The sequence below is a fragment of the Sorangium sp. So ce726 genome, assembly GCF_051521405.1.
GTDB lineage: Bacteria > Myxococcota_A > Polyangia > Polyangiales > Polyangiaceae > Sorangium.
This window is the reverse complement of the sequence record NZ_CP150349.1, coordinates 11,194,586-11,252,256: the sequence shown is the minus strand read 5'-3', so window position 1 is coordinate 11,252,256 and position 57,671 is coordinate 11,194,586. Positions and strand designations below refer to the sequence as shown.

Annotated in this window: 44 protein-coding genes and 1 other RNA gene (2 of these 45 running past the window's edge); 25 read left to right on the top strand and 20 right to left on the bottom strand. The window is 70.8% G+C overall.

Annotated features, from left to right (window positions below; genetic code table 11):
* The 5 genes from WME79_RS41960 to WME79_RS41940 form a co-directional block, all read right to left on the bottom strand.
* A protein-coding gene (locus tag WME79_RS41960) for an MXAN_5187 family protein (protein WP_437526849.1) crosses the window boundary here: on the bottom strand, window positions 1-1,611 show its 5' portion. Its footprint begins 153 nt before the window's first position; 1,611 of the gene's 1,764 nt are visible here — the first part of the coding sequence; its start codon is at window positions 1,609-1,611; the stop codon falls past the left edge of the window.
* Window positions 1,612-1,614: 3 nt separating this feature from the next.
* Entirely contained in the window at window positions 1,615-2,319 is a 705-nt protein-coding gene (locus WME79_RS41955; RefSeq protein WP_437526846.1) for a hypothetical protein, read from the bottom strand.
* Between the two features lie 399 nt (window positions 2,320-2,718).
* Window positions 2,719-2,911, bottom strand: a non-coding RNA gene (gene ssrS / locus WME79_RS41950) — 6S RNA.
* Window positions 2,912-3,177: 266 nt separating this feature from the next.
* Window positions 3,178-4,050: an inositol monophosphatase family protein gene (locus WME79_RS41945; protein WP_437526843.1), complete on the bottom strand. Its 873-nt coding sequence runs from the start codon at window positions 4,048-4,050 to the stop codon at window positions 3,178-3,180.
* Window positions 4,047-5,534 carry a UDP-N-acetylmuramate--L-alanine ligase gene (locus tag WME79_RS41940; RefSeq protein ID WP_437526840.1) on the bottom strand — a complete coding sequence of 496 codons (1,488 nt, stop codon included), beginning with the start codon at window positions 5,532-5,534 and terminating at the stop codon, window positions 4,047-4,049. The genes WME79_RS41945 and WME79_RS41940 overlap by 4 nt, the downstream gene beginning before the upstream one ends.
* 233 nt (window positions 5,535-5,767) lie before the next feature.
* On the opposite strand from WME79_RS41940, the gene WME79_RS41935 reads away from it, so the two are divergent.
* The gene (locus WME79_RS41935; protein ID WP_437526837.1) at window positions 5,768-6,403 is read left to right on the top strand and encodes a CPBP family intramembrane glutamic endopeptidase; all 636 of its coding nucleotides are present in this window, start codon (window positions 5,768-5,770) and stop codon (window positions 6,401-6,403) included.
* A 119-nt stretch (window positions 6,404-6,522) separates the two neighbouring features.
* Here the strand turns inward: WME79_RS41935 and WME79_RS41930 are convergent, their stop codons facing one another.
* Window positions 6,523-7,143, bottom strand: coding sequence for a ComEA family DNA-binding protein (locus tag WME79_RS41930; RefSeq protein ID WP_437526834.1), 621 nt, complete (start codon window positions 7,141-7,143; stop codon window positions 6,523-6,525).
* Window positions 7,144-7,486: 343 nt separating this feature from the next.
* Between WME79_RS41930 and WME79_RS41925 the strand changes: the two genes are divergently transcribed.
* A complete protein-coding gene (locus WME79_RS41925) occupies window positions 7,487-8,587 on the top strand; it encodes a DUF362 domain-containing protein (RefSeq protein ID WP_437526831.1) in 1,101 nt (366 codons plus the stop codon).
* Between the two features lie 120 nt (window positions 8,588-8,707).
* Window positions 8,708-9,406 carry a hypothetical protein gene (locus WME79_RS41920; RefSeq protein WP_437526828.1) on the top strand — a complete coding sequence of 233 codons (699 nt, stop codon included), beginning with the start codon at window positions 8,708-8,710 and terminating at the stop codon, window positions 9,404-9,406.
* 67 nt (window positions 9,407-9,473) lie between these two features.
* Here the strand turns inward: WME79_RS41920 and WME79_RS41915 are convergent, their stop codons facing one another.
* From WME79_RS41915 to WME79_RS41905, 3 genes are all read right to left on the bottom strand, one after another.
* Window positions 9,474-10,709 (bottom strand): serine/threonine-protein kinase, encoded by a 1,236-nt coding sequence (locus WME79_RS41915; protein WP_437526825.1) that lies wholly within the window; start codon window positions 10,707-10,709, stop codon window positions 9,474-9,476.
* Between the two features lie 250 nt (window positions 10,710-10,959).
* Window positions 10,960-12,687, bottom strand: coding sequence for an acyl-CoA dehydrogenase family protein (locus tag WME79_RS41910; protein ID WP_437526822.1), 1,728 nt, complete (start codon window positions 12,685-12,687; stop codon window positions 10,960-10,962).
* Window positions 12,688-12,752: 65 nt separating this feature from the next.
* The gene (locus WME79_RS41905) at window positions 12,753-14,699 is read right to left on the bottom strand and encodes an HDIG domain-containing metalloprotein (protein WP_437526819.1); all 1,947 of its coding nucleotides are present in this window, start codon (window positions 14,697-14,699) and stop codon (window positions 12,753-12,755) included.
* Between the two features lie 479 nt (window positions 14,700-15,178).
* Between WME79_RS41905 and folP the strand changes: the two genes are divergently transcribed.
* From folP to WME79_RS41890, 3 genes are read left to right on the top strand one after another with little or no spacing between them, the layout of a single operon-like run.
* On the top strand, window positions 15,179-16,117 hold the full coding sequence (folP, locus tag WME79_RS41900; protein WP_437526817.1) for a dihydropteroate synthase: 939 nt from the start codon (window positions 15,179-15,181) through the stop codon (window positions 16,115-16,117).
* Window positions 16,110-17,426 (top strand): diadenylate cyclase CdaA, encoded by a 1,317-nt coding sequence (gene cdaA / locus WME79_RS41895; RefSeq protein ID WP_437526815.1) that lies wholly within the window; start codon window positions 16,110-16,112, stop codon window positions 17,424-17,426. The genes folP and cdaA overlap by 8 nt, the downstream gene beginning before the upstream one ends.
* Entirely contained in the window at window positions 17,423-18,361 is a 939-nt protein-coding gene (locus WME79_RS41890; protein WP_437526813.1) for a CdaR family protein, read from the top strand. Before cdaA ends, WME79_RS41890 begins: the two co-directional genes overlap by 4 nt.
* A gap of 63 nt (window positions 18,362-18,424) precedes the next feature.
* Here WME79_RS41890 and WME79_RS41885 read toward each other — a convergent pair whose 3' ends face one another.
* Window positions 18,425-18,913, bottom strand: coding sequence for a nitrate reductase associated protein (locus tag WME79_RS41885; protein ID WP_437526810.1), 489 nt, complete (start codon window positions 18,911-18,913; stop codon window positions 18,425-18,427).
* Between the two features lie 90 nt (window positions 18,914-19,003).
* On the opposite strand from WME79_RS41885, the gene WME79_RS41880 reads away from it, so the two are divergent.
* Window positions 19,004-19,705, top strand: coding sequence for a hypothetical protein (locus WME79_RS41880; RefSeq protein WP_437526808.1), 702 nt, complete (start codon window positions 19,004-19,006; stop codon window positions 19,703-19,705).
* A 1,271-nt stretch (window positions 19,706-20,976) separates the two neighbouring features.
* Window positions 20,977-22,296: a carbohydrate porin gene (locus tag WME79_RS41875; RefSeq protein WP_437526806.1), complete on the top strand. Its 1,320-nt coding sequence runs from the start codon at window positions 20,977-20,979 to the stop codon at window positions 22,294-22,296.
* Between the two features lie 96 nt (window positions 22,297-22,392).
* Here WME79_RS41875 and WME79_RS41870 read toward each other — a convergent pair whose 3' ends face one another.
* Both WME79_RS41870 and glpK read right to left on the bottom strand, forming a co-directional pair.
* Entirely contained in the window at window positions 22,393-23,184 is a 792-nt protein-coding gene (locus tag WME79_RS41870) for a UPF0158 family protein (protein ID WP_437526803.1), read from the bottom strand.
* A gap of 276 nt (window positions 23,185-23,460) precedes the next feature.
* Complete coding sequence (glpK, locus tag WME79_RS41865; RefSeq protein ID WP_437526800.1) at window positions 23,461-25,005, bottom strand: glycerol kinase GlpK; 1,545 nt, start codon at window positions 25,003-25,005, stop codon at window positions 23,461-23,463.
* A gap of 236 nt (window positions 25,006-25,241) precedes the next feature.
* Between glpK and WME79_RS41860 the strand changes: the two genes are divergently transcribed.
* From WME79_RS41860 to WME79_RS41815, 10 genes are all read left to right on the top strand, one after another.
* Entirely contained in the window at window positions 25,242-27,125 is a 1,884-nt protein-coding gene (locus tag WME79_RS41860; RefSeq protein ID WP_437526797.1) for an adenylate/guanylate cyclase domain-containing protein, read from the top strand.
* A 122-nt stretch (window positions 27,126-27,247) separates the two neighbouring features.
* A complete protein-coding gene (locus WME79_RS41855) occupies window positions 27,248-28,201 on the top strand; it encodes an acetyl-CoA carboxylase carboxyltransferase subunit alpha (protein ID WP_437526794.1) in 954 nt (317 codons plus the stop codon).
* A 55-nt stretch (window positions 28,202-28,256) separates the two neighbouring features.
* Entirely contained in the window at window positions 28,257-28,658 is a 402-nt protein-coding gene (locus tag WME79_RS41850) for a hypothetical protein (RefSeq protein WP_437526791.1), read from the top strand.
* A complete protein-coding gene (locus WME79_RS41845) occupies window positions 28,655-29,665 on the top strand; it encodes a Gfo/Idh/MocA family protein (RefSeq protein ID WP_437526788.1) in 1,011 nt (336 codons plus the stop codon). Before WME79_RS41850 ends, WME79_RS41845 begins: the two co-directional genes overlap by 4 nt.
* Window positions 29,666-29,782: 117 nt before the next feature.
* A complete protein-coding gene (locus WME79_RS41840) occupies window positions 29,783-30,238 on the top strand; it encodes a gamma-butyrobetaine hydroxylase-like domain-containing protein (protein ID WP_437526785.1) in 456 nt (151 codons plus the stop codon).
* Window positions 30,235-31,008: a ribosome biogenesis GTP-binding protein YihA/YsxC gene (gene yihA / locus WME79_RS41835; RefSeq protein WP_437526782.1), complete on the top strand. Its 774-nt coding sequence runs from the start codon at window positions 30,235-30,237 to the stop codon at window positions 31,006-31,008. Before WME79_RS41840 ends, yihA begins: the two co-directional genes overlap by 4 nt.
* Window positions 31,009-31,215: 207 nt before the next feature.
* On the top strand, window positions 31,216-33,807 hold the full coding sequence (locus WME79_RS41830; protein ID WP_437526780.1) for an NADH-quinone oxidoreductase subunit L: 2,592 nt from the start codon (window positions 31,216-31,218) through the stop codon (window positions 33,805-33,807).
* A gap of 7 nt (window positions 33,808-33,814) precedes the next feature.
* Window positions 33,815-36,079 carry a complex I subunit 4 family protein gene (locus WME79_RS41825; protein WP_437526777.1) on the top strand — a complete coding sequence of 755 codons (2,265 nt, stop codon included), beginning with the start codon at window positions 33,815-33,817 and terminating at the stop codon, window positions 36,077-36,079.
* Window positions 36,080-36,082: 3 nt separating this feature from the next.
* Entirely contained in the window at window positions 36,083-37,603 is a 1,521-nt protein-coding gene (locus WME79_RS41820) for an NADH-quinone oxidoreductase subunit N (protein ID WP_437526774.1), read from the top strand.
* A gap of 142 nt (window positions 37,604-37,745) precedes the next feature.
* Window positions 37,746-39,899: a beta-galactosidase gene (locus tag WME79_RS41815; RefSeq protein WP_437526772.1), complete on the top strand. Its 2,154-nt coding sequence runs from the start codon at window positions 37,746-37,748 to the stop codon at window positions 39,897-39,899.
* Window positions 39,900-39,996: 97 nt separating this feature from the next.
* On the opposite strand, the gene WME79_RS41810 is transcribed toward WME79_RS41815, so the two are convergent.
* Window positions 39,997-40,722, bottom strand: a complete 726-nt coding sequence (locus WME79_RS41810) for a TM2 domain-containing protein (RefSeq protein ID WP_437526769.1) — start codon at window positions 40,720-40,722, stop codon at window positions 39,997-39,999.
* A 194-nt stretch (window positions 40,723-40,916) separates the two neighbouring features.
* On the opposite strand from WME79_RS41810, the gene WME79_RS41805 reads away from it, so the two are divergent.
* Window positions 40,917-42,056: an AI-2E family transporter gene (locus WME79_RS41805; RefSeq protein WP_437526766.1), complete on the top strand. Its 1,140-nt coding sequence runs from the start codon at window positions 40,917-40,919 to the stop codon at window positions 42,054-42,056.
* 57 nt (window positions 42,057-42,113) lie between these two features.
* On the opposite strand, the gene mrtC is transcribed toward WME79_RS41805, so the two are convergent.
* Complete coding sequence (gene mrtC / locus WME79_RS41800; RefSeq protein WP_437526763.1) at window positions 42,114-42,935, bottom strand: myxosortase MrtC; 822 nt, start codon at window positions 42,933-42,935, stop codon at window positions 42,114-42,116.
* A 239-nt stretch (window positions 42,936-43,174) separates the two neighbouring features.
* Here mrtC and WME79_RS41795 point away from each other — a divergent pair, with 239 nt between their 5' ends.
* From WME79_RS41795 to WME79_RS41775, 5 genes are all read left to right on the top strand, one after another.
* Window positions 43,175-44,530, top strand: coding sequence for an extensin family protein (locus tag WME79_RS41795; protein ID WP_437526760.1), 1,356 nt, complete (start codon window positions 43,175-43,177; stop codon window positions 44,528-44,530).
* A gap of 191 nt (window positions 44,531-44,721) precedes the next feature.
* On the top strand, window positions 44,722-45,714 hold the full coding sequence (locus tag WME79_RS41790; protein ID WP_437526758.1) for a serine/threonine-protein kinase: 993 nt from the start codon (window positions 44,722-44,724) through the stop codon (window positions 45,712-45,714).
* Window positions 45,711-47,081, top strand: a complete 1,371-nt coding sequence (locus tag WME79_RS41785) for a serine/threonine-protein kinase (RefSeq protein ID WP_437526755.1) — start codon at window positions 45,711-45,713, stop codon at window positions 47,079-47,081. Before WME79_RS41790 ends, WME79_RS41785 begins: the two co-directional genes overlap by 4 nt.
* A gap of 52 nt (window positions 47,082-47,133) precedes the next feature.
* Window positions 47,134-48,126 carry a hypothetical protein gene (locus tag WME79_RS41780; RefSeq protein WP_437526753.1) on the top strand — a complete coding sequence of 331 codons (993 nt, stop codon included), beginning with the start codon at window positions 47,134-47,136 and terminating at the stop codon, window positions 48,124-48,126.
* A gap of 88 nt (window positions 48,127-48,214) precedes the next feature.
* Window positions 48,215-50,332, top strand: coding sequence for an ATP-dependent helicase (locus WME79_RS41775; protein ID WP_437526751.1), 2,118 nt, complete (start codon window positions 48,215-48,217; stop codon window positions 50,330-50,332).
* Window positions 50,333-50,359: 27 nt separating this feature from the next.
* Here the strand turns inward: WME79_RS41775 and WME79_RS41770 are convergent, their stop codons facing one another.
* Window positions 50,360-51,910, bottom strand: coding sequence for a nitrite/sulfite reductase (locus WME79_RS41770; RefSeq protein ID WP_437526748.1), 1,551 nt, complete (start codon window positions 51,908-51,910; stop codon window positions 50,360-50,362).
* A 199-nt stretch (window positions 51,911-52,109) separates the two neighbouring features.
* On the opposite strand from WME79_RS41770, the gene WME79_RS41765 reads away from it, so the two are divergent.
* Window positions 52,110-53,306 (top strand): trans-sulfuration enzyme family protein, encoded by a 1,197-nt coding sequence (locus WME79_RS41765; RefSeq protein WP_437526745.1) that lies wholly within the window; start codon window positions 52,110-52,112, stop codon window positions 53,304-53,306.
* A gap of 42 nt (window positions 53,307-53,348) precedes the next feature.
* On the opposite strand, the gene WME79_RS41760 is transcribed toward WME79_RS41765, so the two are convergent.
* The 5 genes from WME79_RS41760 to ctaD form a co-directional block, all read right to left on the bottom strand.
* A complete protein-coding gene (locus WME79_RS41760; protein WP_437526742.1) occupies window positions 53,349-53,900 on the bottom strand; it encodes a response regulator transcription factor in 552 nt (183 codons plus the stop codon).
* A 7-nt stretch (window positions 53,901-53,907) separates the two neighbouring features.
* On the bottom strand, window positions 53,908-55,380 hold the full coding sequence (locus WME79_RS41755; protein WP_437526739.1) for a sensor histidine kinase: 1,473 nt from the start codon (window positions 55,378-55,380) through the stop codon (window positions 53,908-53,910).
* A gap of 193 nt (window positions 55,381-55,573) precedes the next feature.
* Window positions 55,574-56,071: a cytochrome C oxidase subunit IV family protein gene (locus tag WME79_RS41750; RefSeq protein WP_437526736.1), complete on the bottom strand. Its 498-nt coding sequence runs from the start codon at window positions 56,069-56,071 to the stop codon at window positions 55,574-55,576.
* A 15-nt stretch (window positions 56,072-56,086) separates the two neighbouring features.
* Window positions 56,087-56,773 carry a cytochrome c oxidase subunit 3 family protein gene (locus WME79_RS41745; RefSeq protein WP_437526733.1) on the bottom strand — a complete coding sequence of 229 codons (687 nt, stop codon included), beginning with the start codon at window positions 56,771-56,773 and terminating at the stop codon, window positions 56,087-56,089.
* Window positions 56,770-57,671: the 3' portion of a cytochrome c oxidase subunit I gene (gene ctaD, locus WME79_RS41740; protein WP_437526731.1), read on the bottom strand. Its footprint extends 739 nt past the window's final position; the window shows 902 of its 1,641 coding nt (coding positions 740-1,641); its start codon lies beyond the right edge, outside the window — the gene reads right to left on this strand; its stop codon occupies window positions 56,770-56,772. The genes WME79_RS41745 and ctaD overlap by 4 nt, the downstream gene beginning before the upstream one ends.

The window sequence follows — 57,671 nt, the reverse complement described above, 5'->3', positions numbered from 1 at the left end:
CCCGCACTGCTGCTTGACCGACAGGAACTCCTCGTAGACGGCGTTCCATTCGGTGAGCTCGTCCGGATCTCCCGCGCCGTCCTGCCGCGCGGCCGGCGCTTCCGGCGCGCTCACCGGCTCCGGGAGCGGGTTCGGCACGGCGGGCACCCCCGGCGCCTTGGGCGGCGGCGGCGGCGGCGGGCGCCGCGGCGGCGGGCGCCCGGGAGCGCCCGCGGGCTCGAGGGCGGAGATCGCCATCCCCGCGTCCGAGACCTCCTCGATCGCCTCGACCGGCTCTACAGAGTCGCGGGCCGGCGGCGGACCGCTGAGCGGGTGCGAGCCTGGCCGCCGCGTGGGGCCGCGCGGGCTCACCATGGGCTTCGGGTACGAGGGGCGCGAGTCAGGGCGCGGCTCGCCGGGGCCGAGCGGCACCGAGAACGCGCTCATCGCCGGCTGCGTCGGGATCGGGCCGAGCACCTGCTCGAGGTCGGCGGCCTTCCGGGGCGCGCCGCCCTTCGCGGCCACCTTCTCGACGCCGTCGTTGATGTCGGCCGCGATCTTCCGGTAGGCGCCGCGGAAGCGGCTCGGCGCCAGCACGTCGACCTCGCCCTTGGCGAAGCGCGCCGCCTCGCCGCGGAAGACATGGAGCGGCCGGGTGTGCTCCAGGAACGAGAGCACCAGCCCGATCGCGGCCATGGCGAGGACGCCGACCAGGATCAGCACCGTCGGCACCTCGCTCTTGTCGTCGTTGTTCGCCTTGTCGAGGAAGTTGAGCGGCGAGTCGACCGACGCCGCGAGGCGGCCGACCGCGTAGCCGGCGCCGAGCTCCCACGCCTCGCCGGGCAGCCGCGCGTAGACCACGCCGAGGTGCTGGCCGATGACGCGGACCTCCGAGCGCCCCTTCTCGACGTAGTCCTTGTTGTCGTCGAGCAGCTTCAGATCCTGCGTGATCTGATCGAGGTTCGCCTTGTCGAACCCCTCGGGCGCGCCGGAGGCGACGCGCGCCCCCTCGGCGTAGAAGCCAACGGCGGCGCCGGTGCGCTTCGTGACGGCGCGGGCGAAGGTGTCGTCGATGATCTTGGCGCCGATCACGGCGCCGACCGGCTCGCCGTTGACGTCCTGCTCGACGGGGCGCGCCACGACGCGGAGGATGCGGCCCTTCCAGACCCACGCGTCATCGCGGATCCAGCCGTGGAGGGCGTCGGCGACCAGCGGGTAACCGCCGAGCTCCCAGTCCTCGCGGTGCTCGAAGTCCACCGACGCGATCACCCGCCCCGCCGCGTCGACGGCCCACACGTGGTCGAACTTGAGCTCCGGGGGCACCTCCGCGGTCGCGGTGCGCAGCGCAGTGCGGGCCTTCTCGCGCAGCTCGGCGCCGGGCTTGGCCTCGGTCGACGACTTGGCGAGCGCGGTCCGCAAGGCTGGGTTCAGCGCGACCCGGATGAGCGCGCTCGAGCGCTTCCGGGCGTCATCGTTGAGGAACCACTCGACCGCGCTGGAGTCGGCGCTGAGCGCCTCGCTCATCGCGCGGTGGCTCGAGCGGTTGTAGAGCTGCGCGGCGACGAAGAGGACGAAGACCGCGGCGCCGAGCGCGAGCGCGAGCACCCCATACCAGAAACGCGACAGCAGCATGGCCTACTTTCCAGCCTCCGCGCTCGGTCCGCCGGCCTCACCCACGACGACCGGATCCTTGATGAACTGCTCGTCCGGCCCGGGCTTCACGATCGCCTCGATGGCCTTCCCGACAGGCTCGCCGTTGAAGTAGCCCTGCAGCGTGTACGTGCCGGCCTCGATCTCCATGGCGAAGTTGCCCTGACGATCCGGGTAGGCGACGGCCACCGCCCTCGGCTCGACGACGATCCACGACCGGACGCTCGGGGCGAGCTGGTCGCGGAGCTCGTACTTGCCGGGGCCTGGCGGTGTCCAGGCGCGGGTCTTGGCCGCGGCGATGTCGACCGGCTGGAGCCCTTTGTTGCCGACGTCGTAGATCTTGTGCGGGAACGGGTCCTGGTTCTCGAACTGGATCTGCTGGCCCTCGGCGACGACGATCGTCACCGGGGAGGTGCGGCCGCCCGCGATGACGATCGAGCGCGGTGTCTTGAGCGGCGCGCCCTTCTCGCCGAGCGCGGCGATGCACAGCTCCTTCGGCGCGTAGCCGAAGAGCGCGCGGACATCAGCGCGGACGGTCGGGGACGGCTCGCGGAAGGTGTACCGGTTCGCCTTCGGGTCCTTGGCCTCGTTCCAGACCGGGTTCAGGAGCTTGGGCATGCCCGTGGTCCGGCCCTTGATCGTCACCGCTGCCAGGGCAGCCCCGGGCACGGTGAGGATCGCGAGCGTCAAGGCCAGGCGTCGGACGAAGCGCGAGCTGCCGGGAAGGCGGGGCGCGAGGTGGCTTGACGACCCAAACCGCGCTGCGCCGATGAGCGGGCGCTGCTCGCTGTGCTGAGAACCTGCAGATCGAGGGGATCTCGTATCCATCGCAGGCCCGAAGCTACCGGAAGGGGGATGAGAACGGAAACAAAAGCCGGGCCGTGCTCAGCGTGCCCCGCCCGCGCCGCCCCCGGCTCCCCGTTCTTTGTGCGGTGTGCTCGGCCTTGTCCCGTGCCACGAGCGTCGCGGCGCCGCGCCCAGGCGCGGTACCACCGCCGTCAGGTGACGCCGCGGTGCGCCGGCCGCCGGGCACATGTCGAGGACATCAAAAAACTGCGGGCCGCTTGGACGGCCCGCAGGAGAGAGATGTTCCGTACCGCCGAGGACGTGGGCCGAAGGACTTGAACCCCTAGCATAGCTGCTAGGTGGGAGCCTAAGTACCGCTTCAGGCTTCCCGGTGAATGGTTCCGGGCCTAGCTCACCACGGTATCGTTGTTGGCTCCCTGGTTCTTGCTTACTCGGGATTCAATCGTCCAACGCCTCACGAAGCCGGCAGAGGGAACAACCATAGGATAGTTCACTGGGCGGCTCCGTCAACAGCTCTTCCGCACGTTCTCATGTTTTGCTCATGTTTTGATGGTCGCGTTCGGCGGTCAGCGTTCACATCGCTCACATCGTTCTCCGTTGACGTCGCTCGCCTCGCACGGGCCATGCATGAATCGCGCAAGGATCTCGCCCGATTCGCCCGCGAGTCATGCAGGAGTCATGCACGAGCGCCTGATGGCGTACGGCCTGATGGCGTACGGGTAGCCCCGAGCAGGCCGGCGCCTAGCAGGTCGGCGAGCCCGGGTGAGAGAACAGCGCGACGATGGCGGCATGGACGAGGCCGTTCGACGCCACGATGTTGCCTGTGTGGTAGTTCGGCGGACCGCCGTCGAGCGCGGTGATGACGCCGCCCGCGCCGCGCACGATCGCGCTTCCCGCGGCGACGTCCCATGCATGCAGCCGGCGCTCCCAGTACGCATCGTAGGTTCCGTCCGCGACCATGCAGAGATCGATGGCCGCGCTGCCGCAACGACGCACGGCCTGCGCGTTGCGCTTGACGGTCATGAAGGCGTCGAAGTTGTTGTCCGGCGCCCGGTCGCGGATCGGCGGGAAGCCGGTCGCCACCATCGCGCGCTGCAGCGACGCCGTGGCGCTGACCGTGCATCGCTCGCCGTTGCGGCGCGCCTCTCCGTCGATCGCCGCCGTGCTCACCGGCGCGCGTGCGGCGCCGCGCGGCCGGAAGCCCGTCCAGCGGAGCCCGAGCGCGGGCGCGACGACGGCGCCGGCGACGGGCACATCGTCATCCATCAGGCCGACGGACACGCACCAGAACGGATGACCGTGGACGAAGTTCGTCGTGCCGTCGAGCGGATCGACGTACCAGACGAGCCCGCCGCGGGGCTCCGCGCGGCGTGTGGCGCTCTGCTCCTCGCCGACCACGGCGACGCCGGGCGTGAGCGCGTCGAGCCGCGCGACGAGCAGGTCCTCGCTCGCCCGGTCGAACTCGGTCACGAGATCGTGCGGCCCCTTCTCCTCCACGCGCAAGCCGCGCGGCCCTGCCCGGAACCCGGCCTGGACGAGCGTCGCCGCCTCCTCGGCGACGCGCAGCGCGATCTCGGAGAGCTCGAGCAGCTCGGCTGATCCGCGCCCGCTCATCGCGCCTCCGCCGACAGCGCGCCGCGGAGCTTCTCGTAGATGCCGCCGAACGCCCCGTTGGACAGGAGCGCGATCGTGTCGCCCTCCCGCGCGTCGCGCGCGATGGCGGCGACGATCGCGTCCACCGAGGCCGCCGCCTCCGCGCGCTTGCCCCCGTGCTCGATGTCGCGCACCAGCCTGTCGAGATCGAGCCGCTCGCCGGCGGCGATGTCCGGGCGCCCGAGCGGCGCCAGCACGACGCGATCGGCCGCGTCGAACGCGCGCGCGTAGGGCTCCTGGTGGAGGGCGCGGCACGCGGTCGCGCTGCGCGGCTCGAACACCGCCCACAGCGCGCCTCCCGGGTGCCTGGACCGGAGCGCGCGCAGCGTCTCGTCCACCGCGGTCGGGTGGTGCGCGAAGTCGTCGTAGACGCGGACCCCGCGCGCCTCGAACAGGAGGTCCTGCCGACGGCTGACGCCCGCGAAGGCGGCGAGCGCCGTGGTCGCGGTCGAGAGCGGCACGCCGAAGCCCTGCGCCGCGGCCGCGATCGCGGCGATGGCGTTGCGCACGTTGTGGTGCCCCGGCATCTGCAGGGCGAAGCGCCCGGCCAGGACGCCGCCGGCGTACAGATCGAACGACTGGCCGCTCTCGCCGGCCTCCGCGGGCGCGGCGAGCCAGTGCGGCGGCTGCCCGTGCGTGTCGTCGCCTTCGAGCGCGAACCACGCGACCTCTGCGCGCGCCGATCGCGACACCAGCTCGACGACCCGCGGATCGTGCGCGGCCGCCACGAGGAGCCCGGTCTCCGGGATCCGCTCGACGAACCCGCGGAACGCCGCCTCGTAGGACGCGGCGTCGGGGTAGATGTCGATGTGATCGTGCTCCATCGACGTGACGACGCCCACCTCGGGCTGGTAGTGCCAGAACTTCGGCGTCTTCTCGAAGAAGGCGGTGTCGTACTCGTCGCCTTCGACGACGAACGGCGTCCTGCGGCGCCCCGCGCCCGCCTCGCCGAGGAGCGGCAGGCCGCGGCGGTCGCTCGCCGAGGAGGCGCTCCGGGGCAGGCGGAAGCTCGCCTCGAAGTTCTTCGGCAGGCCGCCGATGAGGAAGCCAGGGTCCCTGCCTGCCTCGTGGAGGATCCACGCGCACATCGAGCTCGTCGTCGTCTTGCCGTGCGTGCCGGCCACGACGAGCGGGGAGCGGCCGGCGAGCATGTGATCCGCGAGCGCGTGCGCCATCGTGGTCACCCGCATGCCTCCGTCGATCGCAGCGCGGGCCTCGGGGTTCGTCGGGCGGCACACGTTGCCGATCACGACGAGATCGGGCCGGGGGTCGAGGTGCGCGGGATCGAACCCGGTCAGGAGGCGGATGCCCCACCGCTCGAGCGCCGGCCCCATGGGCGGGTAGAACGAGACGTCGGAGCCCGAGACGTCGTGCCCCGCGGCCTTGAAGAGCCCTGCCAGCGCACCCATGCCGGTGCCCGCGACGGCGACGAAGTGGACGTGCATCGCGGCGCAGTGTGCCCGAGCGCCCCGGGGGAGCAAGGGGGCATCCGCGCGAGAGCTCGCCGGGCTGCGGCTCACGTCGTCGCCTGCGTCGCCAGGACATCCGGTGCGGTGCGCCGCTCCTGCGTCCGCGTCGCGATGGGAGCAGGTCGCCGGGGCAACGGGGTTTGGCACGAAAGCTCCAACAAACGTCAAACAGCCGTCAATTGACAGCCGGCGCGGGCCGAGGAGCCTCGATGCGCATGCCGCCCCGCGCTTCGCTTCGTCTCGTCGATGCACTCCTGCTCTACGTGGGAGGGCCGCTGCTCCTCACGTTCGGGTTCCACCGGCCGCCCGTCCTCGCGGCCCTGTGGCTCGCACTCGCGCTCTCGCTCGTCCTGCTCCTGCGCGATCCGAGCTTCGATCGCAGCGCGCTGCTCGGGCCCATGCCGCGGCGCGACCTCGCGCGGGTGCTCCTGCGCTTCGCGGCGGTCGCGACGGTCGCGACCGCCGCCGGCGCGCTGATCGCGCCAGAGCGGCTGTTCGGCTTCGTGCGGGAGAGGCCGGGGATATGGGCGCTGGTGATGGTGGCCTATCCGGTCTTCTCGGTGATACCGCAAGGCCTGTTCTACCGAGCCCTCCTGTTCCACCGCTACAGCGCGCTCCTCGCGGCGCACCCGGCCCTCGTGGGCGGGCTGCTCTTCGGCTTCGGCCACATCGCCTTTCGAAACTGGGTGGCGCTCGCGCTGACGAGCGTCTTCGGCGTGCTCTTCGCCCGCACGTACCTCCGGACCGGCTCGCTGCCGCTGTCATGCCTCGAGCACGCGCTCTACGGCTGCTTCGCCTTCTCCATCGGCCTCGGCGAGTTCCTGTACAGCGGCGCGATCCGCTGAGGGCCAGAGCTCGCCGCGTCGCGCGCTCACGTGTCCTGGCAGGCCCCTGCGCTGCACAACCTGCATGAGGTGCGGTGCCACCGAGGGATCACTCCGCACCTTGCAGTGCGATCTTCCAATCAAGGTGGATCGACGAGCACGAGCGGCCTCAGCCGCTTCAGCGACCGCCGGCCCAGCCCCTTGACCCGGAGCAGGTCATCCACCTTCCGGAAGCGCTTGAGCTTGGCGCGGAGCGCCAGGATCGCGGCCGCCTTCGCGGGGCCGACGCCGGGAAGGCGCCGGAGGTCCGCCTCGGTCGCGAGGTTCAGCACGACCTTTCCGTCTGCGGTCACGCCGCCGCCCGCGGGAGCGCCCGCCCCGCCATCGCTGGGCGGCGGCGGCTCCACCGCTGCAGCCCCCGCGTCGGCTGCCGGCTCGGAGGTGGCCTGGGGCGGGGGGCTTCCGGCGGAGCCGAGCGGCGCTGGATCGCCGGCGACCATCGCCAGCCCTGCGGTCGGGTCTGTCGGGCGGGCCGAGTTGGCCGGGCGGGCCGGGAGCAGGCTCAGCGCATGCCCGGAGCCCACGAGCGCCAGCGCGAAGAACCCCGCGACGTACGCTGCGACCTTGCCGCCCAGCGCGGTCCAGGCTGAGTCCTTCAGCGCTGCCAGCGCTCGCTCTCGCCACGGGCGAATCCCCTCGTTGTCCTGCACTGAATCCGCCGGCTCGGCGGGCGAGCCTGTCCCCTTCGATGTCGCTTGCATCGTGCCGCGTCTCCTTCCGGTCTTCCCGTCTCGTGCCAAGGACGTCGCCCTCTGCGCACCAGCGAGCGGCGTTCATCTCCTCGGCGTCGCCGTCACCGCCAAGCGAGCGGCGTGCCGGCGCGGGCTTGCCTGGAAACCCGAGCAAATCTCGGGTGCCAGGCGCACCAGGGCCTGGCGCCGCCATGGCGGAGGCGCGCGGCGCGGTCGGCGCGGCCCGGTCGACCTCGCCGCCGGGCGGCCGAGCGCCGTGTCTCGAGCGAGAAGCTCGGCTACCATCAGCGCCCCGGGCGCCCCGCGACCGGCGGCATCCACCACCGCCGCAAGGCGCTCACCACGAGGTCTTATGCCCCACGATCCCCGTCGCTTCGTTGATCCCGGCCCCGCGGGGCGCTCGCGCCGAGGCTTCCTCGGCGGGCTCGTCGCCGGCGCCGCGGGCGCCGCGCTCCTCGGCCCGCGCGCGGCGTTCGCGGAGGCGCCCCTGAGCCTCGCAGCCGCGCCGCCCCCCGGCTTCACGCCGCTCTCCATTCCGGGGAAGATCGTGAAGGTCACGAAGTCGAACTCGATGCAGCCGAACGGCCTCTGGCCCGACGCGTCCGCGGCGAAGGTGATGCTCGAGCGGGCGATGGCCGAGCTCACCGGCAAGGCCGACCTCGGGGCCGCCTTCGCGCGGTTCGTCCACAAGGACGACCGCGTGGCGATCAAGACCAACGGGATCGCCGGCCAGAAGGGGGCGACCATGGCCACCAACAAGGAGCTCGTGCTCGAGATCGTGCGCGGGGTGATCGCGGCGGGCGTCCCCGCGGAGAACGTGGAGATCTTCGAGCAGTACCCGTCCTTCCTCGCCGGCACCCGCTGCGCCGACCGCAGCGCCAAGCCGGCGGCCGAGTTCCCGGCCGGGATCCGCGCCGCGGTTCACGAGAACAAGGACGCGGTGATGCCGAGCATCTCGGTCTGCGGCATCCCCACCAAGTTCGTGCGCCCATTCACCGAGGCGACCGCGGTGATCAACGTCTCGCTGATCAAGGACCACTCGATCTGCGGCTATACCGGCTGCCTCAAGAACATCACCCACGGCGCGACCATCAACCCGCACTCCTTCCACGAGCACACCGCGAGCCCGCAGATCGCAGAGCTCTACGGGCAGGACATCGTGAAGAGCCGTGTCCGCCTCCACATCACGGACGGCTTCAAGCTCATCTACGACCAGGGCCCGCTCGACAAGAACCCGAAGCGGCGCGTCCTTCACGAGTCGGTCTACGCCACGACCGATCCGGTCGCGATGGACGTGATCGGCTGGGGCGTGGTCGAGACGTGGCGAAAGGAGAACGGGCTGCCCACGCTGAAAGAAGCGAGCCGTGAACCTTCGTACATTCGCATCGCGGGCGAGCTCGGTCTGGGCGTCTTCGACAAGAATAAAATCGCGATGCGCGAGGTCGGATTGTAGCGGCGCCGCGGGATCCGCCCGCGTGACCGCCGTCGATGAGGCCGCTCGCCGAGGCTCGTGTTGCTCATGTCCTGCTCCAGGTCGACTGCGCGCTCGTCCACACGCCGGAGGGCCGCGCCGGTGGTCCCGCTTGTCGCGTCCCTCGCGGTCGGCGCCTGCAGCAGCACCCCCCCGACGAGGCCGCCGGGGTTGCCTCCGACGCCGGCGTCGGTCACCCGCGAGAACCCGGGGGGCGACGCGGCCGACCCCGAGCGGGCCGCGCTCGAGCGGCTGCTGGCCGAGCCGTGGGGGAGGCGGCAGGACCGATTCAACACGCTCGACGTACCCCTGGTCGACTGGAAGAGCTGGCGCAGGGTGCGGATCTTGACCTACCCGACGCGCGCGACCTTCCGTTACGGCGACGAGCACTACGCCGCCCTGTCGGTCGTCTACACGACCACCTCGGGGCCGAGCGATCCCGACAGCTGCCTCGACGAGTTCTGGGCGAAGAACGCGCCGCTCGCCGACGGTTATGGCGTGCGGCTCGGGGAGGCGCAGATCATCCGCACGACGCAGGAGATCGACGGTGAGGTGCGGCCGCTCGTGTTCAAGGTCCTCCAGGGCAGCGTCGACTCGGTGCTCGCGAGCGACGAGTACGTCGGAGCGATCGCCGTCTACGAGTCGTGGCCGGGGACATGCCTCGTGGCCGCGATGGCCGTGAAGTCGACCCAGCACCCCGAGCTCGCGCGCCGGGTGCGCGACCGCTGGATCGACGAGGGCGCCCCGAAGCTCAAGTGGACGTCCGGCATCAGCGAGGCGCCCACGACCAGCGCGCGGTAACGGCGCCCCCGCGCTGGCGATGACCGGTGATGCGAGTGCCAGGGCGGCATCGCGACGCCCCGCGAGATCACGGTCCCCCGGGTGCCGGGCTCTCCGCGGCCTCGAGCGACCAGGGCGCGCCCTGAGCCACGCTGTGGCAAACGATGCCAGCGGCCGCGATGAGCAGGCCGACAGCGACCATCCAGGGGACCCGCAGCGGCGGAAGCACGCGGCTGTCCAGCACGACCTCGCTGTGCCGGTCGGACGAGGCGGAGGCGGGTTCGACGGCCGCGTCCGTCGCCGCGGGGCTGCCGAGATCGTTCGCCGGTGTCGCCAGCATGGCGGCCATCGTCGTCTGATCATCCATCGTGCAGCGAAGCGGGGCCGCGACCGCGCCGATCGCGCTCCGCTTCACGATGGCGCTCCGCTCGGACGGCGGCGGGACGGGGATCGCCCGCGGCGACTCCGGAGACGGCAGGGAAGCCTGCACGAGCGCGGAGAACGCTTCCATCATCTCCTTGCCTGACTGGAACCGCGCCTCGGGATCGAACTCGAACGTCCGGGCGAAGAACGCGTCGACCCCGGGCGGGAGCTCCGGCGCGAGCTCGGACGCCTTCGGGAACGACGTCTGGCAGATGTGCCTGACCAGCTCATTGATGTTGGCGCCCGCGAAAGGACACTGGCCGGTGATCGCGCGATAGAGGATCACCGCCATCGACCAGAGATCGCTCCTGTAATCGACCTGCCTGGGCGCCATGGTCTGCTCGGGGCTCATGTACCTGGGCGTCCCGAGGACCATGCCTGTCTTCGTGATCCGATCGCGCGAGCACGACGACTTCGCGACGCCGAAATCGACGACCTTGACCAGATCGTCGCCGGCCGAACACGTGATGAAGATGTTCCCCGGCTTCAGATCCCGGTGGATCACCCCCGCGGCGTGGATCGCGTCGAGGGCCTTGCCGAGCTGCGTGAACAAGGTCGTCGCCTGCGCCAGCGGGATCCGCTCCTCGCGCTCGAGGCGGCGATTCAGGTCCTCCCCCTCGAGGTACTCCATCACGATGAACGCGCAGCCGCGATCGACGCCGTAATCGTAGGTCTCGATGACGTAGGGGCTGCGGACGCGCGCGGAGGCGCGAGCCTCGCGCTCGAAGCGGGCGACGAGCTCCGGCTCCGTCGCCGCGAAGCTCCGGATGAACTTGATGACGACCCGCCGCCTGAGCTTGATATCGAAGCCCAGCCACAGATCACCCATCCCACCGCCTCCGAGCCTGCGCTCGAGACGGTACTTGTCCATGACGGCACGACCTTCAGCAGTCTCCTTCATGGTTCCGCACCTGCCACCCAATGCTCTAGCCTGGGACAAGTGATCACCCGATTCCTGTCGAAGGGCCCACCCCCAATACTACGCCTGATCAAACTATATAGCAATCCGTCCGGACGGTGAGCTGAAAACGTCCCGAAACAGAGCGCAGCTCACAATGAATGAGCGTAGTGGGCCGAAACGCGCGTGGCGCTCGTGTGACTTGATGTGACTTGAGGTGAATCGATGTCCGTCGAGGTGCGGCAGCCTGCGATTACAGGATGTCGAAGGGGTAGGCGCGATCCGCATAAGCTCGCACCGCGATCGCCTTGCGCAGCTCGTCGTCGTTCTTCTGGAAGTCAGCGACGTGCTGCCTCAGCCGCTTCTGCGCCATGCCGGTGAACACGGTCGTGAGATCGATCTCCCGCCGCGCCCCGTCCTCCCCGCGCCGCTCGATGGCCCGGGTCGTGCGCGAGATGCACGCGGCCACGCAGTAGAGATCCATGGCCATCTCCGCGATGCGGCGCTGCGCATACTGCATCTCCGCGATCTCCCGCCCGTGCTTCCGGAGCATGTCCTCGCTGTGGGTGGCGAGCTCGGCGGTGCACTCCTCGAAGATCACCGCCTCCCGGCTGAGCAGCGGGTGCGCCTTCGACATCCGCTCGCGCCCGAGCACCGATCGCGCCTTGCGGAGCGCGAAATCGCTGAGCAGCCCGAAGCCCTTGATGGGCTCTCGCATCGCCTTCGCGACATCCGCGAGCGCCTTGCCCGGGCCGCTCATCCCGGAGAGCGCCATGAAACAGCGCAGGATCTCGTTCGTCCCCTCGAAGATCATGTTGATCCGCGCGTCGCGCAGGTGCCGCTCGTAGGGGTACTCCTCCATGTAGCCGATGCCGGCCGCGATCTGGAGCGTCTCGTTGACCACGAACCACAGGGTCTCGCTCCCCATGACCTTGCAGATCGCGCTCTCGATCGAGAAGTCGGGGACCTTGGCGTCGGCGAGGCTCGCCGTCAGGTACGTGATGGACTCGAGCGCGTACGTCTGCGCCAGCATCGTCGCGATCTTGTCCTTGATGAGCCCGAAGTCGCCGATGCTCCGGCCGAACGCGCGCCGCTCCTGGACCCGGTCGAGCGCCAACCGGATCAGCGTGTTGCACGCGCCCACGCACCCCGCCGAGAGCCCGAGGCGCCCGTTGTTGAGCACCTCGACGGCGACCTTGAAGCCCTTGCCGACCTCGCCCAGCACGTTCTCGCGCGGGACCTTCACGTCGTCGAAGAAGAGCTCCGTCGTCGACGAGCCGCGGATGCCGAGCTTCTGCTCGTTCGGCCCGTTCTTCACGCCCATGCTCCGCTCCACGATGAAGGCGGTGAGCTTCGGCTTCTTGCCCTCCTCGAGCGCCGAGGTCCGGGCGAACACCGTGAAGACGTCGGCGAAGCCGCCGTTCGTGATCCAGATCTTCGACCCGTTCAGGGTGTAGTACGACCCGTCGGCCGACATCTCGGCGCGCGTCCTGATCGCCGCGGCGTCGGAGCCGGCGCCCGGCTCCGTCAGGGCGAAGGCCGCCATCCACTCGCCGGTCGCGAGCTTCGGGAGATAGCGCTGCTTCTGCTCCTCCGTCCCGAAGAGCTGGATCGCCTTGAAGCCGATCGACTGGTGCGCGCCGAGCGTGACGGCGATCGACGCGTCGAGCCCGCCGATCTCCTGCATCACGCGCGCATACGCCATGTTGCTGAGGTTGACGCCGCCGTGCTCGGCAGGGATCTGCAGGCCCATCAGGCCGAGCCGCTTCATCTCGGCCAAAAGGCCCGGATCGATGGTGTGCTCCCGGTCGATCCGGCTGCTGTCGACGCTCGACGCGAAGAACCTCCGCACGCTGTCGAGCATCATCGACGTCGTCTCCCGGTCCTCGGTGGGCATCTCGGGATACGGGAAGATGATGTCCTCGGCGATGATGCCGTGGAAGAGGGCCTTCATGAAGCTCTGCTCGATCGTGGGAGGCATCGGACCGTCCTTTCCTGGAGCAGGCCGCTCGGCCTCCGCGGGAGCGCGCGGCGCGCCCGGTCTGCTCAGTGCGTCTTCCTCGGCGTCCGCACGGACTCCGCCGGGCTCTCGTCCTTCACGGACCCTCCGGCTTCGTCCACGACGACGGGCGCGACCGCGCCCCGCGCGCTGGAGGGCGGGGGGACAGCGCCGCGCGCGCTCGAGGCAGGCGGGGGGACAGCGCCCCGCACGCTCGAGGGGGGCGGGGGGACAGCGCCCCGCGCGCTCGAGGAGGGCGGCGGGGCGGCGCTCCCGTCCCGACCCGGCGCGCTCGACGCGGGGACGGGCGTGGGCGTGCCGGAGCGCGTGGGGTGCGGCGTGACCGTCGGCGGCGCAGGCGTGTGCCCGGCGCGATCGCTCTCGCGCTGCCACGGGTACTTGATGCGCCCGTGGTACATGTTGACCAGCGTCGACGCCATCCGGCTCGTCATGATGCGCAGGTCCTCGATCGTCAGCCCGGATTGATCGAGCTGGCCCGACGCGAGCTTCGAGAACATCACCCGCTGGATCATCTCCTCGAACTTCTTGTGCTCGGGCGGCCAGATGGTCCGCGACGCCGCCTCGATGGAGTCGACGAGCATCAGGATGGCCGTCTCCTTCGTCTGCGGCTTCATGCCGGGATAGCGGAAGTGCTCCTGCGTCAGATCCTTCGGGTTCCCGTGCTCGACGCACTTGTGCCAGAAATACTCGACGACCTGCGTGCCGTGGTGGGTGTACGCGAACTCGACCACCGGCTCGGGGATGTTGCCCTCACGCAGGATCTTCGTGCCCATCACGACGTGCGCCATGATCGCGTCGGCGCTCACCTCCGGATCGAGCTCCTCGTGCGGCGATCGCTCGCCGGGCGGGAGGTTCTCGATGAAGTACTTGGGCTGCACCGTCTTGCCGAGGTCGTGGTAGTAGGCGCCCACGCGCGTCAGCAGCGCGTCGGCGCCGATCGCCGCGGCCGAGGCCTCGGCGAGGTTCGCCATCGCGCGCGCGTGCTCCCAGCTGCCCGGCGCCTCCGCCGCCATCTTCTTGAGCAGCGGCTGCTCCAGGTCGGTGAGGTCGAGCAGCTTGTCGCGGGGCACGTGCCCCATCGCCCGCTCGGCCGGCTCCCTCAGGCTCCGACCGAGCACGCCGACGAGCAGCCCTCCGCCGATGCAGGCCAGCACGTTGGAGCCGAGCCAGTGCTTCAGATCGGCGCCGAGATCGAAGCTCCCCTCGAACAGCACGGTCAGCGCGATGAACCCGATCGCGCCGGCGATGCCTGCCAGGCTGCCCGCGACGAGCAGCTGCCGCGAGCCCTTGCGCTTGAAGAAGAACATCGTCGCGGCGATGCCGCGCACGAGCAGCACCGACAGGAGCACCACGTCGAACCGGAGCAGCGACGACGCGATGAACGCCACCCCGACCTCGACGAGGAACGCGGTCCTCCGGTCGAACGCGATCGCCACCCAGAGCGGGAGCGCCGCGACCGGCATCCAGAACTCGGGCAGCGCCGTGAAGAGCAGGAGGAGCTTCGCGACGATGAGCGAGCCCGTCATCAGGACGAACATGCCCACCTGCGTGCGGAGCAGCCGCACCCGGTTCTGCCCGAAGCGACGCAGGTAGACCGTCAGCATCAGGCAGACGATGAGGTAGATGGCGTACATGCTCGCGAGGCGCGCGCCGAGCCCGGGCCGCCGCATCCGCCGCACCGTCTCGTACGCCATCGCGGCGTTGTGATCCTCGTTGTGATCCGAGAGGACCGTGCCGCGCGGCACGATCACGCGCCTGTGCTCGTACGAAAGCGTGAAGCTCCCGTCGTGCGTGTCGCGCACGATCCGCGGACCGTACGGGACGCGCAGCGTCACGGGCGCAGGCTTGCCCATCTCGGGGCTGAGCGCAGGGATGAAGAGCTCGCCCACGCCGAGCACGGCGAAGCACGCCGCGAAGAGGGCGCTCAAGACGAAGCCGGCGAGGGGACCCGCCCGGATACGCGTGCGCAGCATGGAACCGCTCGGTCTCGTCCGCTGGTGCAGCCTGAGAAACGGTTGACGGGGCACGCTCGCGCGTCTCCCCGCCTCCACCGGACGACCGCGAGGGCCGCCGATGTCAATGTGTAGGCGGGACCCTAGCAAAGAAGCAAGGCCGAGTCAGCGGCGCGCAGGGCGCGGGGGGGCCCCGGCGCTGCGTCCCCCTTGCTTGATGACCTCGGTTCTCTGCGTTCTCGCCGTTCCCTCCGTACCGTTTCTTCCCCATGGTTCGCGCTGAATGCCCGCCCGAGCGTGGGGTGGCCGCCGGGAAGCCGGCGCCCGAAGCGAATGTGGACGCCGGTGCGCCGTCCAACGCCGGCGCGCGCCCGGCGGCCCAGCCGGCATTGGCGGAGCGCGACGCGCCGGACCACCCTCGCGATGTTCCAATTGCTCCTGGAAAACATCGATTCGAGCAGACAATTGCCGTTCGGCGCAAAAGTTGCTACCCACAGGAAATGTCCCCGCTGCGCATGCTGCTCGAACGCCGCAGGAGCGTGGTGATCATGGGGGTCCTGAACCGCACGCCGGACTCGTTCTCCGATGGCGGTCGCTTTGCGGATGAAGATACGGCTCTCGCGCAGATCGATGCGATGCTCTCCGAGGGGGCAGACATGATCGACATCGGCGCGGAGTCGACGCGGCCGGGCGCGCGGCCCGTGCCGGATGACGAGCAGATCGCGCGCATCGGTGGGAGCGTGCGCGACGCGGTGAGGAGGGGAGCGGTGGTCTCCATCGACACGACCTCGCCCGTCGTCGCGGCGCGCGCGCTCGACGATGGCGCTGCCGTGGTCAACTCGATCTCGCTCGACAGCGCGGCGGAGCTCGGCGCGCTCTGCGCTCGGCGCGGCGCGTCGCTCGTGCTCATGCACAGCCGCGGCCCGATGGCGGCGATGGCCGGCTTCTCCGCGTACCCCGACGACGCCTACGGCGACGTCGTGGCCGACGTGGCCCGCGAGTGGTCGAGCGCCGCCACGCGGGCGCTCGAGGCAGGCTTGCCGGAGGGCGCGCTCGTCCTCGATCCGGGCCTCGGCTTCGCCAAGAACGCGCGGCAGTCGCTCGAGCTGTGCGCCAGGCTGCGCGAGCTCTGCGCCCTCGGCTTTCCGGTGCTCGTCGGGCCGAGCCGCAAGTCGTTTTTGGCGCGCGCCGCCGCTTCGGAGGCCGCGGCGCGAGGCGACCGCGGGGAACCGCCGCTCGCTCCGCCCCCGGACCGCCTCGGCGGTACCGTCGCCGCCGCGCTCGCGTGCGCCGCGCGCGGCGCCGCGGCCGTCCGTGTTCACGACGTCCGCCCCGTGCGCCAGGCGCTCGACGTGATGCGCGCGATCGAGCGCGCGGGCGCCGGCGACCGGCGGCGCCCGGATGGCTCCGTCGCCCAGGGGGCGCGCGGCGATGGTTGAAGGGTTCCTCCGCCTCTTCTCGGTGAGGCCGGCGACGCAGGTCATCCGGGACTTCTTCGACATCTTCATCGTCGCCTACGTCGTCTATCGCGCGCTCCTCGTGCTGCGCGGCACCCGCGCGATGCAGATGGGCCTCGGGCTCGGCATCGTCTTCCTCATCTATCTCGGGGCGAAGATCTTCGGCCTGACGACGCTCCTCAACCTCCTCTCCTGGCTCCTCTCCTCGATCATCCTCATCGTGGTCGTCGTCTTCCAGAACGACATCCGCCGCGCCCTCATCCGCGTCGGCGGCAGCAACTGGTTCACGAGCGGCCGCGAGCAGCAGTCGCGCGTCATCGACGAGGTGGTCGCCGCCGCGACCGAGCTCGCCCGCCACCGCATGGGCGCGATCATCGCCTTCGAGCAGGACGCCAACGTGCTGGAGTTCGTGAAGAGCGAGGGGATCCACATCGACTCGGTCGTCACCCGAGAGCTGCTCGTCTCGCTGTTCGTCCCCGAGTCGGTGAACAAGCTGCACGACGGCGCGGTGCTGATCCGCGACCTCAAGATCGCGCGCGCCGGCGTCTTCTTCCCGATGCCGGAGACCAAGATCCTCGACGCCAGCCTCGGCTCCCGCCACCGCGCCGCGCTCGGGATCACCGAGGAGACCGACGCGGTCGTCGTCGTCGTCAGCGAGGAGCGCGGCACGATCAGCTTCTGCTTCAGCGGCAACATCGTCTCGAACCTCGACGGCCAGTCGCTTCGGCACGCGCTTCTCGGCCTCTTCGGCCGCTCGTCGCGCAGGCGGCGCTTCGCCAAGAAGGTCGCCCAGGTCGGCCGCGCGAGCCTCCCCACGCCGGCGGCGGCGCGCGGCCCCGCCGTGGGCGCGACGCAAGGCGCCGGGCAGGCGCACGAGCCTGGCAAGCCCGCCGCCGCGAAGCCTGCGCCGATCGAGGCCAAGCCTGCAGCAGCGCCGGTCTCGAAGACGTCCTCGATGATCAGGGCGGCCGTGGACCCCGACGCGCGGCCGATGGCGCGGATGTCGACGTCCACGCCGATGCGCTCGGGCGCCGAGGCGCGCGCCGCGATGGGATCCAGCGCCGACCTGCGCGCCGCGGCCGAGGCGCGGGGCTCGGGGGGGCCGGCCACGCCGCAGGACGCGGATCACCCGTCCGAGCGCGGCCGGCCAGCCATGGTCGATGTCCCCGCGGCGGCCGCGACCGACTCTCCCGTCCCGTCACAGCGCACCTTCGTCCCGACCGGGCAGGTCGCGGCGACCGCCGCATCCAAGGGGAGCGCGGAGGGGATGCCCCCGCGAGATGAGCCATGACGCTTGCCGGCATCCGCGAGGCGCTCCGCTCGGCGCTGCTCGACAACCTCGGCCTCAAGCTGCTCTCGATCACCTTCGCGCTGTGCCTCTACGCCTTCATCCACGGCGCGGAGAACGCGCAGCGCACGCTGATGCTCAGCGTCGTCTCGATCCTCCCGCCCGAGTCGAGCAACCGGCAGCTCATGACCCAGATCCCGAACGAGGTGGCGGTCACGGTGCGAGGCTCCCGGACGCAGCTCGACGACCTGCGCGCCGAGAGCCTCGGGACGCTGCGGCTCGATCTCCGCAACGGCACGGTGACGCACATCGATCTCGACGCCTCGATGTTTCACGTGCCGGCCGGGCTGATGGTTGAGCAGATGTACCCGTCGACGATCGAGCTCGGCTGGGACGACGTCGTCACCCGGGCCATCCCGGTGCACGTGCCCCGCACCGGGGACGCCGCGCAAGGGTTCCTCGTGAAGGGGATGATCTCGGTGGAGCCGCCGATGGTCAGCGCCCGCGGCCCGCGCTCGGTCGTCGACGTGATGCAGCTCGCGCGCACCGCGCCGTTCGACATCAGCGGGCTCACGGAGGGCACCTACCAGCGGCAGCTGGCGCTCGATCGGCCGCCGAAGCTCGTGACGTACAGCTTCGAGAGCGTGATGGCGACGCTAGAGATCGGGCGCGAGCTCGCCACGCGGACGTTCGAGCGCAAGGTCGAGGTGATCGGCATACCGCGCGCGACGGTCGCGCCGGCCGTGGTGCAGGTGAGGATCACGGGGACGCCGGAGGACGTAGGCGCCGTCAACGCCGACGCGATCGTTGTGCGCGTGGAGCCCAAGGCGGCGAACCTCGATCTGAACCAGCCGGGCAGCGACTTCCTCGACGTGCTCGTCGACGTTCCGCGCGTCACCGCGGAGGTCAACCCGTCGAAGGTCATGGTGAAGTGGTGAGCGCAGCGCGCTGACGGCTCCGCCGGGAGCGCGCGCGGCGACAGCGGCGCGCCGCGCGGCTGCTCAGCCGGACGGCCGCTCGCCGCCGGCGTCCCGGGACAGCCCGAGCTCGCCGAGCAACGCGCGCAGCTTCTCGGGCCCGCGCTTCGGATCGGCAAGCTTGACGATGGCGTAGCGCTCCTCCTCGGTCAGCTCCGCCAGGCGGCCGAGCGCGCCCTCGTCGAGCGCGCCGTCCGGGCCGAGCCGGTCGCGCAGCCGCGCGCTGACGCTCTCCCGGTCCCAGGCCGCGCGGCGCACCGGCGCGCCAGCGAGGGGGGCGAGGGCGACCCCGGCGCGCTCCGCGAAGCCGCGGAGCACCTCGGCGTAGACGGCGACGTCCTCGTCCGTGTCGGCCGGCAGGTGACACAGGGCGAGCCGCTCCGCGCGCGACAGCGCCTGCCACCCTGCGAGCGAGATCTTGATCTCGGCGAGGTCCAGCTTCCGCCGCACCGAGAGCGGCACACAGTCGAGCGAGGCGTGGACCTCGCCCTCGAGCGCGAACTGCCTGTACATGGCGCCAGTCTATACCCGCTGCCCGCGCCGCGGACGCCCTGCGAGCCGCGCGGGATGGGATGCGCGGCGCCGTTGCGCTAGCCTGCCGATGTGCGCCGCTCCGGGCTCCTCACGACGCTGCTCGCGTTGCTCGCGCTCGCGTCGCTGACCCCGAGCGCCCACGGCCAGGTCGCGCCGTCGGCGGCGGCGCCGGTGCCGCTCGACCGCGTCGTCGTGCGCTGGCACGCGCCGGAGACGGGCGGCGTGCGCCGGCCTCAGTTCATCTTCGAGCGGGAGCTCGCCTTCGAGGCGCGCCTCGAGGCGCTCGCCGATCCCGACGCGGAGCCTGGGCTGTACCGGGACAGGCACGTCCGCGCCGCGCTCGACAGGCACATCGCGGAGACGCTGCTCGCCAGCCTGCCGATCTCGCCGGCGCCGACCTCGGCCGAGGTGGCGCAGCGGGCCGAGGCCGCCCGGATCGCGCTGGAGCAGCGCGCTCGCGGCCGCGCGCGCCTCCTCGCCGCGGCGGCCGCCGAGGGGATGAGCTCCGACGAACTCGACGCGCTGCTGCGCCGCCAGGCGCGCGCGAGCTTGTACCTGGATCGCATGGTCGCGCCGATGCTCGAGCCCACCGATTTCGAGCTCAAGATCGTCCTGCGCTCCGGCGCCACGCCGTTCAAGGATCAACGTTACGAGGAGGTCGCGCCGGCGCTGAAGCGCTGGTATGTCGGGCAGCGGCTCGCCCAGGCGCTCGACGCGTACTACCAGAACGCGCGAGCGCGGGTCTCCTTGAGCATCATGCCCGCTCGCTGAGCCGCGCCGCGCGACGCGGCGAGCGGCCGGTCAGCTGCGCGCCGGGTGCTGGCACGACCGGGCGGCAGGAGAGCAGAAGTCCATCTCGCGGGTCGATTCCTCCTCTCGATATCGCAGCACCAGACATCGTGAAGAGTGCTCACAAGCCGTTGTTCACGCGGAGGATGGAGGCCTCTCTTTCAACCACTCAGGCGTTCCGTGCGGCGAGTCGGGGGCATCATGGCGCTCGCCGCAACTGCGCCCGGGGGCCTGCCAGGCACCACCCGGCCTCGCCGAAGCAGAATGGGATGTCTCGGGGCGACAGCGCAGCGCCCTTCCTGGACAAGAACATGTCCACCCGCGCTGCACGGCAATCAAGACTGACCCGCTCTGGATCTGCGCCGGTCGGTACGCCGTTGCAACGCGATGCGTTATCCGGTCGACCAAGGGCGATCTGCCTGTGCAGCCTGCGCTTTGCGGCATGGTCCTGCGCGTGTGCGCAGGATCCGTTCGCTGGCGCGGCGCGTTCGGTGCGCCGGCGAGCGTCAATGACGCTCACCGGGGCGAGGGCTCGCCCTGGGTTCAACCCAGGAGACAGAGACGAGCACCGCGGCGACGCCTCGGCCGGGTGTCGACTTGAAAAGCCAGCTTCAAGGTCCCGAAACATGCGGCGCACCGTCGCCACCACGTTGCAAAAACGCAGCTGGCCGGGGCTCGCCAATGCAGCCTTCCTGTCCGTGTCACGCGCGCGGCGCGCACCCGGTAACGCACCAGGGGGCACCCGTGAATTCTTCTGGCAACACTTCAGCCAGCACGAGCCTGTTTTTGGTGCGACGCGTCATTCTGGGCCCCCGTTCCTGGCTCGAGGAAGAGAGCGGGTCCTGCTTAATCCAGTGATTTCGATTACTTAATAATAACGCGCCGCAGAAGATGACAAACTGCTGAAGGCGGTTCGGAGACCTTTGACATGAACAGAACGTTCCTGTTAACTGTGCCCCCCGCGGGCCCCGCATGTGTGGCAGCGGGTGGCTCTTTCCTACAGAGTCAACTTAGATTCTCTTGACAGGCCACTACCTCTGCCGCGCTTGGCCATCTGGCCGAATCACCTCCCATCACCCCAAAGCACACTCCCAGAGAATGGATAGGAGCGTCGTTCGATGACATCACTTATGAGAGACAGGTCGTCGGTCCCCAGCAAGCGAATCGCGGGTCGGCGCGCCGCTGTCCGAGCCCTCGGGCTGCTTTCCGTCTCCGCCCTGTGCCTCACGGCGGCGCCGCGGTCGGCTCACGCGGTGGGGAGCGAGAATTTTGAGTGGCACTGGTACTCACGCCTCGGCATGGCGTGGTCCCCGGTCTACGGGCAGAACGTCCAGGGCGCGTCCCTGAACCTGCTCGGGTTCGGCATCGGCGGCCGCTACGAAGAGGGCGATTACTCCGAGCCGTCGTTCGTCGCGCACGTGGTGAAGGGCGCGACGCCGGATGACTTCTACGTCAAGTCCGAGATGACGTTCGCCATCTGGAACCAGTACGGCGGGCCGTTCATGCAGCCGTCCTCGAACGGTGGCCAGTCGATCACGGTTCAGTTCAACCAGGCGTACATCGAGGCCGGCAACTTCCTCGTCCCGGGCCTCAGCGTCTGGGGCGGCGCGAAGTTCTTCCGCGAGCAGTACGCGCCCATCGGCGACTACTTCTACCTCGACGACCTCAGCGGCCAGGGCGGCGGTATCAAGTACGGCGGCCTGCAGCTCGCGATCCTCGGGTATCGCGGCTTTGGCGCCACCACCCCGCCCTACAACGTCGACGTGAACGGGGACGCGCCGGGCGGGGGCCTCGAGCGCTTCCGCACCATCTTCGCCGGTAACTACAAGGCGGAGTTCGGCGGCGAGGCCAAGCACCACGTCAAGGTCCACGGCGAGTTCCATGTCCTGCCGGCCGCGAAGCTGGGCGAGGGGTACGCGGTGCCCGATAACGCGCCGGCGGACTTCGGCGGCGTCATCGGCGCGAAGCTGCACCTCGGCCTCGGCCAGGGCAACTTCAGCGACACGGCGGTGCGCTTCGGCACCGGCATCGCCAACGGCGCCGCCGGCGGCGCGAAGACGTACCAGACCTGGGGCGCCCCGAACTCGGACAACACCTTCGCGGGCTCCTTCGCCATCGAGGCGGTCGAGCACCTCGGCTTCCGGCTCGGCGATGCCGCCGCCCTGGAAGGCCTCGCCACCTTCCACTACACGAAGGCGGCGTACGAGGCCGAGGGCGGCGCGCCCGCGACGGCCCTCGAGAAGCAGATGGACTTCTCGGTCCAGGCGAACGCCACGATCTTCGCGCACAAGAACTTCCACCCCGTCGTCGAGGCCTCGTTCCAGGGCCGCAAGGACGGCGAGGGCGAGCTGGGCACCGCGGTCAAGGTGTCGGTCGTCCCGACCCTCGTGCCGACCGGCGAGCTGAGCGCGGGCGCGCGGCCGCACTTCAAGCTCATCTACTCGCTCGCCATCTACAACGAGGCGGCGAGGGATCAGGCGATGTCCGGCTACCTGCAGAGGACGGGCGCCGGTCCGGGTGTCGGCTCGACGCTCGGCCAGTACATCGGTGCCCGCACCGACTGGTACTTCTAGACCGCTCGACGCTCGAAGCCGTCGCTCCCCTCCGTTCCCCCACCCACCCTCAGGCCAGCGCCCCGGCGCCGCGATCGCGGCGCCGGCGGCGCGCCCTCACGCCGTATCGCTGCGCGACTCGCTCGCGATCTCCTGCGAGGCAGGCCCGGCGTCATCGTCCACCGGCCCCTGGGCCTCGTGGTAGTGGTGCGCGAACGAGCGCGCCGCGCGGCGCGCCTTCAGGAACTCCGCGAACGCTGTCAGCGTGTCGAGATCCCGCGGGCCGAGCGCCTCGGCGATGTCGCGGAGGTTCTTGCGCAGGCTCTCCACGCTCTTGCCGCGGCGGGGCTCTCGCGTCTCCTCACGCTCGCGCTCGCGCGCCGGCGGCTCCACCGCAGGGACCGCCGGGACGACCGGCTCCGGACGAGACGGCACCTCCGGCACCCAGAGCGGGCGAGGGACCGGGTTCAGCGCGTGGGCGCTCAACCACGCCTCCATGAAGATCCGCAGCCGCTCGCTCCGGAACGCGAACCAGCGCTCCCGCTCCGGACCGTAGGACATCAACACATCCTTGAAGCGACGGAACGCACCCTTGCCATCGATCGCCTGGCTGAGCTTCGCCTGGAGATCCATGTCTTCCACCATCGGGATGTAGCGCTCCATCCACCGGTACTGCTCGCGCGAGCTCACGGGATCGATCCGGAGGTAGTTCGCGTCTGCCGCGATGCGCGCGTGCATCTGCGGATCCGCCACGCCGTCGACCACCCGCAGCACGTCGCCCGTGCCGAGGTGCAGGTACGAGTGCACCTCTGGGGCGTTGTTCTCGAAGGCGTCCTCCAGCGCCTCCCAGTCGATCGGGATGTCGCGAACGGCCGTCCCGCCGGCTGAAGCATTCTCGGTAGTCGGCATGTCCTCCTCGTCTCCATCGAAAGCAGCGAGGCGGCGGTGGGCTGGCCGCGCGCCTCGGTTCAAGTGCACCAAGTTTGAACGGAAATGCGCCGTCGTCATAGCACTCTACGCTGGTTGGGGGCTTCTGGGCCTAACTCTCGCAACCTAGGGTTGATTCCTTGATCCGGAAGCCCGTTCGGCCGCCGAGCCGCGGCGCGATGACGGCTCGGGAGAGAGCTTCGGAAGACCTGGTTCAAGCGGAAAACAGCGTGGAAATTCAGGGGAATCGGCGAGTGCTCAGCTGCGCTTCGAGCGCGTGCGGGCGACAGCGTCGGCCCAGCGGTGGAGGTGGGCGGATCGATCCGCTTCGCTCATCTCGACCTGGAAGCTCTGCCCCACACGGGAGATGCGGGCCGCGTCCTCCTTCGTGAGGAAGAGGCCGGCGCCGACGCCGGCGAGCATTGCCGCGCCTCGCGCCGTCGTCTCCAGGTCGGTGGGGCGCTCGATAGCGACGTTCGCCACGTCCGCCTGGAACTGCATGAGCAGGTCGTTCGCGGCGGCGCCGCCGTCCACGCGCATCCGGCGCAGCGGGTGGCCCAGGTCGTCGGCCATGGCCCGCACGAGATCCGTCACGGAGAGCGCGATTCCCTCGAGCGTCGCGCGGGCGAGGTGCGCCGCGGTCGTGCCGCGCGTCACGCCGGAGATGATCCCGCGAGCGTCCGGATCCCAGTAGGGCGCGCCGAGGCCCGAGAGCGCCGGGACGAACGTGACGCCCTCGCTCGAGGGCACGCTGCGGGCGAGCGCCTCGATCTCCGCCGCGCTCTTGATGACGCCCAGGCCGTCGCGGAGCCACTGCACCGCCGCACCGGCGATAAAGGCGCTTCCCTCGAGCGCAAAAACCACCTCGGAGCCGATCTGCCACCCGACGGAGGTGAGCAGGCCGAAGCGGCTCCTGAGCGGGCGATCGCCGATGTTGGCCAGCACGAACGCGCCGGTGCCATAGGTGCACTTTGCGTCGCCTGTCGCGAAGCAGGCCTGGCCGAAGAGGGCCGCCTGCTGATCGCCCGCGATGCCAGCGATCGGGATGCCGTCGGGCAGGTGCGGGAAGCCGCGAGTCGCCGCGATGCGTCCCGCCGACCCGACGATCTGCGGCAAGAGCGAGCGCGGGATCTGGAGCATGGCGAGCATCGCGTCGTCCCAGCTCAGCGACGCGAGGCTCATGAGCAGGGTGCGCGACGCGTTGGTGACGTCGGTCGCGTGCACGGGGGAGCCGCCGGCCGCGTCGCCCGAGAGCCGCCAGACGAGGAAGCTGTCGATGGTGCCGAAGCAGAGCTCGCCTCGCTCGGCGCGCGCGCGCGCGCCGGGCACGTTGTCCAGGAGCCACGCGAGCTTCGTGCCGCTGAAGTACGGATCGAGCACGAGGCCGGTGGTCTCCTCCACCGCCTGCTCGTGGCCCGCGGCGCGGAGCTCGGCGCAGCGCGCCGCCGTGCGGCGGTCCTGCCACACGATCGCGCGGTGGATCGGGCGCCCGGTCGCGCGCTCCCAGACGAGCGTCGTCTCGCGCTGGTTCGTGATGCCGATGGCCTTGATCGCGCTGCCGGCCACGCCCGCCGCCCTGAGCGTCTCGCCCACGGCATCCTGAACGCTCTGCCAGATCTCCTCCGGGTCGTGCTCGACGAGACCTGGCTCCGGGAAGTGCTGGCGAAATTCGCGCGTGGCGCGGCCGAGCGTCGCGCCCGACGTGTCCATGAGGAGAGACGTCGTTCCGGTGGTGCCCTGATCGATCGCGAGGAGGTACGCGGAATCCATGCGGCCGACTAACGCGGCGGCATGTGGGCGCATAGCCGTTCCAGGCGGCGCCTCCATGAGATGCAGGGCCCGGTAAGCTAATCATCCGGTCAGTAATCCAGGCGACAGCCGACGACAGCCGCCCCGGGCGGTCGGCCCCAGCGCAGGTGTTTCCAGCGGGGCCGAGGCGCATTTCGCGCGGCCCGGTACGGTCGCTCCCCTCGGCCGGCGCTGGACTTCGGCCGGAAAGATTGTCGGTCCGTGCCCGGCTGGGTAATCTGCCAGAACCGATGGCCCGCCTCATCCTGCAGACCGCCGAGGGCCAGCAGGCGATCGATCTGCGGCCCGTGAACTCGCTGGGGCGCCACCCGAACAACTCCATCCAGTTGCTCGACAAGATCGTCTCCAAGGAGCACTGCATCATCGAGCAGCGGGGCGATCACTTCGTCCTGCGCGATCTGGGGAGCCTGAACGGCACGTTCATCAACAGCGAGCGTGTCCGGGGCGAAGCGCCGCTGAAGCACGGGGACGAGATCGCCCTGGGATCCACGCGTGGCCGCTTCGACGATCCGGCCGCCCCGGTCGCGCCGCCCCTCGTCCCGGGCTGGCCGCCCGTGGTCAACCACCAGGGCGCGGCGCCGCAGCAGCCGCCGGCCCACGGGTATCCGCCGCAGCAGCCGCAGTACCAGCGCCAGCCGCCGCAGCCGCCGCTCCCGGGCACGCCGGTGGCGCCGCCGGTGACGCGGCAGCCGTACGTGCCGCCGCCGCCGCTCGGCGCCGGGCCGGGCGGGACCGCGCCGCTGCCGGGGCGCTCGGGGGCGCACGGAGGCTCGTTCGTCGCGCAGGGCACCCGCATCGACGTGAACGATCAGGCCCGGCAGATCGGGACCCAGATCGCCGCGGTCGACAAGGGGTTCCTGGCGTTCGATCGGATCGCCAACGACATGAACCAGCTGCGCGCCGACTACGAGCGGCTGCGCCTGTCGCACGAGCTGTCCCGTGAGATCGCCGCCGAGCGCGACACGACGAAGCTGCTCGAGAAGATCCTCACGAGCGTGTTCAAGTTCATCCGCGCCGACCGCGGGGTGATCTTCCTGCGCAACGAGAACGGCGAGCTCACCCCGCAGGCCATGCAGCGGCGCGACGGGACGACGGCCCCGATCAGCGTGTCGTCGACGATCCTGAACCACGTCGTCCACGAGCGGGCCGCGGTGCTGACCCACGACGCGGCGATGGACTTCGCTGCGTCGAAGGGCAAGAGCATGATCCTGAACCGGATCAGCTCGGCGATCGTCGCCCCGCTGCAGCACAACAGCGAGGTGCTCGGCGTGCTGTGGCTCGACTCGGAGACGCTCGCGCAGTTCCAGCCCAAGGATCTCGAGCTGGTGACGGCCATCGCCTACCAGGCGGCGATGTTCATCGAGATCAACATCCTCGGGAAGAAGATCGAGAACGAGATCGTCACGCGCGAGCAGCTGCGACGGCTGCTCTCGCCGAACATCGCCGAGCGCGTCCTGAGCGGCCAGCTCGCCGTCAAGCCGGGCGGCCAGCACGTGGAGGAGTGCACCGTCTTCAACAGCGACATCCGCGGCTTCACGCGCATGGCCGAGAGCAAGCGGCCCGAGGAGCTCGTCGAGATGCTGAACAAGTACTTCGAGCGGATGGTCGACACGATCTTCCAGTTCGAAGGCACGCTCGACAAGTTCATGGGCGACGGGATCATGGCGCTCTGGGGCGCGCCGGTCGCCCACCGGGACGATGCGGTCCGCAGCGTGGAGTGCGCCCTGAAGATGGGCGAGGTGCTCGGCGAGTTCAACCGCGAGCGGCTCGAGATGGGCGAGCTGCCGCTCGCGGTCGGCATCGGGATCCACAGCGGCCCGCTCGTCGCCGGGTACATCGGGAGCTCGAAGGCGCTCAGCTACACGGTGATCGGCGACGTGGCGAACACGTCGGCGCGGCTCTGCTCCATCGCGCTGGCCGGACAGATCGTCATCAGCGAGAGCACGTACGCGCAGCTCGGGGGAAGGTTCGAGACCGAGGAGCTCCAGCCCGCCAAGGTGAAGGGCAAGGACAAGCCGGTCACGATCTACAACGTCATCCGGAGCCGGCCGATGTCGCAGGTCCCGGCGAACGCCTTCATTCACGCCGAGCCGACGAACGCCCTCCCTGAATGACCGCGGTGACGCGGCGCCTCGGCCGATCGGCTGGGGCGTGCGCGCGCGTCATCCCGCGGACGATGCAGCGCGGCAGCACAGCGCCGTAGCCGTCCGCCCGCTGCAGCGTTAGGGTCCGGGCCGTGGCTGCTTCGATCCTACCCTTTGAGAAACCTGTCGCAGAGCTCATCGAGAAGGTGCGGGAGCTGCGCTCGCTCGCCGCGGCGGACCCGCGGTTCGAGCCGGAGCTCGCCCAGCTCGAGGACAACACGGGCCGGCTGGCGCGCGAGATCTTCGCGGGCCTCACGCCGATGCAGAAGGTGCTGCTCTCGCGCCACGCGAACCGGCCGTACACGCTTGATTACATCAAGCGGCTCTTCACCGACTGGGTCGAGCTGAAGGGCGATCGGCGCTTCGCCGACGACTGCTCCATCGTCGGCGGGCTCGCGACGTACCACGGGCGGAGCGTGGTGGTGGTGGGCCACCAGAAGGGGCGCGGCGCCAAGGAGAACGTGAAGCGCAACTTCGGGATGCCGCACCCGGAGGGCTACCGGAAGGCCATCCGGCTCTACGAGATGGCCGACAGGTTCGGGCTCCCGATCCTGACGTTCATCGACACGATGGGCGCCTACCCGGGCATCGGCGCCGAGGAGCGCGGCCAGAGCGAGGCGATCGGCGCCGCGCTCGCCGCGATGGCGCGGGTCGGGGTGCCGATCGTGGCGACCGTCATCGGCGAGGGGGGCTCGGGCGGCGCGCTGGCGCTCGGCGTCGCCAACCGGGTGCTGGTGCTCGAGTTCAGCTGCTACTCGGTCATCTCGCCGGAAGGCTGCGCGGCCATCCTCTGGAAGGACGGCTCCCGCGCCGACGAGGCCGCGGCCCGGCTCAAGATCACCGCGCCGGATCTGCTGCAACTCGGCGTCGTGGACACGGTCGTCGAGGAGCCGACCGGCGGCGCGCACCAGGACCACGACGACGCCGCGGTGCGGCTCGACAAGGCGCTCTGGGCGACGCTCACGTCGATGGACGGGCTCGGGCCGGAGGAGCTCGTCGACGACCGGTACCGCAGGTTCCGCGGGCTCGGGTCGTTCGTGGGTTAGGCGGCGCGCCGCCCCGGCTGGCTCTCCTCGAGCGCCGGGGCTATACGGCTCGCGGATGGACTACGGCAAGGCGGTGCGGATGCTGCTGCTCGTGGGCACCAGCGCCGCCGCCGGCGGCGCGGTCCTCTGGACGCAGTCGAGGTTCAACGCCTCGGACCGCAGGGCGGCGCTCGGCGTCGTGCAGCAGTACCGCCCCGAGGGCGGCCGGAGCGTGCCGGAGGCGATCGGCGCGCGGCACCCGGGAAAGGCGCCTGCCTGGAGCACCACCACCGAGTCGGCCTGCTTCCAGCACGTCCGCGTGCGCGCGACGATCGAGGGCGAGGCGCGCGCGCCGTACGACTTCCTCGTCGACATCAACGGGCCCTCGATCCACCCGGGCAACGCCGAGGGCGCGGCGATCCTCGGCGAGCTCACGCTCCGGCCGGCCGAGTCCGCCGCGGCGCCGGGGGCGCCGTGAGCGTCCGGGTCGCGCTGGTGGGCTGCGGGCGGTGGGGGGAGAAGCTCCTCCGCGCGCTGTCGGAGAACGCGCGGGCGCGCGTGATCGCCGTGGCGGACGTCGACCGAGGCCGCCTCTCGCGGGCGCGCGCGCTCGCCCCGCGGGCGCGGCTCGTGCGCACGATCGACGAGGCGCTGGCCGCGCGCGTGGACGCGGTGATCATCGCGACCCCCGCGGCGAGCCACGCCGAGCTCGCGCTGCGGGCGCTCGAGGCCGGCGCGGACATCTTCGTGGAGAAGCCGCTGGCCCTCTCCGCCGCGCAGGCCGATCGCTGCGCTTCCCGCGCTGCGGCGCTCGGCCGGATCGGCATGGTCGGCCACCTGCTCCGCTACCACCCCTCCGTGGTGCACCTCGTCGCGATCGCGCGCGAGCGGCGCCTCGGCGATCTCGTGAGCTTCAGCGCGGCGCGCCTGTCGATGAGCGTCGGCGCCGCCGGCGCGGTCGGCGGGGCCCGGTCGGCGCTCTGGACGCTCGGGCCGCACGATCTCTCGTTGCTCTCGGCGCTCGACTCGAGCCCGCTCGCCGAGGCGCGGGCCCACCTCTCGCCGTGCGGCGAGCTCGTCACGCTCGAGGCGCGCCTCGAGAGCGGCCTCGCGGCGCGGATCGAGCTCTGCTCGTCGAGCCCGACCAAGGAGCGGCGGTTGCGGCTCGTCGGCAGCGCGGGCGTCGCGGTCTTCGACGACGTGCGCGCGCCCGACCGCATCGTGTTCCTGGACGCGCGCGGCGCTGGGGCGGGCGCGCCGGCCGGCGAGCGCGCCGGGCACCTCGAGCTCGCGCCGGCCGGTCGCGAGCTCGAGGTGCCGTGGCGCGAGCCGCTCTCCGTGGAGATCGAGCACTTCCTTCGCTGCGTCGAGGACCGCACGCCGCCGCTGACGCCGCTCGACGAGGGCGCCGCGGTCGTGCGGATCCTCGAGGACGTCGAGGCGACGCTCGCCCCCGTCGATGCGCGGGTGGTCGCCGCAGGGTAATGTGCGTAACGCGCGTAACGCGCGTAACTGCGTAGACGCGGTCCGCTCCAGCTTCGGCTAGCCGAGGCGCCCGGGAGGGCGCGGAGAGCGCCGGCGCGGTCGAGCCAGGTGAGAGTCATGGAAACCTCGGAGACCCCGCAGGATCCGAGAAAAACGGAGCGACGCCCGGTCGACGCGCCGCGGCGCTTTGCAGCGCCGGATCGGCGTGGTACTGCCGTCGGCTGGAAGGGCACGATGCCGCAGGATCCGAAGCTCACTCCCACTCAGGTCAAGGCGCCGCACGGAGCGCGGGTGATGGAGATCCACTGGGCCGACGGCCACCGCAGCGTCCTTCCGCACGAGATCCTGCGCGGGTACTGCCCGTGCGCGAACTGCCAGGGGCACGGCGGCACGATCAACTTCGTGCCCGGCGGCGACCTGAACGTCCGCGAGATCGAGCAGGTCGGCAACTACGCGCTCCAGTTCACGTGGGGCGATCGGCACGACTCGGGCATCTACACCTTCCGGTACCTGCGCTCGCTCTGCCAGTGCGACGAGTGCAAGCCGCAGTTCCAGCCGCCCCGATCGAAGTGACCACCTCCCGCCGCGCCCCCAAGCCTCAAGCTGCTCCGACGGCGCGCGCCGAGCGGCAGCTCGATCCGTTCCAGATCGTCGACTCGTCCTTCGTCGCCGGCGCGGGCTCGCTCGCGTCGCTCCCTCCGCCCGTCAGCGCGGAGGTGGCGTTTGCCGGGCGATCGAACGTCGGCAAGTCGAGCCTCATCAACACGCTCGTCGAGCGCAAAGGGCTCGTCCGGACGAGCTCGAACCCAGGCTCGACGCGGCAGATCAACCTCTATGAGGCGCGGGCCCGCGACAGCGCGGTGTTCCAGCTCGTGGATCTGCCGGGGTACGGCTTCACCCGGCGCTCGAAGTCCGAGCAAGCGGCGTGGGCGTCGCTCATCGAGGGGTACCTGCGCGGGCGCGTCACGCTCGCCGCGGTGCTGCTCCTGGTCGATGCGCGGCGAGGCCTCGAGGAGGACGATCTCGAGCTCATCCGCTTCATCGAGGCGTCCCGCGACGTCGCGCGACGGCCTGTGGAGCTGCTGCTCGTCGCGACGAAGGTCGACAAGGTGCCGCGCTCGTCGGTCCGGCGCGCGCTGGACCAGCTGTCCGCGGCGGCCCCGCGCGCTCCGGCAGCGCGCGGCGCCCTCCGCCGCGCGATCGGCTTCTCGTCGATCACCGGCGAGGGCAGGCGGGATCTGTGGCTCGCGATCCGGCGCGTGACGCAGCTCGGCGGCGTGGCGCCGCCATCGAGCGGCGGCGCGGCGCGCGAGGACGATGCCCAGCCGACGACCGACGGGTGACCTCACAGAGGTGCGAGATGCGCGCAGGAACGGCGTGTCTCGCCGTGGAACAGGGCCAATGGAAGTATTGACCCGCCCTGTGGCCCTCCATTAACGTGCGGCTCCTCCGGTTCCGCGGGGGAGTCACCAGAGCCGACTGTCACGTCGCGGGGTGGTTGCAGAGCAAGACGCGCGTGCCGGTCCATGTTTTCACCGGCTGCCCCAACGATGCCCGACTACTCCGGCCAGGTCACGCACGTCCACACGGCGCTGACGCCACTCTGGTGGATTCCGCTCCTGCCGATGCTCGGCGCGGTGATCAACGCGCTGTTTGGCCGCGCGCTGCAGCGGAGCTCGTTCGGTCGCGATGTGTCGAAGCGGCTCCACATCGGGAGCTTCGGCGTCACGCTCGTCGCCGTGGGCGCCATGCTGGGCGCCTTCGCCCTCGGGCTCGCGAGCTTCGTCCAGCTCGTCGGGCTCGCGCCGGGGGAACGCGCGCTCTACAGCTTCGCCTGGCAGATGATCCGCATCGGATCGCTCGACGCGAACTTCGCGTTCGTGATGGATCCGCTGAGCTGCCTGATGACGCTGATCATCACCGGCGTCGGCACGCTCATCCATGTTTACGCCGCCTCGTACATGGAGGCCGAGCCGGCGTACTGGCGATTCTTTACCTACCTGAACCTCTTCGTCTTCTCGATGTTGCTCCTCGTCCTCGGGGACAACTTCATCGTGATGTTCTTCGGCTGGGAGGGCGTCGGCCTCTGCAGCTATCTGCTCATCGGGTTCTGGTACAGCGACTACAAGAAGGCCTCTGCCGGCATGAAGGCCTTCGTCGTGAACCGGATCGGCGACTGGGGCTTCGTGTGCGGCCTCGCGCTCCTCTTCTGGGGTCTCGGCGCCAGGTGGCTCGACGACGGCCGGTTCCTCTCCGATTACCGCGCGCGCTTCATCGCGGTGGCCGCGGAGGCGGGCGGCGATCACGGCGCCTCCGCCGGGGCGCATGACGGGGCCGGGGGCAAGGCGGGCGAGCGCAGGGCGCAGCCGCTCGCCGGGTCGAAGGGATATCTCACCTTCACCGGTCACCCCGGCGCGCGTGTGTACCTCGGTATCGCCGACGCCGCTCAGCTCGCCTCGAGCCCGCGGCCGTTCGGCGTGTCCCCCTTCATCCGCAAGGAGATCGACGCCGGGGCGCACTCCGTGGTGATCGTGCCGGGCGACGGCGCCGTGATCGGGGGCGATGGCGTCGAGATCGCCGCGATCGAGCGGATGCGCGTCGAGCCGGGCAAGGAGATCGTGGTGGCGACCGTGGGCTCGACGGTCACGTTCCGCGAGATCCACGATCAGCTCGTGATCAAGGACGCGAGCGGCAAGGCGTTCCTCAAGGATGCCCTCGAGTCGAAGACGGTGTGGGGCGGCGTCGCGCTGATCACGCTGGCTTGCTTCTTCCTCTTCGTCGGCGCCGCCGGCAAGAGCGCCCAGATCCCGCTCTACGTCTGGCTGCCCGACGCGATGGCCGGCCCGACCCCCGTCTCCGCGCTGATCCACGCCGCCACCATGGTCACGGCCGGCGTTTACATGGTCGCGCGCCTCAGCTTCCTGTTCTCGCTGAGCCCGGTCGCAGGCGGCGTCATCGCGCTGATCGGGGCCTCGACGGCGCTCCTCGCGGCGTCGATAGGCTTCTTCCAGTACGACATCAAGAAGGTGCTCGCCTACAGCACGGTGAGCCAGCTTGGCTTCATGTTCATCGGGGTCGGCGTCGGGGCGTACTGGGCGGCCGTGTTCCACCTGATGACGCACGCGTTCTTCAAGGCGTGCCTGTTCCTCGGCTCTGGCTCGGTGATCCACGGGATGCACGCGGTGGAGCATGACGAGGCCGCGGCCCAGGACATGCGCAACATGGGCGGCCTCCGCCGCGTCATGCCGCTCACGGCGCGGACGTACCAGGCGGCGTGCCTCGCCATCACCGCCGCGCCCATCCCGTTCTTCGCGGGCTTCTGGTCCAAGGACGAGATCCTCTGGAAGGCGTTTGGCACCGAGAACACCGGCCCGATCCCGGGGCTGCTCATCTATGCGATGGGCCTCGCGGCGGCGCTCGGCACCTCGTTCTACATGTGGCGGAGCTACTTCCTGACGTTCGAGGGGCCCCACGCCCGCAAGGAGATCGAGACCAAGGTCCACGAGTCGCCGCCGGCGATCACCTCGGTGCTCGCGGTGCTGGCGGTCCTGTCGGCGTGCGCGGGCGCGGTGTTCGGCTTCTCCAGCCACTTCGTCGGCGGCCACGGCGAGCCCCTGCTGGAGGCGTGGCTCCATCCGGTCTTCGCTCACGCGGAGGTCTCGTTCCGGCGCCACGGGCTGGGGCTCGAGCTCGCGCTCATGGCGCTCTCCGTCGGCGGCGCGGTCGTCGCCTTCTCGCTCGCGCGCGCCCGCTACGGCGCGCGTCGCTCCCCGCGCTGGGCTGAAGAGGAGCGGCGGCTCCCGGGCTTCCAGCTCCTCTCGAACAAGTACTACGTCGATGAGATCTACGACGCGACGGTGGTGCGCGCCGCCCTCTCGCTGCGCCTCTTCTTCGCCGAGATGGACCGCTGGATCGTCGACGGCATCGTCAACGGGGTCGCGGTCCTGGCCCGGGCCGCCGCCTGGGTCACCGGCGCCATCGACCGGTACCTCGTCGATGGCGTCGTGAACCTCGTCGCCGAGGGCACGCTGAGCGCCGGGGCGAAGCTCCGCACCCTGCAGACCGGGCGCATCCAGAGCTACGTCTATTTCCTCCTGGGCGGCGTCGCCTTGTTCAGCATCGTTCATTACTTCCTGCGGTGAACGGCCGATGTCGAACCTCTCCATCGTCAGCATGCGCCGTGGATTCGCCCTCGCGAGATCGGCCAGGTCCACCTCGATGAAGCTCCTGATCCCCCTCCTGGTCGTGCTCTCCGTCGTGCTCGGGGCGGCGCCGCCGGCGCTGGCGCAGACGCTCGACGCGCCGAGGGCGCCCGGGCCGCGCGGCCAGATCGCGCTGCGCGCGGAGCCGCCTGGCGCGCCGGTCGAGCTCGCCGCGAGCGGGCCGGACCACGTCGGCTCGTTCACGATCGAGAACCAGGGCGACGGCCCCTTGAAGGTGACGCGGGTGATCGTGCGGACGTCCCCCGAGGACCCGCGCGTCCCGCCGGGCGTCAGCGTGGAGCTCGACGGAGGCGGCACCTCGGCGACCCTCCCGCCGGGCGCGAGCCGGAAGGCCGTGGTCCGGTGGAAGACCGCGGGCGTGCGCGCGCGCGAGCTCTACGGGCACGTCGTCGTCGAGTCCGACGCGGTGGCGGCCGGCGCGGCCGGCGTGCTGGAGGTAGCGCGGACCGTCGCGATGGGCATCCACGCGGAGCGCGGGAGCAGCCTCGGCTTCGTCGGCGACCACATCCTCTCGATCCTGACGTTCCTGCCGCTGCTCGGCGTGGTCGCGGTCTTCCTCGCGCACCTCTTGCGTTTCCAGGACGACAGGAAGCTCCGGCTGATGACCGTCGTGCTGATGGGCGTGAACCTCGTCCTCGCGGCGTGGCTCTACGCGCAGTTCGACAGGGGCTTCACCCGGGTCGACGGGAACGACGGCTACCAGTTCATCGAGCACGGCGTGTGGATCCGCTCGCTGAACGTCGAGTACTTCGTCGGCGTCGACGGCGTGTCGATCTCGATGGTCCTGCTCACGGCGCTGATCTCGTTCGTGGGCGCCCTCGCGAGCTACAGCGTCCACGACCAGCTCAAGGGCTACTTCGCGATGTACAACCTCCTCGTCACGGGGATGTTCGGCGTCTTCATCGCGCTCGACCTGTTCCTCTTCTTCGTCTTCTGGGAGGTGATGCTCCTGCCGATGTACTTCCTCATCGGCATCTGGGGCGGACCGCGGCGCGAGTACGCGGCGATCAAGTTCTTCCTCTACACGCTGGCCGGCAGCGTCTTCATGCTGCTCGCGTTCATCTGGTTCTACCTGAACGCTGGCCACACCTACCTGGTCGACGGCCAGGCCACCGAGCGCATCTTCTCGATCCCGGAGCTCTCGCGGGTCGCCTGGGCGGCGCAGGGGCTCACGATCCTCGGCGTCGCCGCGGTGAAGGTGGTCTGGATCTGGCTGTTCGTCGGGTTCGCGATCAAGATCCCGATGTTCCCGTTCCACACCTGGCTGCCGGACGCCCACGTGGAGGCGCCCACCGCGATCAGCGTGATCCTCGCGGGGGTGCTCCTCAAGATGGGCACCTACGGCATCCTCCGCATCAACTTCACCCTGCTGCCCGAGGCGACGCAGTGGGCCGCGCCGGCCATGGCGGTGTTCGGGGTGGTCAACATCCTCTACGGCGCCTTCTGCGCCATGGCGCAGAGCGACCTGAAGAAGCTCGTGGCGTACTCCTCCGTCAGCCACATGGGCTTCACGCTGCTGGCGCTCGGCGCGATGACGCCGCAGGGCATCCAGGCCTGCCTCGTCCAGATGTTCAACCACGGCCTGATCACCGGGATGCTCTTCACCCTGGTCGGCGTGGTCTACGACCGCGTGCACACGCGCGACATCGACAGGTTCGGCGGCCTCGCCTCGGAGATGCCGCTCTACACGGCGCTCGTCGGCTTCGCGTTCATGGCGTCGCTCGGCCTGCCCGGCCTGTCCGGCTTCTGGGGGGAGGCGATGACGTTCATCGGCGCCTTCCCGCGCTACCGCGCCCTCACGATCCTCGCCGCCGTCGGCGTCATCATCACCGCGGCCTACCACCTCTGGGCCCTCCAGCGGATGTTCCTCGGCACGTTCCGCGCGTCGTGGCGGCAGAGCAAGTACCTCGAGCCGTTCGGCGGCAAGTTCCCGGAGATCAGCGGGCGAGAGCTCGCGTCGATCGCGCCGCTCGCGGCGCTGGTCCTCGTCCTCGGCTTCTGGCCGCGCCCGCTGCTCAGCCTCATCGATCGCGGGGCCCTCGACGTGCACCGCCTCGTCGACAGGCCGGGGCAGTCGCAGATCGCCGGCGCGCCAAGCGTAGACAGCGCGGGCGGCGCCGCGTACGCCCGCGCGGGCGCCCCGGAGGAGGGCGCCTCGCCGGGCCAGGGCGCCCTCGCCAGCGCCAGGTAAGCCGTGGAACCCCGCACCCTCGACAACGTGGCGAGCCTCGCCTACTTCGCGCCGGAGCTCGGCCTCATCGCCGCGGCCCTGCTGCTCGTCGTGTGGGACCTCGCGTCCCCGGCGCGCCTCAAGCTCGCCGGCCTCGTGATCCTCAGCCTCGCAGCGCTCGCCTGGTCAGGCGGGCTGGGCGCGTACTTCCTGGCGACGGACGCCGGCCCTCGCGCGCTCTTCCACGGCCTGCTCGCGTTCGATCGCTTCTCGAACCTCTTCCGCGTGATCTTCGCGCTCGTCACCGGGGCGATCGTCCTCTTCTCGGTGCCCCCGCCGGCCCCCGGGATCGAGCCCGAGCTCCGCCGCGACTCGGGCGAGCTCTTCACGCTGATCCTCGTGCTCTCGCTGGGCATGAACCTGATGGCGGCGAGCCGCCACCTGCTGCTCATCTACCTGTCGCTCGAGCTCGTCAGCGTCATCAGCTTCGTGCTGGCGGGCTTCAAGATCAACGACGCGAAGTCGAGCGAGGCGGCGCTCAAGTACGTCATCTTCGGCGGCGTCGCGTCGGGGATCATGCTCTACGGGATGAGCTGGATCTTCGGCATCACCGCGTCGATGCGGCTCGACGAGTGCGCTGCGCGGATCGCGGCGCTCACCGCGCAGCAGGGCAAGGTGCCGGAGGTCGTGTTCGTCGGCACGGCCTTCATGCTCGCGGGCTTCGGCTACAAGATCAGCGCCGCCCCGTTCCACATGTGGACGCCCGACGTGTACGAGGGCGCGCCGACCCCGGTGACCGCGTTCCTCTCGGTGGGGCCGAAGGCGGCCGGCTTCGCGGTGCTGATCCGCTTCTTCTCGGACGCGCTCGGCGCCGGGAGCGCGCCGCCCGGCGTCGCCACGCCGTGGCCGGTGCTCTTCGGGTGCCTCGCGATGGCGACCATGACCGTCGGCAACCTGTCGGCGCTCGAGCAGGAGAACGTGAAGCGCATGCTCGCCTACTCGAGCATCGCGCACGCGGGGTACATGCTGCTCGGCTTCTCGGTGTTCAGCGTCGCCGGCGTCGCCGCGATCGCCTTCTACATCGTCACCTACTGCTTCATGAACCTCGGCGCGTTCCTGGTGGTGATGGCCGTGGCCGAGAAGAGCGGCGGAGACGAGACGTTCGCCGCCTTCCGCGGGCTCGGGCGCCGCGCCCCGCTCGTCGCCGCGGCGATGGCCGTGTTCCTCATCTCGCTCACCGGCCTGCCCCCGATGGCCGGCTTCATCGGCAAATTCTACCTCTTCTCGGCGCTGCTCGCCGCCGGGGGCGCGTGGAGCTGGGTTATCGCGGTCGTCGGCGTGCTGAACAGCGTGATCTCGCTCTTCTATTACGCGCGCCTTCTCCGCACGATGTATCTCGACAAGAGCGATCGCACCGAGCCCACACCGGTGCGGCCGCTGCTTGGCGCGACGACGTGCGCGCTCGCCATTCCGACCGTGCTGCTCGGGGTCTACTGGGGGCCTGTTTACGACTTCGTGGCGCGCTCGGTGACGATCCTGCGCTGAGCGCTGTGCGCGCTGTGCGCGCTGTGCGCGCTGTGCGCGCTGTGCGCGCTGTGCCGTGGAGCCGACGTCGCCCCGTCCGGCGCGCGCCGGGCCGAACGCGGCGGTATCGATCTCCCTGCGATCCTTGCTAGTGTGCGCGCGCGTGGCCACGACTCAGGACGCGAGCTCTCCAGAGGAACGTTTCGCGCGGGGGGTACGCCTTGCCCCGGGCGGCCTGGACATCGGCGGCAAGCTGGTCCCGCTGTACGCCGGCAGCGTGCACTACTGGCGGCTTGACCCGCAGCACTGGCGCGCCTGCCTCGAGGCCACGCGCTCGCTCGGCGTTCACCTGATCGACATCTATGTGCCGTGGGCCGTTCACGAGACCGGCCCGGGGCAGTTCGATTTCGGCCGGCTCGATCCGCGCCGCGACGTCGGCGCCTTTCTCCGCCTCGCGCAAGAGCTCGGCTTTTACGTCATCGCGCGTCCGGGCCCGCACATCAACGCGGAGCTCACCTGCTTCGGCATCCCCGAGCGCGTCATCTGGGACCCGAGCTGCCAGGCCCGCTCGGCGCGGAACAACCCGGTCGTGCTCCCGATGTTGCCGTACGGGTTCCCGGTCCCGAGCTACGCGAGCAACGCATTCCACGACGAGGTCGCCCGCTATTTCAACGCGCTCGCCCCGGTCCTGAAGCCGCACCTCTACCCGGACGGGCCCATCGTGCTCCTGCAGATCGACAACGAGGGCGCGCTCTACTTCCGCGACGGGGCGTACGACCAGGATTACCACCCGGACGCGATCTCCCTGTACCGCGACTTCTTGCGCGAGAAGTACCGGACGATCGAGGCGCTCCAGCGCGCTTACGCGACGAAGAGGGGGGAGCCCGCGCCGGAGGGCGACGCGACCGAGGACGTCGGCGCGGCGCTCGTGCGCGCGGTCGCCCGCGAACGCGCGCAGGTCGAGGAGGGCGACCTGCGGTTCGCCACGATCACGCCGCCGGTCGCGTTCGACGCCGAGACGCCGGCCGATCTCGCGCGCCACCTCGACTGGAGCGAGTTCCACGAGCACCTCCTCGAGACCGCGATGGGGCGCTTCGCGAGGGCGCTCTCCGCGGCGGGCGTCGATGGCCTGCCCACGATGCACAATTTCCCGATGGGACAGGACGCGACGCCGCTCAACCCTGCTCGCATCTCGCGCGTCGTCGATCTCGTCGGCCTCGACTACTACAGCATCGCGAGCCCGAGCAGCCGGCAGATCATCGCCCGCCGGACGAGCGAGCTCGCCGTGCGCTGCGAGGCGCTCTCGCTGCCGCCCTTCGCGTGCGAGATGGGCGCAGGCTTCCCGCCGTTCTTCCCGCCGCTCGAGGAGCGCGACAGCGTGTTCGTGATGATGGCCGCGCTCGCCTACGGGCTGCGCGGGTACAACATCTACATGGCGGTCGAGCGCGATCGCTGGATCGGCGCGCCGATCGATCCGCGCGGCCGTCCTCGCCCCTTCGCCGCCTTCTGGCGGAAGCTCTCCGCGGCCCTCGAGGCGACGAGGTTCCACGAGCTCCGCCGCCCGGCGCCGGTGCGCATCGTCACGCCGCGCACGGAGCGCCGGCTCTCCCGCGTGATGCACGCCTTCGGCCCGCTCACCGGGGCGTTCTTCTCGATCATGAACTTCGGCGCCCGCGATCGCTGCCTCGAGGACGACCTCGGGCTCGGTTACCCGCTCGCGGTGGAGTCCGACACGTTCGTGCGTGCGTTCGAGGAGGCGCTCGACGCGCGCGGCGTCCCCTACGCCCACGTCGGCGGCGAGGATCGCGACATCTCGCTCGTCGGGGCGCGCTGGGTCATCTGCGCCACGTCGGGCGGCCTGAGCCCGGAGCTGTTCGCGTGGCTCGAGGCGACGTCCAGGCAGGGGACGCTGATCACGCTCGGCCCCCGCGAGCCCGCCTTCGACGGCGCCTTCCGCCAGCTGCCGCGGCCCTACGATCTGAAGCGGCTCCTCGCCCCCGGCCAGAACCTGCCGGCGCTCCTCCAGGACGACCCCGCAGCGGCCGACTCCGCGGTGTCCCGCGCCATCGACGCGCTCGGCCTGCCGGCGTTTGCGTGTGATCCCGACAGCGTGTTCGCCACGCTGCACGAGGACGCGTCGGGCACGCCGCGGGTGCTCTTCTTGCTGAACCCCGGAGACGCGGACGTGGTGGCGCGCGTCACCGTGAGCGCGCAGCGCGCGCGCGATGTGCTGGACGACGCCCACTTCGAGGCGCGCCGCGGGGCGCTCGAGGTGCGGCTCGTGCCTCGCTCCGTGCGGATGCTCGCGCTCGAGTAGCGCGGCCGCCGCGCCGCCGCGCGCTGCGTCGCGACGGCCGGCGAGGCTCGGTAGCGCTGGCCCGCTCGCTCCCCCTGTGACCCGGTGTGCCCCTCGATCAGCGGTCGAACCGCAGCGAGTTGCCCTCTGCGTCGCGGAAGCGGCCCATGCCGATCATCAGCGTGTCGATCAGCGACCAGATGCCGAGCCCGCCGCACGTCAAGAGCTTCGCTATGCCGAGCCCGGTCTGCCCCAGATAAAAGCGATCTGCGCCAAAGTAGCCAAGGAAATACGAGAGCATGAACAGCGTGGACTGGCTCTTGGTCGGGTGACCGACGGGCGCGTCGCGCCTGAGCACGAGCCCCTGGGCGTCTCGCATGGATCCGGTGCCGATCAGGATCGTGTCGATGAGGCTCCAGAAGCCGAGGCCACCACACGTGAACAGCTTCAGGAGCCCGAGCCCCGTCTGGCCCAGGTAGAAGCGATCGACGCCGAAGATCCCGAGAAACACCGAGAGCATGAAGGCTGTCGCCTGGTCCTTGTCGGAACAGGGGTGCGCCGGGGCGCCGTGAGGCGGTCCGCCGCCGTGAGCCGGCGGCGGGCCCCAGCCGCCTCCAGGAGGCGCGCCATAGCCGCCGGGGGGCGCGCCCCATCCTGCGCCAGGCGGCGGGTATCCCCCACCCGGCGGCGGGTATCCGCCCGACGAGGATGCGCCGCCTCCGCCGCCCGGCGCCACGCCCTGGCCGCCGGGCGGGCTCGACCCCCAGCCGCCATTCCCCCAGCCGCCGCCTGCGTTGCCCCAGCCTCCGCCTCCGGGTGGAACCCCGCCTCCGCTCGTGCTCATCCTCGTTCCCTCCAGCTGATGCGGCTGTGGAAGCGGCCGTGTGCCCCCGCGGTCGCCAGCCGAGCCTGACTGTATCCTGGAACCGCGGCGCCGCGCTTGCGCAACGCGGAAATCGCTGGTGGTTGCCGGATGCGCACCCTACCTTGGCCTACGATGCGCCGCTGAGCGCGGCGCAGGAGCGAGCGCAACCGGCGATGCAGCAAGATTTTCAGTCCGATCGATGGCTGTCGTTCGCCCTCCGGGCGGGGCTCATCGCGCTGTTCTTCTGGATGGTGAAGGGGCTGCTCGTCCCCGTCCTGCTCGGCGGCCTGGTCGCGCTCCTCGTCTCCCCGCTCCAGGGCCGCCTCGCGCCTCGACTCGGCCGCTTCCGCCAGTTCGCGCCCGCGATCTCGACGGTGGGCGTGATCATCCTCGTGTGCATCCCGCTCGCGGTGATCGTCATCGAGGCCTCCGCCTCGATAAGCCGCTTCTTTTCGCGGGATTGGTCGAACACGATCGAGCGGGTCGAAGGCCTCCTGAACGACGGGAGGATAACGGGGCTCCTCAACAGGGCCGGCCTGTCCGGGGACGACGTCCGCACGTATGTGAGCAACCTGTTCGAGCGGGTGGGCAGCTCGATCGCCGGTTTCGCGGGCGGCATGGTCGCCGCGGTGCCGCAGACGATCGTCGATGCGTTTCTGTTCATCGTCGGGCTCTACTACCTGCTCCGCGACGGCGGTCTGCTGCTGCGCTGGCTGCTCACGCAGTCGCCGTTCAGGAACGAGGAGACGGACGTCCTCTTCGCGTCGATCCAGGACACGGTGCACGGCGCCGTCCTCGGCCTGCTCGCGACGGCGGCCGTCCAGGGGACGCTGACGACGATCGCGCTGTTTGCCTGCAAGGTGCCGGGCGCGTTCCTGTTCGGCCTCCTGGCCACGCTGCTCTCGCTCGTCCCCATGATCGGCACCACGCCGGTCACGCTGGGCGCGGCCATCTACCTGTTCGTCGTCGGGCGCATCGGGGCGGGCATCGGCATGTGCGCTGCGGCGGTCGTCGTCGGGCTCTCGGACAACGTGATCCGGCCGTGGGTCCAGAGCTCGCACGGCGGGATGCACCCGCTCATCGCGCTGCTCGCCATCTTCGGCGGGCTCGAGCTGTTCGGCGCGGCGGGGATCTTCATCGGCCCGGTCGTCGCCGCGATCGTCCTCTGGGCGGTCGACACGCGCGCGGGCATCCCCGGTCCGGGCCTGCCGCTGGGCCCGCACACGTCGCAGCCGCCACCCTCGCTGACGTCGCCGACATCGCGACCGCCGCCGACGTCGCGACCCCCGCCGGCGTCGCGGCCGCCGGCGTGACGCGACGGGGCATCGGAGCGCCGTGAAAGGCGCGGTCCGCGCCCTCGAGCGAGGCGCTCACGGCGACAGGCCGTAGCCGCGGGCGAGGGTGAGGGAGAGGAGGTTGCACGCCGCGTGGAACACGAGCGGCGCCCCGATGCCGCCGGTGCGCGCCCGCAGCCACCCGAAGAGGAGCGCGGGGAAGAAGACGGCGAGCCGGGCAGGGTGCTGGATCGTGAGAACGTGGCCGATCGCGAAGATCGCCGACGAGATGAGCCACGCCGGGCCGAGCGTCGCGCCGGCGACGCGGAGGCGCGGCGGGAAGACGCGGTCGAGCGCGCTCTGGAGGTAGCCCCGGAAGAACGCCTCCTCGGGCAGCGCGACCACGAGCAGCTGCGCGGCGATCTCGTCGGCGAGCGAGGGCGGCGGGCGCAGCATGAACGGCGAGCTCGCGCCCCAGTACAGCCGGTAGCCCAGCCAGAAGAGCGGGAAGACGATCGCGGCGACCAGCGTCGCCCAGGCGACGGCGTGGAGCGCGGCGCGGGCGAGGCGCCTCGCCGACAGCGGCACGGGCTCCAGGAGCCCCCCGAGCGACAGGCCGTGGGCGCGGATCGTCGACTCGTCGTACCTCAGCACGAGCCAGGACGTCGCCGCGAAGAACGTGAGGCCGACGAGCGTGCCGGCGTAGCTCTTCGGCGCGGCGTAGGACACCGCCGTCACGGCGGCGGTCGTGATGCCAGCGGCGAGGAGCGCGCGCGCAGCGGTCGGCTCGGGCGGCCGCGGGCGCTCGCCCGAGCCGAGGCTCGCATGCACGGCGTTCGCGTCCGCCGGCGCGCCAGGCGTGTCGACGGCACGTGGGCGGGCGTCGCGGCTCGGTTCGATGGGTGTGGGCGGCTGCAAGGCGTGTTCGTCGCGAAGGGGAGTGCGAGGTGCGGGGGCTTACGCGGGGATCGCGTAACCGCGTATCGCGGCCGCGCGCGCTCAGCCTAGCCGCGACGATGACCCTCCGCGACGGTCAGCGCTGCGGGCGGCGCGATTCGGGTGCTGCACACGGGTCCAGCCACCGCTCATTTTCTAGCCTTTCAGCCCGGTCACGTTAGAGTGCGGCCGCTGTGGCGTTTTCCCGACTTCGCTGTCTGATGAAGCCGTTGGCCTGCGCGCTGCTTGCGTCCGTCGCGACGCTCGGTCCGGCGCCCGCGTCGGCCGCGTCGCCGTTCCTCATGACGCCGGAGGCGAGCGTCGTTGAGGCGTCTCCGGCGTACCGCTACGCCAACATGACGAACGAAGAGGCGCTGGCGGAGCTGGATCGCCGGAAGATCCTGTACCTCAAGGTCGACTACGCGCCCGGGGTGCGCGCTCCGATCCGGCTCACGGGTCGGCTGAACGGCGTGAACTTTCATTCGGTGCTCCCGCCCGAGCAGCGCGTGACGAGCATGTTCGAGATCCTGGACGCGCGCCTCGCGCTCGCCCTCGACGATTTCGCGGCCGTGCTCTCGAGGCACGATATCGACGAGGTCGTCCATTACACGATGTATCGACCCAACGTGCCGATGCGCGGCCGCGAGGGCGTGGACGGCGACGGAGAGCACGGGCATCCGATCGCTCATGCCAAGGCCGCCGACAGCACGGTGCAACAGGCAGAGGCCGCGGACGGCGCTGCCCGCGAGGAATCGACGAGGCAGGCCTCGCCGGTCGAGCCTGCGCCGCCGGTGGAGCTCGGCAAGAAGGGCGCGCTCGATGGGACGTCCAAGGCACCTGAGGAGCTGCCGCGACGCCTGAAGGAGAAGGGGTCTGCGCACGCCGGACCGAAGGCGAGGGCCGCAGTGGAGGCCGCGCCGAAGCAGAAGGGGGCGGCGGAGGCCGCGCCGAAGCAGAAGGGTGCGACAGAGGCCGGGCCGAAGGAGAAGGCCGCAGCGGGGGCCGGGCCGAAGGAGAAGGCCGCAACGCAGGCCGCGCCGAAGGAGAAGGGCGTCTTGGAAGCCGATCCAAGCGACGCTTCCAAGGCTCCTGGCCAACGGACGCGGACGATCGCGGCGCGCAGCGGGTCGGCCAAGAAGGCCGCCGGCAAGGTCGGAGCGCGCCGCGCTGCTCGGCGCAAAGCCGTGGGGCCGACCCGGGCCACAACGTCTCCGGTCAAGCACCGTGGCGACGTCGCGCTGCGCAGCGATACCGCGCAGAAGCCGCGCGGCACGTGGGCTCCGCCGGGCACGCGGCACCCCGCCGGCCTGGCCATCGACGTCGGTGCGCTCAAGAAACGCGACGGCACCTGGATCAGCGTCGCGCGCCACTTCCACGGCCGCATCGGGGACAAGACCTGCGGTGACGGGGCGCCCCAGCCTGAGCTCCCCGAGGCGCGCGAGCTCCGGTCCATCGTGTGCGAAGCGGCGGATCTTGGGATTTTTACATACGTGCTGACGCCCAATTTCAATGCGGCGCACGTCGACCATTACCATATGGAGATCAAGCCGGGCGTCCGGTGGTTCCTCTATCACTGAGCGAAGGCCGCGCGCCCCTTGTACAGCCCTGAACGGCTCGCAGCGCGTCCCACTGCACATCCGTTGATTGCGCGTTTTTTGATGATCTGAGCGGTTTGTTCGCGCAACTTCTGCAACGAGAGCGACGATTCCCTTCCCGAACGAAGGCGCCGGCGCTCCGCCGCGCGCCCCCGCGAGGGAGGTCGACGGACATGGTGCAAAAGAAAGACGGACAGCCGCTGCCGGGGACTTCCTACCGTGTGCTCCGTCGGATCGGAGCAGGCTCGTGCTCGGAGGTCTTCGAGGTGACCGGGCGCCGCGGCCAGCTGCGGGCGCTCAAGCTGCTCCGCGCCATGCACGAGGGGTCGAGCGAGATCGGAGCGCGCCTGGTCCAGGAGGGCCGCGCTCTCTCGGCGCTGAGCCATCCCCACATCGTGAAGGTCGAGGAGGTCGGCGTGACGAGCGACGGCCGGCCCTTCCTCGTCATGCCGCGCCTCTTCGGCGAGACGATGCGCGAGCGGCTCGACGCGCGCGGACCGCTCGCGACGCCCACCGCCGTGCGCATCGCCATCCAGGTGCTCGGCGGGCTCGCGGCGACGCACCGCGCCGGCATCGTCCACCGAGACATCAAGCCGGCGAACGTCTTCCTCGCGCAAGCGAGCTGCGCCGAGCAGGGCGTGGCCGATCTGGAGAGCGCGCCCGGTGTGCCCGAGGCCGAGCACGCCGTGCTCATCGACTTCGGCATCGCGAAGGTGAGCCGCGAGGGGCTGGAGCCGTCGACAGGCTCGAACGTCCTCGGCACGCCGCGCTACCTGTCGCCCGAGCAGATCCGCGGCGAGGAGGTCGACGCTCGCACCGACGTGTACGCGGTGGGCCTCCTGCTCTTCGAGGCGATCACCGGGCGCGGTCCGTTTCCGGTGGTCGACTCGATGGCGGTGATGCGGGCGCACCTCAACACACCGGCGCCGCGGCTTCGCTCGCTCCTCTGGGTGCCTCCGGCGCTCGATCACGCCATCGCGCGCGCGCTCGAGAAGGATCCGGGGCTCCGCTGGCAGACGGCGGACGCGATGGCCGCCGCGCTCGCGGAGGCGCAGGGCGAAGACGGGGGCAGGGAGACGCCGGTTCACGGCGGAGCGGGGCGCGCCGCGCCACCGGACGGCGAGCGCAGCGCGCGGACGCACCTCGCGGTCGGAGAGGCGCGATGAGCGGCGCGTCCGCCGCGTGCTCCGGGGCGCGCACGCTGCTCTACGCGCGCGGGGTGTCGCTCGCGCCCAGGGCGCCCGGCGCGCGCTCGCTCCGCGCGCCAGGCGAGGGCGAGCCGTCCGAAGGCGCGTGGCCGCTCCGCGCGCTCGGTGAGGGTGAGCCGCTCCCCGGCACGCCGTACGTCGTACTGCGCCTGCTCGGTCAGGGCGGCATGGGCGAGGTGTACGAGGTCGAGCACCGGGCGCTCGGCCGCCGGTTCGCGCTGAAGGTGCTGCACCGCAGCCACGCCGGCCGCAGCGATCTCTCGGCGCGCCTGCGCGCCGAGGCGCGGTCGATCGCCCGCCTGCGCCACCCGGGCCTCCCCGACGTGTTCGACCTCGGCGCGACCGACGGCGGCCGCCCCTACTTCGCCATGGAGCTCCTCGAGGGGCGCGATCTCCGGACCGAGCTCGCGCGCCTCGGCGTGGTCGCGGTCCCGACCGCCCTCGACCTGGTCCAGCAGGCCCTGTCCGCGCTGTCGCTCGCGCACGCGGCGGGCATCGTCCACCGCGATCTCAAGCTCGAGAACCTGTTCCTGTGCGATGACGGCACGCTCAAGGTCCTCGACTTCGGCGTCGCGAAGCTCCTCCACGCCAGCGCCTCGCTGACCGCCCCGGACGCCGTCATCGGCACACCCAGGACGATGGCGCCCGAGCAGTGCGCCGCCCAGCCGATCGATCCGCGCGCGGATATCTATGCGATGGGCCTCGTCCTCTACGAGCTCATCGCCGGGCGAGGCCCCTTCGACGAGCTGCGCGGCCGGGGCGATGCGCTCCGCATCGCGCACTGCGAGCGGGAGCCTCCTCCTCCCTCGCGCTTCGCGCCGCAGCCGATCCCGGCGGCGCTCGAGCAGCTGATCCTGCGCGCGATCGCGAAGGCGCCCGAGCATCGCTTCCAGACGGCCGCCGACATGGAAGCCGCTGTGCGCCGGGTGCACGTCCGGTTGCACGACGGATCGCCGTCGAGCGCCGCGCCGGTGGTCAGCGCGATCGCGCTCACCCCGACCGCGGCCGACGCCGCCGCGGCCCGCGCGCCTGCGCGGGGCGAGGCGCCCGCCGACGCGCAGCGCCGACCGCTGCTCGCCGCGTCGGTCGGCGCCGCGCGCCTCTCGCGCCGCCCGAGGGCGCGCGCGACGCGGCGCGCACCTCCGGCGCGGCCCGTCGCCCGTGCTGCGTCGCGCGCCTCGGCGCTCGCCGTCTGCGCGCTCGCCGTCGCGTCGGCCGCGTTCGGGCTCGCGCTCGCGCAGCGCTGGATCGCGGCGAGCGAGTCCCCCGCACCAGCGCCGCCATCCGCGCCCTCCGTGGCGCAGGCGCGCTCGGCTGTAAGGTAGCCTCGTCGAGCCCGTTCTCTGGTCGACACCGCAAATGCGGAGTGGAGGGACCATGAACCGGATGCGACGAATCGGGCTGGCTTGTTTGGCGATATCGCTCCTCGCGGGCGCCACCGGCTGCGGCGGCAGCACCGCGGCCCGGCCGGCGGATTCCACGGCAAAGGGGGGACGCGCGATCACGGGCGCTCCCGAGCCCTCCAGCGCACAGGGGTTCCAGGACGGCGCCGCGTTCGACGAGCCGGGCGCGCCCGCCGCGCCGCCGTCGATCGACGCCTCGCCCGCGGCGCCTTCGGCGGAGTTCGAGCGGCCCTCCGCCACAGGCGGCGCCTCGCGCGCCGAGGGGGCGGCGCGCAAGGCGCCGAGCAGCCAGGTCGCGCCGGAGCCCATCGATCGTCCGGGCCTCGGCACCGAGTGGGGTGAGACGCGCGTGTCGCGCATCTCGACCGCGCCGTTCGTCCGGGCCGACGTCAACCGCCCCTTCGTGGTCGCGAGCCTGTTCTACAACGACGCCGAGGGCGCCCGCGCCATGGCGAGCGCGTCCGGCTTCCGCCGCACGTCGCCGCAGGCGTTCACGCTGGCCGGCGGCGCCGTCGCTGTCGGGCTCCGCGGCGAGGGTGGCGGTTTCCTGAGCGGCTTCGTCGCCGGCGAGAAGAGCCACGTCATCGGCGAGGCCGGCCAGCGCTACAGCATCGTGCTGCGCAACCTCACGCCGACCCGGCTCGAGTGCGTCGTCTCCGTCGACGGCCTCGACGTCATGGACGGCCAGGCCGCGACGTTCAGCAAGCGCGGTTACCTGATCGAGCCCCATGGCGAGCTCGAGATCGACGGCTTCCGTCAGTCCGTGGACACGGTCGCCGCGTTCCGCTTCGGCTCGGTCCGCGGCTCCTACGCGAACCAGAAGCACGGCGACACGAGGAACGTCGGCGTGATCGGCGTGGCCCTCTTCAACGAGCGCGGGACGACGCCCTGGACGTTCGACGAGGTCCAGCGCCGCCGGGAGGCGAACCCGTTCCCGGGGCAGTTCGCCACGCCGCCCGGCATCTGAGCCTTTCCAGCGGGCATCTCGCGCCTCCTCCGCGCTCCGACAAAATCAAGCTCCCGCTCCGCCGCGCGCCGGGCTAGGCCACGGCACGGTGTCGGACTTATTGAACCCGTCTCAACGTGCGGCCGTCGAGCACGAGCTCGGGCCAATGCTGGTGCTCGCCGGCGCAGGCTCCGGCAAGACGCGTGTGGTGACCACGCGGATCGCCCGCCTCCTCGATCGCGGCATCCCGGCGCGCTCCATGTTGGCGATGACCTTCACCAACAAGGCCGCCGCCGAGATGCACGAGCGCGTTGGCAAGCTCGTCGGCTCCAAGGTCGCGCGCGAGCTCAAGGTCTGCACCTTCCACCGCTTCGGGCTCGACGTCCTCGGCGCGGAGACCCGCGCCCTCGGCCTGCGGGGCGGCTCCTTCGCCATCTTCGACCAGTCCGACGCCCTGGGGGTCATCCGCGAGATCCTCCGCGAGCTCCGCGCCGGCAAGAGCTACGACGTCAGCGCGATCCTCTCGCGCATCTCGAACGCCAAGAACGCCTTCCTCGACGCCGAGACCTGGGCCGAGGCGCAGCGGCAGGGCAAGGGCATCGACGACTACGACGAGATCTCGATGCTCGTGTACCCGCGCTACATGGCGGCGCTGCGCTCGTTCCAGGCGTTCGATTTCGACGATCTCATCTGCGAGGTGGTTCGCCTGTGGCAGGCGCGCGCCGACGTCCTCGAGCGCTGGCGGATGCGCTACCGCTTCGTGATCGTCGACGAGTACCAGGACACGAACCGCGCCCAGCTGGAGCTCCTGCGCCTGCTCTGCGGCGAGCACCGCAACGTGGTGGTCGTCGGCGACGACGACCAGTCGATCTACGCCTGGCGCGGCGCCGACGTGCGCAACATCCTCGATTTCGAGGAGCACTTCTCGGGCGCGAAGGTCGTCAAGCTCGAGCACAACTACCGGTCCCGCAAGCCGATCCTCGACGTCGCGAACGCGGTGCTCGCCAAGTCCGGCGCCCGGCGGCACAAGAAGTCGCTCATCGCCACCCGGGTGGAGGGCGACAAGGTGCGGTCCATCATCTGCGTGGACCCCGACGTCGAGGCGAGCTTCGTGGCCACGGAGGCGCAGCGCCTCCTGGAGCGGGAGGCCGCGCGGCCGAAGGACATCGCCGTGCTGTACCGCTCGAACCTCCAGGCGGCCGCGATCGAGTCGGCCCTCAAGGAGCGGCAGATCCCGATCCGGATGATCGGCGGCCAGCAGTTCTTCGAGCGCAAGGAGGTCAAGGACCTCATCGCCTACCTCCGCGTCGCGCTCAACCCGGGCGACGAGATGTGTCTGCGGCGCATCCTGAACTACCCGGCGCGGGGCATCGGCGACGTCGCGGTGGCCAAGCTCGGCGCGTACGCGACGGCGCACGACGCGACGCTCTGGACGGCGGTGTCGCGGCCGCACGCCGTGCACGAGCTGACCGCCGCCGCGATCGAGGGCTGCCGCCAGCTGCTCCGGATCATCGAGGCCACGCGCGCCCGGTTCGAGCGCGGCGAGCCCTCCGCGGAGGTCTCCCGCGCGCTCCTCGCCGACGCCGGCTTCAAGGAAGACATCATGGCCGGCTCGTCCACGGCCAACGCCGCGGCGCGCCGCTGGGGCAACATCGAGGGCCTGCTCAACGTCTTCGCGCGCCGCGACGAGAAGGGGAAGGGGGACCGCGCGAGCTTCGCCGAGTTCCTGCGGCTGCTCGCCCTGCGGCAGGACTCCGAGGAAGAGGAGGCCACCGACCGGGTGACGCTCACCACGATGCACGGCGCGAAGGGGCTCGAGTTCCCGTACGTGTTCGTGATCGGCCTGGAGGAAGGGCTGATGCCTCACCAGCGCAGCCTCGACGAGCGCGCCACGGACGCCGCGCCGAGCGGCGCGGAGGGCGGCGACACGGGCGGCCACAGCATCGAGGAGGAGCGGCGGCTCTTCTACGTCGCGGTCACGCGGGCCCGCGATCGGCTCTACCTCACGCGGGCGAAGCACCGCGGCTCGCGCGGCAAGATGGTGCCGAGGACGCCGAGCAGGTTCATGCTCGAGATCCCCCCCGAGCTCCTGGAGGAGCGCGAGGAGCTCGCGCCGGTCGCTCCGGGGATGGAGAAGGTGAAGGCAGGGGCGGCCGGCGTGCTGGCCGCGCTGTCGATGAACCCGTTCGCCGGGGATCCCCCCCTCATCCCGCGCCGTCGCTCCTGAGCGCGGCGCGGGACGGCGGGGGCTCGGTCAGACGGCGCCCTCGGCGGCCGCGAAGCCGGCGCGGGTGATCTCCTGCACGCCCTTGCGCGTGACGAAGTCGCGGAAGCTCTCGCCCTCGGCGCGGCCGGCCATGTAGAAGCGCGCGATCGCGGCGATGACCTTGGGCGTCTCCTCCTCGGGGATGCGGCCGTCGAGGCGCTCGCCGATGCGCGCGCTCGGGCCGCAGCAGCCGCCCACGCGGAGCGAGTAGTGCGGGCGCTCGACGCCGTCCTTGCCCTTCACCATCAGGCCCGTCATCCCGATATCCGCGACGTGGTGCTGACCGCACGAGTTCGGGCACCCCGAGATCTTGATGTCGAACTCGCCGAGCGAGCTGACGAAGTCGTCGGTCTCCTGGCGGCTGCCGTTCGGCACCAGGTGATCCCGGATGCGCGTGCCGACCTCCATGCTCTTCGTGATCGCGAGCGTGCAGTAGTCGCCGCCGGGGCAGGTCACCACGTCCGTGATGTGCCCGGCGTCCGCCTCGGCGAGGCCGATCTGCGAGAGCTCGCGGTGCAGGCCGAGGAGCTTCGCCTCTGGCACCCAGCGCAGCACGAAGTTCTGCGTGTTCGTCGCCCGCACCTCGCCGTTGCCGAAGCGCCGGGAGATGTCGGCCAGGCGCTTCAGCTGCTCGCCCGTGATGTCGCCGAGCGGCAGCTTGACGGTCGCCACCCGGTAGCCGGGCTGCTTCTGCTGGATCGTGTTGGTCCGCTTCCAGCGCGCGAAGGCGCCGTCGCCCAGCGTGTCCCGCGACGGCTCGAGCGGGGGCGGGTCGCTCTCCCGGAACTCGGACGCATACCGCACAACGTCGGCCGCGAGCGCGTCGCCCCGCGCCGCCTTGATGCGATCGAACTCCTCGTCCAGCCTGCGCAGGAACTCGGCCTCGCCGATCTTGCGGATCAGGAACTTGAGCCGCGCCTTCTTCCGGTTCTTTCGCTCGCCGTCCCGGAAGAACACGCTGACCACCGCCTCGCACGCCGGCAGCAGATCGGCGATCGGGATGAACTCCCGCCAGAGGTGGGCGACCTCGGGCGTCGAGCCGAGCCCGCCCGCCACGTAGATGGCGAAGCCCTGGCCGAGATCGCCGACCTTGGCCAGGAGGCCGACGTCGTTGATCATGATCTGCGCGTGATCGCGCGCGCTGCCCGACAGGCCCACCTTGAACTTCCGCGGCAGCCGCCGGTTGTGCTCGTGGAAGAGGAAATGCTCGGTGACCGCGTGCGCGTACGGCGTCACGTCGAACACCTCGTCCTCGACCACGCCCGCGAGGTGCGACGCGGTCACGTTGCGGAGGGTGTCGGCGCACGCGCCGACCGCTGTCACGCCCGCGCGCACCAGCGTGCGCTGCAGATCGATCGTCTCCTCGATCTCCAGGTAGTGCAGCTGGATGTCCTGGCGTGTTGTGACGTGCGCTAGCCCGCGACCCCACCGCTCGGTCACTTCCGCGAGCGCTTCCAGCTGCTCTGCCGTCAGCTGTCCTCCAGGGATCTTGATGCGCTGCATGTGCTTCACGTGCGCGAGCTGCGCGTAGACACCCATGGCCAGCCGTAGAGGGCGGAACTGGTCGGGGGTCAGCTCACCACGTTTGAATTTGGCGACGTTCTCGGCGTGTACGTCGATAGCCGCCGCAAGGCGCTCGACTCGTTGCGACATAACCGATGGTATTCCCTATATTTCCGACGCGTCAAGTGCGACAATTATCACGGTCGGTTCCACGTGGTATCCGGCCTCCAGCACCATGAAGACCGCTCTGCCGAACTCGACCGAAGCCGTGCACGCGGGCGTACTCCGCCAGCGCCCCTCCCACACCCTCGCGCCTGCGATCGCGCAGACGGCGACCTACACCTTCGCGGACACGGCGGACCTCGAGCGCTATTTCGCCGGAGGCGACGCGGATCCCGAGCGGCAGGAATACGGCCGCTACGGCAATCCCACGGTGCGCGAGGTCGAGCAGCGCATCGCGGCGCTCGACCGCGCGGAGGATGCCCTGCTCTTCGCGAGCGGGATGGCGGCGGTGACGACCACGGCGTTCGCGCTCCTCAAGGCGGGGGACCACGTCATCCTCTTCCGCGACGTGTACCGCCGCACGCGGCAGTTCGTGATCAACGTGCTCTCGCGGCTCGGCGTCGAGCACACGCTGATCGACCCGGGCGCGTTCGATCAGCTCGAGGCGGCCATCCGGCCGCGCACCCGCTTCGCGCTCAGCGAGTCGCCGACGAACCCCTACCTCCACTGTATCGACCTGTCCCGCTTCGCCGAGATCTGCAAGAAGGCGCGGGTGAAGACGGTCGTCGACGCGACGTTCGCGACCCCCTGCAACTCCGATCCGATCGGCCGTGGCATCGACCTCGTGGTCCACAGCGCCAGCAAGTACCTGTCCGGCCACAACGACGTCCTCGGCGGCGCGGTCTCCGGATCGAGCGCGCTGATCTCGCTGATCCGCGACATGCGGAGCGTCCTTGGGGGCATCATGGATCCTCACGCCGCGGCGCTGATCGGGCGCGGGATGAAGACGCTCGCGCTCCGCGTCGAGCGGCAGAACGCGACCGGGCTCGCCGTGGCGCGCGCGCTCGAGGCGCACCCCGCGGTGGAGCGGGTGTTCTACCCGGGGCTCCCGTCGCACCCGGATCACAAGGTCGCGGCCGAGCAGATGCGCGGCTTCGGCGGCGTCGTGAGCTTCACCGTGCGCGGCGGGCGAGAGGCGGCGTCGCGCGTCGTCGACGGCGCGCGCATCGCCGCGATCGCCCCGAGCTTCGGCGGCGTGGAGACGCTCATCGAGCAGCCCTGCATCATGAGCTTCCACGAGCTCAACGACGAGCAGCTCGCGGCGATCGGCATCTCCCCCGCGCTGATCCGCCTGTCGGTCGGCATCGAGGAGACCGAGGACATCGTGAGGGACGTCATCGGCGCGCTCGACGCGCTCGGCAAGCGCTAGCTGGGCGCGCCGGGGCGCCCGTCCGAGGGCGCCGGCGCGCGGCTAGCCCCCGAGCTTCTTCAGCTTCCGCTGCAGCGTCCGCCGGTCGATCCCGAGCAGCTTCGCCGCGGTGGCCACCACGCCGCCCGACTCCCTCAGCGCGGCGCGGATCGCCTCGCGCTCGAGATCGTCGAGCTTCAGGCTCCCCGGCGGCGGCGTCGGCGCCGCCGAGGGCGGGGGCCGCTGGCGCTCCCGGAGGCTCGCGGCCTCGCGCAGCAGCTTGTCCGCGTCGACGGGCTTGCTGAGCAGCGTGTCGGCGCCCTCGCGCATCGCCGCCACCGCGAGCGGGATGTCCCCGAACCCGGTCAGCATCACGATCGCCGCGTCGGGCTGCAGCTTGCGGTACTGGGCGAGCGCGCTGAGGCCGTCGCCGCGCGGCATGCGGTAGTCGATGACCACGAGGTCCACCGGCTCGTACTCGAGCGCCACGAGCCCCTCGTCGATCGTCGCCGCGGTCCTCGCCACGACCCCGCGGCGGCGCAGCGCGCCCTGCAGGGTGGTGCGGAACGCGTCGTCGTCGTCCACGAGGAGCGCCGTCTCGATCCGTCGCGTCATCTTCACCTCAGGCGGCCCCGGAGCGCTTCAGCGCGCCGGGGAGATCCGCGTCCATGGGGCCCGTGCTCCCGTCGAGGCGGAGGCGCAAGGTCGCCTTCGCGCCGCCGGTCTCGACGCTCTCCATGCGCAGCACCGCGTTCATGCGAGAGGCCATCATCGAGCTGATGTAGAGCCCGAGCCCCATGCCTCCCTGCTCCATCTTCGTCGTCTGGAACGGCTCGCCGAGCCGCCCGGCGATGTCGGGGTTGAGCCCCGGCCCGTTGTCGGAGACCGCGATCTCGCAGACGTCGCCGCGCTCGACGACGCTCACCTCGATCCGCTGCTCGGCCGAGTCGGCCGTCGCCTCGGCGGCGTTGGCGAGCAGGTTGACGAGCACCTGGCAGAGCGCCGGCCTCAGCACGTCCGCCTGCACCGGCCACGGCGTGTCGAACGCGAGCTCGCCGCGGTAGCCGAGCCGCGCGAGCTCGACCTTCGCCAGGTCGCGCACGAAGCGGGTGAGCTCCAGCGGCTCCAGCCGCTGATCGAGCCGGATCTGGCCGCGCATCAGCCCGATGATGTCGCTCGCGCGCCGCGCCTCGCCGGCCACGGTCTCGGCCATGCGCGCGGCGTCCTCGGAGCCCGTCTCGCGCGCCACGTCGACGAGGTCCTTGCTCGCGAGGAGGATCGTCGCGAGCGGCGTGCTGAGCTCGTGCGACATCCCGCCGACCATGCGCCCGAGCATCGCCAGCCGCTCGTTCCGCTGGCTCTGCTGCCGGAGCTCCTCGAGCCTGTGCGCGTAGACGACGACGAAGAAGCCGAGGAACAGCGTCAGCGACGTGAGCGATACGAGGTCGCCGAGCCGCCGGATGCGCTCGCCCCCGAGCGGCGCCGCGTCGAGCGGCAGCGGCGTCGCATACGTGAGCACGGCGATCGCGGTCAGCGTCAGCAGGCCCACGAGCACGGTCGTGCGCCGCGGGCAGAGGAGGCCGGAGAGGGCGATGTGGAAGGCGAGGAAGACCGCGAATGGATTGGCCAGCCCGCCCGAGAACCAGAGCATCCAGGCGTTTGCGATCACGTCGCCCACGAGCTGGGCGCGCGCGTGATCCTGCGTGGGCTCGCGCGCCGAGAGCTCGCCCCCGTCCGGCCGGCGCGCGCGCCGGACCCGGAAGGTCCAGGCGACGTTGGCCGCCGCGATCGCGGCGATGCCGACGATCAGCGGAGCGAGCCCGAGGTCGGGGACGAGCTTCCTGCCCGCGACCGTGGTCGCGATCATCCCCGCGATCGCCCCCCACCGCAGCTGGATCAGCCACCTGTCGGCGGTGTCCCAGGAGGGGGGCTTCGGCCCGGAGAGCAGGACCGCGAGCCGCCGGCGCGTCGCCGGGGGCGCGCTGCTCTTGGCGGGGTCGTGCCCTGCGTCAAGCGACCATGGCTGGAAGGAGGATTGCATCCGCGCGCGGACAGGGGGGCTTTCCAGGGCGCGGTCGAGGCGTCCGGCGTCCATCCCGGAGCAACCTTCCGACGTTGCCTTGCATCCGCTCCCTTGTACCGCGCACGAAAGCCGCGAGCACGCGCGAGGTGCGCCCCGGCCCACATCCGGGGGCTGTCAGGAAAAACCCCAGCGAAACCCGGGGCTTGGAATTGTTGGCTGGATTACGTTCGGCGTCGTGCCGGCGGGGCGCTCGGCCCCGGGCCGGTCACTTGGCGTGTTCGGCTCCGTCACCGTGCGCGCCGTGCGCGGGCGGCGGGGCCGCCTTCTTCAAGCGCTTCATCCGCCAGTCGTCGCCGGCGCGCTTCCCGTCGAACGGCGCCTTGATGTCCGCCGGCCGCTCGGCCTCGATCTCCTCGGCTCGGCCGCGGTTGGCCGTGTCGAACATGGTGAAGCCGATGAAGATCCCCAGGAAGATGAGCGACGACGCGAAGATCAGGGTGTGGAACTTTTGGTCCCACTTGAGGTGCATGAAGATGAACGCCACGACGCCTGCCTTCGCCGTCGCGATGACGATCGCGATCGCGAGGTTGGCCGCGCCGAGGTCGACGTAGCTCGCGCCCACGGTCACGACCGTGAGCACGAGCAGCGCGAGCCACGTGGCGATGTAGACCTTGAGCGGCAGGACGTGAGGCACGTGGTCTGCGCCGTGGCCATGGCTGTGCCCGTGCCCGTGCGCGCCGGCTGCTTCTGCGTGTGTCGACATGCTGTCCTCTAGGCCTCAGCCCACCAGGTAGAGCAGGGGAAAGAGATAAATCCAGATGAGGTCGACGAGGTGCCAGTACAGCCCCACCCCTTCGACCGGCGAGTAGTAACGGCTCGAGAACTCACCGCGCTGGTTGCGGATGAGGATCCACGTGATGAGCCCCATCCCGATGACGACGTGCAGGCCGTGGATGCCCGTCATCATGAAGTAGATGGCGAAGAAGGTCCCCGCGTGGGCCGTGGTGAAGCCCTGGGCGGTGAAGTACTGCCCGGGCAGGAGGCCGTCGTGGAACTTGTGCTGGTACTCGAAGTACTTGATCACAAGGAACATGGCCGCGCAGAGCAGGGTCACCGCGAGCAGCGCCGTGGTCTTCTTCCGGTCGCTCTTCTGCGCTGACCGGACGGCGAGCGCCATCGTCAGGCTGGAACAGATGAGCACGATCGTGTTGATACCGCCCATCACCTTGTCGAGGTGGTGGTGGGCTTCCACGAAGGAGTCGAAGAACCAGGTCCGGAAGACGGCGAACGCGCAGAACAGCCCGCCGAAGAGGAGGATCTCCGTGACCAGGAAGAGCCAGATGCCCATCCTGCCGGCGTCGAACTGCGTATCCGCGGAATCGAAATGATGGGCGACGTGGAAGTCGGGGGACAGGACCGGGCCTGCCTTGTTCGGCCGGTCGACGGCCTCGGCGTGCGCGCTCATGTGTTCTCCGTCGTGTTGAAGTCGTATGCGCCCTTGGTCACGATCGGGGTGCGGACGAAATTCTCGGTGATGGGCGGGGAGGCAGTGGTCCACTCGAGGCTGAGCCCGCCCCAGGGGTTCGCCGGCGCCGGCGCGCCGGAGCGCAGCGACTTGGCGAAGCAGATGATCATCACGAGGAAGCCGAGGCCCAGGATCCACGAGCCCACGGTCGAGAAGGCGTGGAGCGGCTGGAACTGGTCCAGGTAGTTGTAGTAGCGGCGCGGCATCCCGCGGCTGCCCAGGATGAACTGCGAGAAGAACGTGACGTTGAAGCCGATGAAGACGAGCGCGCACGCGATGGAGGCGAGCCTCTCGGAGTACATCTTCCCCGTGATCTTGGGCCACCAGTGGTGGAGCCCGCCGACGTAGGCGATGACGGTGCCGCCGACCATCACGTAGTGGAAGTGCGCGACCACGAAGTACGTGTCGTGCAGGTGCAGGTCGACGCTGAGCATCCCGAGGAAGACGCCGGTGAGCCCGCCGATCGAGAAGAGGATGAGGAACGACAGCGCGTACAGCATCGGCGCGCTGTAGCTGATGGAGCCGCGCCACAGCGTCGCGATCCAGTTGAAGACCTTGACCCCGCTGGGGATGGCGACGAGGAAGGTCAGGAACGAGAACATGATCGCCGCGTACTCGCTCTGGCCGGAGGTGAACATGTGGTGGCCCCACACGAGGAAGCCGACCAGGGCGATGGCGACGCTGGAGAACGCGATCGCCTTGTAGCCGAAGATCCTGCGCCGCGCGTGGACCGAGATGAGCTCGTTGATGATGCCCATGCCCGGCAGGATCATGATGTAGACGGCCGGGTGGCTGTAGAACCAGAAGAAGTGCTGATAGAGCACCGGGTCGCCGCCGA

What these genes read in the sequence shown, in the direction of transcription:
- WME79_RS41765 (WP_437526745.1), top strand. Translation starts at nt 52,110, where the DNA reads ATGAAGACCGCTCTGCCGAACTCGACCGAAGCCGTGCACGCGGGCGTA.
- cdaA (WP_437526815.1), top strand. Translation starts at nt 16,110, where the DNA reads ATGGTTGAAGGGTTCCTCCGCCTCTTCTCGGTGAGGCCGGCGACGCAG.
- WME79_RS41745 (WP_437526733.1), bottom strand. Translation starts at nt 56,773, where the DNA reads ATGAGCGCGCACGCCGAGGCCGTCGACCGGCCGAACAAGGCAGGCCCG.
- WME79_RS41930 (WP_437526834.1), bottom strand. Translation starts at nt 7,143, where the DNA reads ATGCAAGCGACATCGAAGGGGACAGGCTCGCCCGCCGAGCCGGCGGAT.
- WME79_RS41935 (WP_437526837.1), top strand. Translation starts at nt 5,768, where the DNA reads ATGCGCATGCCGCCCCGCGCTTCGCTTCGTCTCGTCGATGCACTCCTG.
- WME79_RS41925 (WP_437526831.1), top strand. Translation starts at nt 7,487, where the DNA reads ATGCCCCACGATCCCCGTCGCTTCGTTGATCCCGGCCCCGCGGGGCGC.
- glpK (WP_437526800.1), bottom strand. Translation starts at nt 25,005, where the DNA reads ATGCGCCCACATGCCGCCGCGTTAGTCGGCCGCATGGATTCCGCGTAC.
- WME79_RS41785 (WP_437526755.1), top strand. Translation starts at nt 45,711, where the DNA reads ATGAGCGGCGCGTCCGCCGCGTGCTCCGGGGCGCGCACGCTGCTCTAC.
- WME79_RS41795 (WP_437526760.1), top strand. Translation starts at nt 43,175, where the DNA reads ATGAAGCCGTTGGCCTGCGCGCTGCTTGCGTCCGTCGCGACGCTCGGT.
- WME79_RS41790 (WP_437526758.1), top strand. Translation starts at nt 44,722, where the DNA reads ATGGTGCAAAAGAAAGACGGACAGCCGCTGCCGGGGACTTCCTACCGT.
- WME79_RS41830 (WP_437526780.1), top strand. Translation starts at nt 31,216, where the DNA reads ATGCCCGACTACTCCGGCCAGGTCACGCACGTCCACACGGCGCTGACG.
- WME79_RS41885 (WP_437526810.1), bottom strand. Translation starts at nt 18,913, where the DNA reads ATGTACAGGCAGTTCGCGCTCGAGGGCGAGGTCCACGCCTCGCTCGAC.
- WME79_RS41760 (WP_437526742.1), bottom strand. Translation starts at nt 53,900, where the DNA reads ATGACGCGACGGATCGAGACGGCGCTCCTCGTGGACGACGACGACGCG.
- WME79_RS41945 (WP_437526843.1), bottom strand. Translation starts at nt 4,050, where the DNA reads ATGAGCGGGCGCGGATCAGCCGAGCTGCTCGAGCTCTCCGAGATCGCG.
- WME79_RS41870 (WP_437526803.1), bottom strand. Translation starts at nt 23,184, where the DNA reads ATGCCGACTACCGAGAATGCTTCAGCCGGCGGGACGGCCGTTCGCGAC.
- WME79_RS41780 (WP_437526753.1), top strand. Translation starts at nt 47,134, where the DNA reads ATGAACCGGATGCGACGAATCGGGCTGGCTTGTTTGGCGATATCGCTC.
- WME79_RS41770 (WP_437526748.1), bottom strand. Translation starts at nt 51,910, where the DNA reads ATGGGTGTCTACGCGCAGCTCGCGCACGTGAAGCACATGCAGCGCATC.
- WME79_RS41810 (WP_437526769.1), bottom strand. Translation starts at nt 40,722, where the DNA reads ATGAGCACGAGCGGAGGCGGGGTTCCACCCGGAGGCGGAGGCTGGGGC.
- WME79_RS41755 (WP_437526739.1), bottom strand. Translation starts at nt 55,380, where the DNA reads ATGGACGCCGGACGCCTCGACCGCGCCCTGGAAAGCCCCCCTGTCCGC.
- WME79_RS41910 (WP_437526822.1), bottom strand. Translation starts at nt 12,687, where the DNA reads ATGCCTCCCACGATCGAGCAGAGCTTCATGAAGGCCCTCTTCCACGGC.
- WME79_RS41825 (WP_437526777.1), top strand. Translation starts at nt 33,815, where the DNA reads ATGTCGAACCTCTCCATCGTCAGCATGCGCCGTGGATTCGCCCTCGCG.
- folP (WP_437526817.1), top strand. Translation starts at nt 15,179, where the DNA reads ATGTCCCCGCTGCGCATGCTGCTCGAACGCCGCAGGAGCGTGGTGATC.
- WME79_RS41940 (WP_437526840.1), bottom strand. Translation starts at nt 5,534, where the DNA reads ATGCACGTCCACTTCGTCGCCGTCGCGGGCACCGGCATGGGTGCGCTG.
- WME79_RS41890 (WP_437526813.1), top strand. Translation starts at nt 17,423, where the DNA reads ATGACGCTTGCCGGCATCCGCGAGGCGCTCCGCTCGGCGCTGCTCGAC.
- WME79_RS41850 (WP_437526791.1), top strand. Translation starts at nt 28,257, where the DNA reads ATGGACTACGGCAAGGCGGTGCGGATGCTGCTGCTCGTGGGCACCAGC.
- WME79_RS41860 (WP_437526797.1), top strand. Translation starts at nt 25,242, where the DNA reads ATGGCCCGCCTCATCCTGCAGACCGCCGAGGGCCAGCAGGCGATCGAT.
- WME79_RS41805 (WP_437526766.1), top strand. Translation starts at nt 40,917, where the DNA reads ATGCAGCAAGATTTTCAGTCCGATCGATGGCTGTCGTTCGCCCTCCGG.
- WME79_RS41840 (WP_437526785.1), top strand. Translation starts at nt 29,783, where the DNA reads ATGGAAACCTCGGAGACCCCGCAGGATCCGAGAAAAACGGAGCGACGC.
- WME79_RS41905 (WP_437526819.1), bottom strand. Translation starts at nt 14,699, where the DNA reads ATGCTGCGCACGCGTATCCGGGCGGGTCCCCTCGCCGGCTTCGTCTTG.
- WME79_RS41750 (WP_437526736.1), bottom strand. Translation starts at nt 56,071, where the DNA reads ATGTCGACACACGCAGAAGCAGCCGGCGCGCACGGGCACGGGCACAGC.
- WME79_RS41915 (WP_437526825.1), bottom strand. Translation starts at nt 10,709, where the DNA reads ATGAAGGAGACTGCTGAAGGTCGTGCCGTCATGGACAAGTACCGTCTC.